This window comes from Mycobacterium sp. E3198 (genome assembly GCF_001667015.1).
GTDB lineage: Bacteria > Actinomycetota > Actinomycetes > Mycobacteriales > Mycobacteriaceae > Mycobacterium.
This window is the reverse complement of record NZ_LZIS01000044.1, coordinates 1-57016: the sequence shown is the minus strand read 5'-3', so window position 1 is coordinate 57016 and position 57016 is coordinate 1. Positions and strand designations below refer to the sequence as shown.

Annotated in this window: 54 protein-coding genes (1 of these 54 cut by a window edge); 35 read left to right on the top strand and 19 right to left on the bottom strand. The window is 68.4% G+C overall.

Annotated elements, in window-relative coordinates:
* The 3 genes from A5673_RS05405 to A5673_RS05395 form a co-directional block, all read left to right on the top strand.
* Window positions 1-1310, top strand: partial view of a molybdopterin-dependent oxidoreductase gene (locus tag A5673_RS05405; RefSeq protein WP_082958549.1) — the 3' portion only. The gene continues 934 nt to the left of window position 1, outside the view; only the last 1310 of its 2244 coding nucleotides appear in the window; the start codon falls outside the window, past its left edge; it ends in the stop codon at window positions 1308-1310.
* A gap of 85 nt (window positions 1311-1395) precedes the next feature.
* Complete coding sequence (locus tag A5673_RS05400) at window positions 1396-2502, top strand: type III polyketide synthase (RefSeq protein ID WP_082958548.1); 1107 nt, start codon at window positions 1396-1398, stop codon at window positions 2500-2502.
* An 11-nt stretch (window positions 2503-2513) separates the two neighbouring features.
* Window positions 2514-3017 carry an isoprenylcysteine carboxyl methyltransferase family protein gene (locus A5673_RS05395; protein WP_068228100.1) on the top strand — a complete coding sequence of 168 codons (504 nt, stop codon included), beginning with the start codon at window positions 2514-2516 and terminating at the stop codon, window positions 3015-3017.
* A gap of 13 nt (window positions 3018-3030) precedes the next feature.
* On the opposite strand, the gene A5673_RS05390 is transcribed toward A5673_RS05395, so the two are convergent.
* Window positions 3031-3876, bottom strand: a complete 846-nt coding sequence (locus A5673_RS05390; protein WP_068228097.1) for an SDR family NAD(P)-dependent oxidoreductase — start codon at window positions 3874-3876, stop codon at window positions 3031-3033.
* 153 nt (window positions 3877-4029) lie between these two features.
* On the opposite strand from A5673_RS05390, the gene A5673_RS05385 reads away from it, so the two are divergent.
* The gene (locus A5673_RS05385) at window positions 4030-5085 is read left to right on the top strand and encodes an alpha/beta hydrolase (protein WP_156747871.1); all 1056 of its coding nucleotides are present in this window, start codon (window positions 4030-4032) and stop codon (window positions 5083-5085) included.
* 140 nt (window positions 5086-5225) lie between these two features.
* Window positions 5226-7934 (top strand): FHA domain-containing protein, encoded by a 2709-nt coding sequence (locus tag A5673_RS05380; RefSeq protein WP_068228094.1) that lies wholly within the window; start codon window positions 5226-5228, stop codon window positions 7932-7934.
* Window positions 7935-8053: 119 nt separating this feature from the next.
* On the opposite strand, the gene A5673_RS29450 is transcribed toward A5673_RS05380, so the two are convergent.
* A complete protein-coding gene (locus tag A5673_RS29450) occupies window positions 8054-8218 on the bottom strand; it encodes a hypothetical protein (RefSeq protein ID WP_197518297.1) in 165 nt (54 codons plus the stop codon).
* 189 nt (window positions 8219-8407) lie between these two features.
* Here A5673_RS29450 and A5673_RS05375 point away from each other — a divergent pair, with 189 nt between their 5' ends.
* Genes A5673_RS05375 through fadD1 form a run of 9 tightly spaced genes read left to right on the top strand, consistent with a single transcriptional unit; the run spans window position 8408 to window position 17429 of the window.
* Window positions 8408-9586 carry an acyl-CoA dehydrogenase family protein gene (locus tag A5673_RS05375; RefSeq protein WP_068228091.1) on the top strand — a complete coding sequence of 393 codons (1179 nt, stop codon included), beginning with the start codon at window positions 8408-8410 and terminating at the stop codon, window positions 9584-9586.
* The gene (locus A5673_RS05370; protein ID WP_068228088.1) at window positions 9576-10697 is read left to right on the top strand and encodes an acyl-CoA dehydrogenase family protein; all 1122 of its coding nucleotides are present in this window, start codon (window positions 9576-9578) and stop codon (window positions 10695-10697) included. Before A5673_RS05375 ends, A5673_RS05370 begins: the two co-directional genes overlap by 11 nt.
* Window positions 10690-11190 carry a MaoC family dehydratase N-terminal domain-containing protein gene (locus A5673_RS05365; protein WP_068228086.1) on the top strand — a complete coding sequence of 167 codons (501 nt, stop codon included), beginning with the start codon at window positions 10690-10692 and terminating at the stop codon, window positions 11188-11190. Before A5673_RS05370 ends, A5673_RS05365 begins: the two co-directional genes overlap by 8 nt.
* Window positions 11191-11197: 7 nt before the next feature.
* The gene (locus tag A5673_RS05360; protein ID WP_068228083.1) at window positions 11198-11644 is read left to right on the top strand and encodes a MaoC family dehydratase; all 447 of its coding nucleotides are present in this window, start codon (window positions 11198-11200) and stop codon (window positions 11642-11644) included.
* Window positions 11641-12843, top strand: coding sequence for a thiolase family protein (locus A5673_RS05355; protein ID WP_068228081.1), 1203 nt, complete (start codon window positions 11641-11643; stop codon window positions 12841-12843). The genes A5673_RS05360 and A5673_RS05355 overlap by 4 nt, the downstream gene beginning before the upstream one ends.
* 2 nt (window positions 12844-12845) lie before the next feature.
* Window positions 12846-13244, top strand: coding sequence for a Zn-ribbon domain-containing OB-fold protein (locus A5673_RS05350; RefSeq protein ID WP_068228076.1), 399 nt, complete (start codon window positions 12846-12848; stop codon window positions 13242-13244).
* Window positions 13241-14239 (top strand): alpha/beta hydrolase, encoded by a 999-nt coding sequence (locus A5673_RS05345; RefSeq protein WP_231970897.1) that lies wholly within the window; start codon window positions 13241-13243, stop codon window positions 14237-14239. The genes A5673_RS05350 and A5673_RS05345 overlap by 4 nt, the downstream gene beginning before the upstream one ends.
* Window positions 14236-15840 (top strand): NAD(P)/FAD-dependent oxidoreductase, encoded by a 1605-nt coding sequence (locus tag A5673_RS05340; RefSeq protein ID WP_068228182.1) that lies wholly within the window; start codon window positions 14236-14238, stop codon window positions 15838-15840. The genes A5673_RS05345 and A5673_RS05340 overlap by 4 nt, the downstream gene beginning before the upstream one ends.
* The gene (gene fadD1 / locus A5673_RS05335; protein ID WP_068228073.1) at window positions 15837-17429 is read left to right on the top strand and encodes a fatty-acid--CoA ligase FadD1; all 1593 of its coding nucleotides are present in this window, start codon (window positions 15837-15839) and stop codon (window positions 17427-17429) included. The genes A5673_RS05340 and fadD1 overlap by 4 nt, the downstream gene beginning before the upstream one ends.
* On the opposite strand, the gene A5673_RS05330 is transcribed toward fadD1, so the two are convergent.
* Window positions 17426-18289, bottom strand: a complete 864-nt coding sequence (locus A5673_RS05330; RefSeq protein ID WP_156747876.1) for a DMT family transporter — start codon at window positions 18287-18289, stop codon at window positions 17426-17428. The two genes, fadD1 and A5673_RS05330, sit on opposite strands and share 4 nt — an antisense overlap.
* 54 nt (window positions 18290-18343) lie before the next feature.
* Between A5673_RS05330 and A5673_RS05325 the strand changes: the two genes are divergently transcribed.
* Window positions 18344-19084 carry an SDR family oxidoreductase gene (locus A5673_RS05325; protein WP_068228064.1) on the top strand — a complete coding sequence of 247 codons (741 nt, stop codon included), beginning with the start codon at window positions 18344-18346 and terminating at the stop codon, window positions 19082-19084.
* On the opposite strand, the gene A5673_RS05320 is transcribed toward A5673_RS05325, so the two are convergent.
* From A5673_RS05320 to A5673_RS05310, 3 genes are all read right to left on the bottom strand, one after another.
* The gene (locus A5673_RS05320) at window positions 19081-19956 is read right to left on the bottom strand and encodes an alpha/beta fold hydrolase (protein WP_068228060.1); all 876 of its coding nucleotides are present in this window, start codon (window positions 19954-19956) and stop codon (window positions 19081-19083) included. The two genes, A5673_RS05325 and A5673_RS05320, sit on opposite strands and share 4 nt — an antisense overlap.
* A 118-nt stretch (window positions 19957-20074) precedes the next feature.
* On the bottom strand, window positions 20075-20422 hold the full coding sequence (locus A5673_RS05315; protein WP_068228056.1) for an SHOCT domain-containing protein: 348 nt from the start codon (window positions 20420-20422) through the stop codon (window positions 20075-20077).
* Between the two features lie 59 nt (window positions 20423-20481).
* Window positions 20482-20979: a hypothetical protein gene (locus A5673_RS05310; protein ID WP_068228053.1), complete on the bottom strand. Its 498-nt coding sequence runs from the start codon at window positions 20977-20979 to the stop codon at window positions 20482-20484.
* Between the two features lie 98 nt (window positions 20980-21077).
* Between A5673_RS05310 and A5673_RS05305 the strand changes: the two genes are divergently transcribed.
* From A5673_RS05305 to A5673_RS05285, 5 genes are all read left to right on the top strand, one after another.
* Complete coding sequence (locus tag A5673_RS05305; protein WP_068228050.1) at window positions 21078-21383, top strand: hypothetical protein; 306 nt, start codon at window positions 21078-21080, stop codon at window positions 21381-21383.
* A gap of 49 nt (window positions 21384-21432) precedes the next feature.
* Window positions 21433-23055 carry a class I adenylate-forming enzyme family protein gene (locus tag A5673_RS05300; protein ID WP_068228048.1) on the top strand — a complete coding sequence of 541 codons (1623 nt, stop codon included), beginning with the start codon at window positions 21433-21435 and terminating at the stop codon, window positions 23053-23055.
* On the top strand, window positions 23042-23815 hold the full coding sequence (locus tag A5673_RS05295) for a class II aldolase/adducin family protein (protein WP_068228045.1): 774 nt from the start codon (window positions 23042-23044) through the stop codon (window positions 23813-23815). The genes A5673_RS05300 and A5673_RS05295 overlap by 14 nt, the downstream gene beginning before the upstream one ends.
* Window positions 23816-23938: 123 nt before the next feature.
* Window positions 23939-25207, top strand: a complete 1269-nt coding sequence (locus A5673_RS05290; RefSeq protein ID WP_068228043.1) for an amidohydrolase family protein — start codon at window positions 23939-23941, stop codon at window positions 25205-25207.
* Between the two features lie 180 nt (window positions 25208-25387).
* Complete coding sequence (locus A5673_RS05285; protein WP_068228179.1) at window positions 25388-26380, top strand: alpha/beta fold hydrolase; 993 nt, start codon at window positions 25388-25390, stop codon at window positions 26378-26380.
* Between the two features lie 26 nt (window positions 26381-26406).
* Here the strand turns inward: A5673_RS05285 and A5673_RS05280 are convergent, their stop codons facing one another.
* The 3 genes from A5673_RS05280 to A5673_RS05270 form a co-directional block, all read right to left on the bottom strand.
* Window positions 26407-27222: a class I SAM-dependent methyltransferase gene (locus A5673_RS05280; RefSeq protein ID WP_197518299.1), complete on the bottom strand. Its 816-nt coding sequence runs from the start codon at window positions 27220-27222 to the stop codon at window positions 26407-26409.
* A gap of 2 nt (window positions 27223-27224) precedes the next feature.
* Window positions 27225-27695: a GbsR/MarR family transcriptional regulator gene (locus A5673_RS05275; protein WP_068228037.1), complete on the bottom strand. Its 471-nt coding sequence runs from the start codon at window positions 27693-27695 to the stop codon at window positions 27225-27227.
* 85 nt (window positions 27696-27780) lie between these two features.
* The gene (locus A5673_RS05270) at window positions 27781-28800 is read right to left on the bottom strand and encodes a nitronate monooxygenase family protein (protein ID WP_068228035.1); all 1020 of its coding nucleotides are present in this window, start codon (window positions 28798-28800) and stop codon (window positions 27781-27783) included.
* Window positions 28801-28866: 66 nt separating this feature from the next.
* On the opposite strand from A5673_RS05270, the gene A5673_RS05265 reads away from it, so the two are divergent.
* From A5673_RS05265 to A5673_RS05250, 4 genes are all read left to right on the top strand, one after another.
* Complete coding sequence (locus A5673_RS05265) at window positions 28867-30468, top strand: arylsulfatase (RefSeq protein ID WP_068228032.1); 1602 nt, start codon at window positions 28867-28869, stop codon at window positions 30466-30468.
* Window positions 30469-30549: 81 nt separating this feature from the next.
* The gene (locus A5673_RS05260; protein WP_068228029.1) at window positions 30550-32199 is read left to right on the top strand and encodes a cytosine permease; all 1650 of its coding nucleotides are present in this window, start codon (window positions 30550-30552) and stop codon (window positions 32197-32199) included.
* 24 nt (window positions 32200-32223) lie between these two features.
* Window positions 32224-33447: an FAD-dependent oxidoreductase gene (locus A5673_RS05255; protein WP_082958546.1), complete on the top strand. Its 1224-nt coding sequence runs from the start codon at window positions 32224-32226 to the stop codon at window positions 33445-33447.
* 28 nt (window positions 33448-33475) lie between these two features.
* Entirely contained in the window at window positions 33476-34474 is a 999-nt protein-coding gene (locus A5673_RS05250) for a Gfo/Idh/MocA family protein (RefSeq protein WP_068228026.1), read from the top strand.
* A gap of 9 nt (window positions 34475-34483) precedes the next feature.
* On the opposite strand, the gene A5673_RS05245 is transcribed toward A5673_RS05250, so the two are convergent.
* Both A5673_RS05245 and A5673_RS29855 read right to left on the bottom strand, forming a co-directional pair.
* Window positions 34484-35311, bottom strand: a complete 828-nt coding sequence (locus tag A5673_RS05245; protein WP_068228023.1) for a sugar phosphate isomerase/epimerase — start codon at window positions 35309-35311, stop codon at window positions 34484-34486.
* Between the two features lies 1 nt (window position 35312).
* On the bottom strand, window positions 35313-35582 hold the full coding sequence (locus tag A5673_RS29855) for a hypothetical protein (RefSeq protein ID WP_231970895.1): 270 nt from the start codon (window positions 35580-35582) through the stop codon (window positions 35313-35315).
* Between A5673_RS29855 and A5673_RS29850 the strand changes: the two genes are divergently transcribed.
* From A5673_RS29850 to A5673_RS05205, 8 genes are all read left to right on the top strand, one after another.
* On the top strand, window positions 35581-35841 hold the full coding sequence (locus A5673_RS29850) for a hypothetical protein (RefSeq protein WP_231970894.1): 261 nt from the start codon (window positions 35581-35583) through the stop codon (window positions 35839-35841). The genes A5673_RS29855 and A5673_RS29850 overlap by 2 nt on opposite strands.
* 170 nt (window positions 35842-36011) lie before the next feature.
* Complete coding sequence (locus A5673_RS05235) at window positions 36012-36695, top strand: TetR/AcrR family transcriptional regulator (RefSeq protein ID WP_068228020.1); 684 nt, start codon at window positions 36012-36014, stop codon at window positions 36693-36695.
* 154 nt (window positions 36696-36849) lie between these two features.
* The gene (locus A5673_RS05230) at window positions 36850-38055 is read left to right on the top strand and encodes a cytochrome P450 (RefSeq protein ID WP_068228017.1); all 1206 of its coding nucleotides are present in this window, start codon (window positions 36850-36852) and stop codon (window positions 38053-38055) included.
* Window positions 38052-38888, top strand: coding sequence for a mycofactocin-coupled SDR family oxidoreductase (locus A5673_RS05225; RefSeq protein ID WP_068228013.1), 837 nt, complete (start codon window positions 38052-38054; stop codon window positions 38886-38888). Before A5673_RS05230 ends, A5673_RS05225 begins: the two co-directional genes overlap by 4 nt.
* A gap of 33 nt (window positions 38889-38921) precedes the next feature.
* Complete coding sequence (locus tag A5673_RS05220) at window positions 38922-39890, top strand: enoyl-CoA hydratase/isomerase family protein (protein ID WP_068228011.1); 969 nt, start codon at window positions 38922-38924, stop codon at window positions 39888-39890.
* Window positions 39891-39909: 19 nt separating this feature from the next.
* Complete coding sequence (locus tag A5673_RS05215; protein ID WP_068228008.1) at window positions 39910-42252, top strand: CaiB/BaiF CoA-transferase family protein; 2343 nt, start codon at window positions 39910-39912, stop codon at window positions 42250-42252.
* Complete coding sequence (locus A5673_RS05210; protein WP_068228004.1) at window positions 42249-43013, top strand: SDR family NAD(P)-dependent oxidoreductase; 765 nt, start codon at window positions 42249-42251, stop codon at window positions 43011-43013. The genes A5673_RS05215 and A5673_RS05210 overlap by 4 nt, the downstream gene beginning before the upstream one ends.
* Window positions 43010-44305, top strand: coding sequence for a hypothetical protein (locus A5673_RS05205; RefSeq protein WP_068228162.1), 1296 nt, complete (start codon window positions 43010-43012; stop codon window positions 44303-44305). The genes A5673_RS05210 and A5673_RS05205 overlap by 4 nt, the downstream gene beginning before the upstream one ends.
* Here the strand turns inward: A5673_RS05205 and A5673_RS05200 are convergent.
* The gene (locus A5673_RS05200; protein WP_068228001.1) at window positions 44286-46484 is read right to left on the bottom strand and encodes a hypothetical protein; all 2199 of its coding nucleotides are present in this window, start codon (window positions 46482-46484) and stop codon (window positions 44286-44288) included. The two genes, A5673_RS05205 and A5673_RS05200, sit on opposite strands and share 20 nt — an antisense overlap.
* Window positions 46485-46712: 228 nt before the next feature.
* On the opposite strand from A5673_RS05200, the gene A5673_RS05195 reads away from it, so the two are divergent.
* On the top strand, window positions 46713-48101 hold the full coding sequence (locus A5673_RS05195) for an HNH endonuclease signature motif containing protein (protein ID WP_068227999.1): 1389 nt from the start codon (window positions 46713-46715) through the stop codon (window positions 48099-48101).
* A 28-nt stretch (window positions 48102-48129) separates the two neighbouring features.
* On the opposite strand, the gene A5673_RS05190 is transcribed toward A5673_RS05195, so the two are convergent.
* Genes A5673_RS05190 through A5673_RS05165 form a run of 6 tightly spaced genes read right to left on the bottom strand, consistent with a single transcriptional unit; the run spans window position 48130 to window position 54505 of the window.
* On the bottom strand, window positions 48130-49239 hold the full coding sequence (locus A5673_RS05190; RefSeq protein ID WP_068227996.1) for a Xaa-Pro peptidase family protein: 1110 nt from the start codon (window positions 49237-49239) through the stop codon (window positions 48130-48132).
* Entirely contained in the window at window positions 49229-50473 is a 1245-nt protein-coding gene (locus A5673_RS05185) for a Xaa-Pro peptidase family protein (RefSeq protein ID WP_068227992.1), read from the bottom strand. The genes A5673_RS05190 and A5673_RS05185 overlap by 11 nt, the downstream gene beginning before the upstream one ends.
* 1 nt (window position 50474) lies before the next feature.
* Complete coding sequence (locus A5673_RS05180) at window positions 50475-51641, bottom strand: amidohydrolase family protein (RefSeq protein ID WP_068227988.1); 1167 nt, start codon at window positions 51639-51641, stop codon at window positions 50475-50477.
* Window positions 51642-51651: 10 nt separating this feature from the next.
* Complete coding sequence (locus A5673_RS05175; protein ID WP_068227984.1) at window positions 51652-52599, bottom strand: SDR family oxidoreductase; 948 nt, start codon at window positions 52597-52599, stop codon at window positions 51652-51654.
* Complete coding sequence (locus A5673_RS05170) at window positions 52593-53816, bottom strand: cytochrome P450 (protein WP_068227981.1); 1224 nt, start codon at window positions 53814-53816, stop codon at window positions 52593-52595. The genes A5673_RS05175 and A5673_RS05170 overlap by 7 nt, the downstream gene beginning before the upstream one ends.
* A complete protein-coding gene (locus tag A5673_RS05165) occupies window positions 53813-54505 on the bottom strand; it encodes a TetR family transcriptional regulator (protein WP_068227978.1) in 693 nt (230 codons plus the stop codon). Before A5673_RS05165 ends, A5673_RS05170 begins: the two co-directional genes overlap by 4 nt.
* A 183-nt stretch (window positions 54506-54688) precedes the next feature.
* Here A5673_RS05165 and A5673_RS05160 point away from each other — a divergent pair, with 183 nt between their 5' ends.
* Window positions 54689-55165, top strand: a complete 477-nt coding sequence (locus tag A5673_RS05160; RefSeq protein ID WP_068227975.1) for a nitroreductase family deazaflavin-dependent oxidoreductase — start codon at window positions 54689-54691, stop codon at window positions 55163-55165.
* Window positions 55166-55177: 12 nt separating this feature from the next.
* Here A5673_RS05160 and A5673_RS05155 read toward each other — a convergent pair whose 3' ends face one another.
* Window positions 55178-56323 carry a serine hydrolase gene (locus tag A5673_RS05155; protein WP_068227972.1) on the bottom strand — a complete coding sequence of 382 codons (1146 nt, stop codon included), beginning with the start codon at window positions 56321-56323 and terminating at the stop codon, window positions 55178-55180.
* 130 nt (window positions 56324-56453) lie between these two features.
* Between A5673_RS05155 and A5673_RS05150 the strand changes: the two genes are divergently transcribed.
* Window positions 56454-57016: molybdopterin-dependent oxidoreductase (locus A5673_RS05150; protein WP_156747869.1), on the top strand; the 563-nt coding region annotated here is incomplete at its 3' end.

Genomic DNA, 57016 nt, shown 5'->3' with positions numbered 1-57016 from the left:
TGGTCGACGTAGTCAACATCTTGACCGGCCACTTCGACACCCCCGGCGGTGCCATGTTCCCAAAGCCGGCGGCCTGGTCGATCACCACGCAGCCGTTGCCGGGCCTGGAGGGAGGCCTGGCCGAGTTCGGTCGCTGGCGTACCCGGGTGCGCGGCGCCAAGGAGGTCCTCGGGCAGGCGCCGGTGTCGTGCATGGCCGAGGAGATCGCCACACCCGGCGAGGGCCAACTCAAGGCGTTGATCACGGTCGCCGGCAACCCGGTGCTGTCCACCCCCGGCGGCGACAGGCTCGACGAGGTGCTTCCGATGCTGGAAGCGATGATCTCCGTTGACCTTTGGCTCAACGAGACGACGCGCCACGCCGACGTCATCCTGCCCGGCCTGTCCCCGCTCGAGCAGGCACACCACGACGACCTCATCCTGCTGTTTGCCATCCACAGCATCGCGAACTACTCGGCGCCCGTGTTCGATCCGGGCGATCGCCCGCACGAATGGGAGATCCTGATCCGGTTGACCGGCCTGTGCACCGGCACGCCGGCCGAAGACGTGGACGTCGCCGCGATCGACGACGGCTTCTTCGATTACCTGGCCTTCACGCGGGGGCTCGACGGCGCCGAGATCCGCAAGCTCTACGAGCACGGCGGCCCGGAACGGATGCTCGACCTGACGCTGCGCACCGGGCCCTTCGGCGACCAGTACGGCAAGAACCCGGGCGGGCTCACCCTGGACATGCTCAAGGCCAACCCGAACGGAATCGACTTCGGGCCGATGGTGCCGCAGCTGCCCGACCTCCTGGGCACCCTCGACAAGAAGATTCATCTCGCGCCGCAATACCTGCTCGATGACCTGCCGCGGCTGGCGGCGCGGATGGAGCGGCCGGCCGAACCGCTGGTCCTGGTCAGCCGCAGGCACCTGCGATCGAACAACACCTGGCTGCACAACGTCCCCGCCCTGATGAAGGGCAAGGACCGGTGCACGCTGTTGATGCACCCCGAGGACGCCGCCCGCTGGGGCGTCGCGGACACCGACGTCGTCACCGTGAAGTCGGAGGCCGGCGAGATCAGGGTGCCCGTCGAGGTCACCGACGCGATCAGGCCCGGAGTGGTATCGATGCCGCACGGTTGGGGGCATGGCAAGCCGGGCACCCGCATGTCGGTGGCCAACGCCTCGCCCGGGGCCAACACCAACGCGCTCTCGCCGCCGACGTTCCTCGACGAGCCGTCGGGCAACGGCGCCCTCAACGGCATTCCGGTGACGATCATCGACGAGCAGGCGCGGTTCCGGGCCGCCGGCCCGGCGCAATACGCATAAGTTCACCGCTGGGACAACATGTAATTTAGTTCACCTTCCGCGCGATTCGATGAACCCACGGCGGGGCGATCCTCGTCGGCTGTGCATGACTGCAACAACGTATTCACCTTCCGAACACCGGCCTGACGGCCATGCCGGGCGCGCCCCGCGCATCGCCGGCACGGCGGTCGCGTTCACCCCGCACCGCTACGACCAGGACGAGGTGGCGCGCGAGCTCACGGAATTCGCGGAACCGGGCTTCATGCGGTTCGCGCACACCGCGGGCGTCGACCAGCGCAGCCTCGCACTGCCGCTGGCGCGCTACCCGAAGCTGTCGGGATTCACCGAAGCGAACGACGCCTACCTCGAGGTCGCCGTCGACCTGGGCGAGCGGGCGGTGCGCTCCGCGCTGGCCGCGGCGAATATCAAACCCGATGAGGTCGACACCATCGTGATGGTCTCCAGCACCGGAATCGCGGTGCCGACCATCGACGCGCGCTTGATGTCGCGAGTCGGGCTGCGGCCCAACATCAAACGCGTCCCGCTGTTCGGGCTCGGCTGCGTGGCGGGGGCCGCCGGCATGGCGCGGGTCTACGACTACCTGCACGGCTACCCGGGGGATGTGGCCGTGCTGCTGTCGGTCGAGCTGTGCTCGCTCACGCTGCAGCGCACCGACACCTCGATACCGGCCCTGATCGGGGTGTCGCTGTTCGGAGACGGCGCGGCGGCGGTGGTTGCCACCGGCGCGGACCGAATCGTGCAGGGAAGCAGCCTAAGTCGCGCTCCGCGCGTCCTGGCGACGCGCAGCCGCGTCGTCGCCGAGACCGTCGACGTCATGGGCTGGAACGTCAGCTCCAACGGGTTCCAGCTGGTGATGTCGCGTGACGTGCCGAAGATGGCCGATGACTATCTGCGCGACGAAGTCGACGAATTCCTCGCCGAGCACGGCCTGTCGATCGCCGACATCTCGGCCTGGGTCTGCCATCCCGGCGGCCCCAAGGTCCTCGACTCGATCGAGAACGCGCTGGGGCTCCCGGCGCAAGCGCTGGCACACAGCCGAAACTCCATGCGCGAGAACGGCAACATCTCCTCGGCGTCGGTGCTGGACGTGCTGCGCCGCACGGTGGCCGAGCCCCCGCCGGCGGGATCCTTCGGCGTGATGCTCGCGATGGGACCCGGTTTCAGCTTCGAGCTGTTGCTCCTGCGGTGGTGAGGGGCGAGGCCATGTATTACTACCTGTTCATCCTCGCCATCGGTGCGGAGCGGCTGGTCGAACTTGCCGTCGCCCAACGAAACGCCAAGTGGTCATTCGCGCAGGGGGCCAAGGAGTTTGGCCGCGATCATTACCCCGCGATGGTCAGCATGCATGCGCTGCTGCTGATCTCGTGCATCGTGGAAGTGTGGTCGCTCGGCCGGCCGTTCGTCGGTTGGCTGGGCTGGCCGATGCTCGCCGTCGTGGCGCTCAGCACCGTCGTCCGGTGGCGGTGTGTCGCCGTGCTCGGCAAGCGGTGGAACCCAAGGCTCATCGTGATCGCGGGTGCGCCGGTAGTCCGGGGCGGCCTCTACCGATGGGTGCGTCACCCCAACTACACCGCGGTGACCGCAGAGGTGGCGGCCCTGCCGCTGGTGCACTCGGCGTGGCTGACGGCGCTGGTGTTCAGCGTGGCCAACGCCGCCGTGCTGGGCGTGCGGATCCGCGCGGAGAATGCCGCGTTGGGGTACGCCTAGCGATCGTGGGCGATCACGGCGCGAGGGGGCGGTTCGTCCACTCCCGACCGGGCCGGCGCGACGAGCGGAACCAGCCGCCCGCCGCGCCGGTGCCGCCGTCGGTGGGGATGGTGTGGCCGGTGACGAACGCCGACAAGTCCGAGGCCAGGAACAGGATCACGCGGGCCTGGTCCTCGGGTAGCCCCATCCGGCCGACCGGGACCCACTGCGGCCACTGCGCCTGTTCCTCGGCCGACAGCCATTGGGAGTAGGGCACCTGAAGCGATTCGGTGACGTCGGGGCCGATCGCATTGACCCGCACCCCGTCGCGGCCCACTTGTACGGCCAGGCTGCGGGTGAAATGGATGACGGCGGCTTTGAAGGCGGCGTAGACGGGATCCTCGGGGTAGGCGCGTAACCCCTCGACCGACGAGACGTTGACGATCGCGCCGGCCCCCCGTTCGATCATCGCGGGCAGGAACGCGTGACTGACCAGGAAAACGTGGTGCAGGTTGATGCGGTACAACTCGTCCCACAGCTGGGGGTCGGTGTCGACGAAGTTGCCCGGATGGCGCAGCCAGTGGCCCACGTTGTTGACCAGCACGTCTATCCGGCCGTAGCGATCCAGCACCGATCGCGCCAGGCCGGCCACCTGGTCCGCGTCGCGGACGTCGGTCGTGAGCGTCATCGCGGAGCCACCCGACGCCGAGATCCCGTCGGCGGTGCGTCGGCCCAGCTCGTCGTCGATATCGGCGATGACCACCCGCGCGCCGTGCTGGGCGAAAAGCCGCGCGGTTGCCGCGCCGATCCCACCACCGCCACCGGTCACCACCGCGACCCGATCGGCCAGCAGCGCGGCCCCGGGCGTTGCGTCTTGCATGCCCCATATCTTGTGCCACCGGCGGATCCCGGTCCCATACCCACCCGGTTAGCGCCTCAAACAGTGATGAAGCCGACATTTGCCAGCGATTCACCCACCGTTTTCCGTAGTCGGCGGCGGGTATTCGGTCTACCTCGACGGAGGTGAAAGCGAATGGTGATGAGCCCGAACCCTTATCACATATTGCCAAGCCAGGCAATGAACCGGCGAGTTCACCATCGGCACAGCCCGCAGTCCTTTGCTGTGTCGCTGGCCAGCCGGTTGCTGGTGAAGAATGTGGTGCGGGCTTGGGCCATTCAGCCGAATCTGCACTGGCCCTTCCAATATGTGGACGGTTTGGCGGGCTTGATGCCGCAATTCAACCACTCGGCGCGGATCGAACCGATACGGCTCGAGAACTGTGCCGCCGAATGGGTGCGGGCGCCCGGTGTGTCCCCCAAGCGCGCGATCCTGTACCTCCACGGCGGCGCGTTTCTCACCTGCGGCCTCAACACCCACCGGTCCTTGGTGACTCGGCTGTCGAAGGCAGCGGACGCCGGGGTGCTGACCGTCGGGTACCGGAAGCTGCCGACGCATCAGATCGCCGATGCGATCGAAGACGGAATGAACGGCCTGCGCTGGCTGGAAGAGCGCGGCTACGACGGGGACCAGATCGTTGTGGCGGGCGACTCGGCCGGGGGATACCTCGCCTTCATGATCACGCTGGCGGCCATGCGCACTCGTTTCGTGCGGCCGGCCGGCATCGCGGCGATCTCGCCGTTCACCGACGCCGATCCGGCCCGCAAACTGCGGCACCGCAACGCCCGCCGGTGCTCCATGTTCACGCGGGCGGCGTTGTCGATGTTCGCCCGCTATCTCGGCGAGGCGCGGCTCCCGCACGACGGGGGGAGGTCCGCGCGCATCGAGTCCCCGGTGGACGCGGATCTCTCCTCGTTGCCTCCGGTGACCATCCACGCAAGTTCCGACGAGTTGTTGCTACCGGACGCCGAGCTCATGGCCGAACGGTTGCAATTCAACGGGGTTCGGTGCGATTTGCACCTGTGGGACCGCCAAATTCACGACTTCCCGATAGCCGCCGACATCTTGCCGGAGGGACGGCGGGCCATTCGCCACATCGGGGACTTCATCAAGGAGGTCACCGGTTTGCCGAGCGGCCGCCGGCACCGCGTCGCGCGGCAGGGTGCGCATTTGGCCGCCGCCGCGGGATAAGGATCCCGGACGCCTAATTCCCTCGGCGGTCAGTTGCCTGCTTCGCGCTAACTCACGTCATCGCTGATCCCGACCGCTGACCCGACGATCGTGAACCGCGTCGACGACTTGGGTCGCAATCGGCGCCGCTGCCGATACAGTTGGTCCTCGTGAGCCCACCAGTCCCACCTGTGCTGACCGTCCGGTACGAGGGATCCGAGCGCACCTTCGCAGCAGGCACGGACGTCGTCATCGGGCGTGATCTCCGCGCGGACGTCCGCGTCGCACACCCGCTGATTTCCCGGACGCACCTCATCGTGCGATTCGACCAGGGCAGATGGATTGCCATCGACAACGGCAGCCTCAACGGGCTCTACGTCCAGAATCGTCGGGTCCCCGCCGTCGACATCCAGGACGGCATGCGGATCAACATCGGCAACCCCGACGGCCCGGCGCTGACGTTCGAGGTCGGCCGCCACCAGGGTTTGGCCGGCCGGCCCCCCTTGACGACATCGATCCCGATCTTCAACCCCGCGAGCGGACCGGGGCCCGGGGCGCCGCACAGCCAGCCGCAGCAGGTCGGCCAGCACTGGCCCGGTCAGCCGCCGCAGCCGTCGGGACCGGTCCGCCAGCAACCGCATCCGCCCGGGCTGCGGCCGATCCACGCGCCCAGCGGGCCGGAGCCGATCCACCCGCCCAGCGGGCCGCAACCCGTTCATCCGCCCAGCGGGTTCCAGCCCATGCAACCGCCCAGCGGACCGCAGCCGGCGCCGAAGATCTACCGCCCACAAACCGGTCAGGTGCCGCACGCCCCCGCGGTGGAGCCGGAGACCGGCCGGGTCGCGGAGCCCGCGGCCGCCGAGACGGGCCACGTCGGCGATTCCACCAACATCGCGACGTCGATGATGAAAATTTTGCGGCCGGGCCGCACGTCGGTGGAGTCCATGCCCGGCGCGATCAAGATCGGCCGGGCCAACGACAACGACATCGTCATTCCCGAGGTGCTGGCCTCCCGCCACCACGCCACCCTCGTCCCCACACCGCACGGCACCGAAATTCGCGACAACCGCAGCATCAACGGCACGTTCGTCAACGGCGCCCGCGTCGAATCGGCGATGCTGCACGACGGCGACGTCGTCACGATCGGCAACATCGACCTCGTCTTCGCCGGCGGCACGCTGGCCCGCCGCGACGAGACCGCGACCGCGACCCGCACCGGCGGCCTCGACGTGCGCGGGGTGACGTGGACGATCGAGAACAACAAGGTCCTGCTGGACGACATCTCGCTCGGCGCCCAGCCCGGCACCCTGACGGCCGTCATCGGCCCGTCGGGTGCGGGCAAGTCGACGTTCGCCCGGTTGGTGGCCGGCTACACGCACCCGAGCAAGGGCACCGTTTCCTTCGAGGGCCACAACGTGCACGCAGAGTACGCCTCCCTGCGCAGCAGGATCGGGATGGTGCCGCAGGACGACGTGGTGCACGGGCAGCTGACGGTGCAGCAGGCCCTGATGTACGCCGCCGAACTGCGGCTGCCGCCCGACACCACCAAGGACGACCGCGCCCAGGTGGTGGCCCGGGTCCTCGAGGAACTCGAGATGACCCAGCACCTGCACACCCGGGTCGACAAGCTGTCCGGCGGCCAGCGCAAACGCGCCTCGGTCGCGCTGGAGCTGCTGACCGGGCCGTCGCTGCTGATCCTGGACGAGCCGACGTCGGGCCTGGACCCGGCGCTGGACCGGCAGGTCATGACCATGCTGCGGCAACTGGCCGACGCCGGCCGGGTGGTGCTCGTGGTCACCCACTCGCTGACCTACCTGGACGTGTGCGATCAGGTGCTGCTGCTCGCACCCGGCGGCAAGACCGCGTTCTGCGGGCCGCCCAGCCAGATCGGCCCGGCGATGGGCACGACGAACTGGGCCGACATCTTCAGCACGGTCGCGGGCGACCCCGACGGCGCCAAGGCGCGCTACCTGGCGCGGACGGGCCCGCCGCCGCCCCCACCGCCGGCCGAGCAACCCGCCGAAATCGGCGACCCGTCGCACACCAGCCTGCTTCGGCAGTTCTCCACGATCGCGCGGCGCCAGGTGCGGTTGATCGTCTCCGACCGCGGCTACTTCGTCTTCTTGGCGCTGCTGCCGTTCATCATGGGCTCGCTGTCGATGTCGGTGCCCGGCGACGTCGGGTTCGGCAAGCCGAACCCGATGGGCGCCGCGCCCACCGAACCCGGACAGATCCTGGTGTTGCTCAACGTCGGTGCGGTGTTCATGGGAACCGCGCTGACGATTCGCGATCTGATCGGTGAGCGCGCGATCTTCCTGCGCGAGCAGGCGGTTGGCCTGTCCACGTCGGCGTACCTGCTGGCGAAGGTGTTTGTCTACACGGTGTTCGCGGTCATTCAGTCCGCAATCGTCACCGTCATCGCGATCATCGGCAAGGGCGGGCCGACGCAGGGCGCCGTGGCGTTGGGCATGCCCAATGTGGAGCTGTTCGTCGACGTCGCGATGACCACCGTCGCCTCGGCGATGCTCGGGTTGGTCTTGTCGTCGATCGCCAAGTCCAACGAGCAGATCATGCCGTTGCTCGTCGTGGCGGTCATGTCGCAGCTGGTGTTCTCCGGCGGCATGATTCCGGTCACCGATCGCGTCGGGCTGGACCAAATGTCTTGGGCCACACCGGCCAGGTGGGGCTTCGCGGCATCGGCCTCCACCGTCGACCTGCTGACGCTGCAACAGGCGGTGCCGTCGGTGCCGCACGACTCGCACTGGCGCCACACGCTCGGCGCGTGGTGGTTCGACATGGGCATGCTGGTGCTGCTCAGTGGCCTCTACCTGGGCTTCGTGCGCTGGAAGATCCGGCTCAGGGCCGGCTGAGGGCCCATCGGCATCGGGTGTGCGCTGGCGGCTTTCGGTGTGCGCTCAGGGCGGCGAAATCGCGAAATCCTGGCCCCAGACGCACACTCAAAGCACTGAGCGCACGCTCGATGCGCTGCCTAGGCGCCCCTCCGGATCGCCTGTTCGGCGGCGGCCCGCATCCGGTCCGACAGCTGCAGCAGCGCATGTTCGCCGACCCCGTTGGGGACCGTGTACGCAAGTTGCCGTAACTCAAGGGCGCAATCGCGCAACTCCTGGCGGAGGCGTGTCTCAAGCGTGGGCATGACCCAAATTTTCGCAGCCGGCGCGCGTATCCGCGAAGTGGGCGAAGCGATTTTACGGGAGATTGACAGCGTTTTTACATCCGGGCGCCCAGCGGATGAGGCGCGGGTGAACGCGCGCGACAAAATAAGGGCAGCACGGCCGACCGCCGTAACGCTGACGCGGCCCGATGGAAGGGTTAGGTTGCCGGAATGGATTTCGAACTCGACGCCGGCCAACGAGAGTGGCTGACCGAGGTTCGCGATTTCCTGCAACAGAACGCCACCGCCGAACTACGAGCCGAACTCGCGCAGCACGATCTGGAGTTGCCCGGCGGCGAGGTGGCACGGTTTCGCCGCAAGATCGGCGAGAAGGGCTGGTTCGGGCTGAACTGGCCCCGCGAATACGGGGGGCTCGGGTTGGGCGCCATTCATCAGCACCTGCTGATGAGCGAGTTCGAATACTGGGGCGTGCCCGGACCCGATCTCACGGTCACCTCCGTGGCGCCGATGATCATGCGCCACGGTACCGAGCGGAACAAGGAGGAATGGCTACCGCCGATCGCCAAAGGCGAAATGATTTGCGCCGTGGGGTATTCCGAACCCGATGCGGGAACCGACCTGGCGAATCTGCGCACCCGGGCGACGCTCGATGGCCCGGAATGGGTGATCAACGGCACCAAGATCTGGAACAGCGGGGCGCAGCGCGCGACCCACGAATGGCTGTGCGTGCGCACCGATCCAACTACGGTGCGCCACAAGGGGATTTCGGTCATCATCGTGCCGATCGACAGCCCGGGCGTCGAGATCCGCCCGCTCTACGCGTGGTCGGGCTATCGCACCAACGAGGTGCACTTTCGCGACGTGCGGGTCCCGGTCACCAATCTGATCGGCGAAGTCAACCGGGGGTGGACGTACATCACCGGCGCGCTCGACCTGGAACGCGGCGCGCTGACGAACGCGGGCGACCTGCGCCGCGCCGTCGACGACTTGCGCGAACTCGCCCGAAGCCCACGCCGCGACGGCACGGTGCCCGCGCGCGACCCGGCGCTGCGGCGCCGCCTGGCGCTCGTCGAGGCCGACGTGGAGGTGGCCACGCTGATGGGCTACGAGGCCGCATCGATTCTGGCCGGCGGCGTCATCCCGACCGTGGAGGTCAGCGTCGAGAAGGTCTTCACCAGCGAGCTGCGTCAGCGCATCGCCGACCTGGCGCTCGATCTGCTGGGGCCCGACGGCCTGCTCGCACACCGCGGCCGGGACGCGCCGCTGGGCGGAAAGTTCGAACGCCTGTACCGGGCCGCCCCGTTGATGCGTTTCGGCGGGGGCACCAACGAAGTCCTGCGCGACATCATCGCCCAGCGCGGCCACGGAATGCCCTCGTATGGACGTTAGGCCCGGCGCCGAGCGGCGCGAGTTCGCCTCGATGTTGCGCGCGCTGCTGTCGGCGGAGAGCACCGTCGCCCTGGTGCGCGGCCTGCACGAACCCGGCGCCGACCGCACCACACCGGCCCTCTGGAAGGCCTTGGCCGACGCCGGCATTTTCGGGCTCGCCATCGCCGAGCGCTACGGCGGCTCCGGCGGCGCGCTGGAGGATCTCGCCGTCTTCTACACGGAGGCGGGCCGCGCCCTGTGCCCGACGACCGTGCACAGCTGCGTCGGGGCCGCGCTGGCGATCGACCGGCTGGCGGCGCCGGAGGCCAAGGACCGCTGGCTGCCGCCGCTGGCAACCGGCAGCGTTCGCGGCACGGCGGCGCTGTGGAGCGCCCGTGACGCCGCGGTCGTCTCGCCGGCGCTGTCGGCCGAACCCGACTCGGGCGGCGCCTGGCGCCTCAGCGGGACCGCCGACTACGTCGCCGACGCGGACGTCGCCGACCTCATCGTGGTGTCGGCGGCCGCCCCCGGGCGAACGCTGGCCTTCGTCGTAGACGCGCACGCGGCCGGGGTGACCACGGAGCCGCTGGCCCTGGCCGGCGGTCACCGGGCGTTCACCGTGCGCTTCGACCATGTGGTCGCCGGGGCCGACGCGCTGCTGGGTGACGCCGACCGGCCGGCGCTGCGGCGCGTCGCGAACATCGCGGTGACGCTGGGGTCGGCCGACCTGGTCGGCGTCGGGGAGGCGGTCCTGGATCGCACCGTCGATTACACCAAGCTGCGTCACCAGTTCGGGCGCCCGATCGCGTCCTTCCAGGCCGCGCAGCACCTGATCGCCAACATGCACATCGCGCTGGCCGCGGCGCGATTGGCGGCGCATTCGGCGGTCTTCTGGCTGGGGCGCGGTCGGCTGGCGAGCAGGGAAACGGCAATCGCACGCATGCGCGCCGCCACGGCGGCCAGGCTGATTACCCAGGACGCCCACCAATTGCACGGCGGGATGGGCTACGTCACCGAGACCGACCTGCATCTGTGGAGCGAACGGGCGCGCCTCGGCGCGACCCTCGGCGGCGGAGCCGACGTCGCCGCGGCATGGCTGGAAGAAACCCTGGAGGAGAACGCCGGTGAGTGATGAGTCTTTGATCGACGCCGAATCGGCGGCGCGGGTGGGCACCGTCGCCGCATCGGCCGGCGGCGAGGTCAACCGGCGCGATTGGCAGCGCTGGGCGGCGGCCGTCGGTGACCACAACCCGCTCTGGTTCGACCCGGAGTACGCCCGCGCCAACGGGTTTCGCGACATCATCTGCCCCCCGCTGTTCCTGCAATACGCCGTACTCGGCGTCACACACCTCGAGGCGCTGCGGCCCGACGGGTCCTCCGGCGCGGTCTCCGGCAGCCTCGCGTTTCCGCGCGCCCCCAAGCGGATGGCCGGTGGGGAGAGCTTCACGTTCCACCTGCCGGCCTACCACCGCGACGAGATCGAGATGATCCGCACCATCGAGTCCATCGTCGAAAAGCAGGGCCGCTCGGGCCGATTCGTCCTGGTCACCTGGCACACGGCGTACCGCAACCAGAGCCGCGAATTGCTGGCCGAAGCATCGACTTCGATGATCGCCCGTCCCTAGGAGCACGATGACCGACCAGCAGGTGTTCTACGACGACATCGCCGTCGGCGACCACATGCCGACGCTGAGGATCACCGTCGACGAGACGCAGCTCTTCTTCTTCAGCGCCGCCACCTACAACGGGCACCGCATCCACTACGACAAACAGTGGGCCCGCACGGTGGAGGGCTACGACGACGTGTTGGTCCAGGGCCCGCTGCAGGCGGCGCTGCTGGCCCGCGCGATCGGCGACTGGATCGGCGGGCGCGGCCGCCTGGTGTCGTTCTCGGTGCAGAACCGGGCTGTCGCGTATCCCGGCCAGCCGCTCAGCTTCGGTGGGGAGGTCACCGGCAAGCGCCTCGGCGAAAGCGGCGCGGGGCTGGTCGATCTCGAGATCTCCGGCCGCCGCGGCACCACCGTGCTGATGCCCGGGACCGCGACGGTCGAGCTGCCGCGGCGCGGGACGCCGGCGTGACGGGACTGCGCGGCGAGGCGGCCATCGTCGGCATCGCCGAGCTGCCCGCCGAAAAGCGCCCCACCGGGCCCCCGCGGTTCACCCTCGACCAGTACGCGCTGCTGGCGAAGTTGGTCATCGAGGACGCCGGTGTCGAGCCGGCGTGCGTCAACGGCCTGCTCACCCACGGCGTGGCCGAGTCCGCGATGTTCGCGCCCGCGACGTTGTGCGAATACCTGGGCCTGCCGTTGGATTTCGGGGAGCGCGTCGACTTGGGCGGAGCGACCTCGGCGGGAATGGTCTGGCGGGCGGCGGCCGCCGTCGAGCTCGGCATCTGCGACGCGGTGCTGGCGGTGGTCCCCGGCTCGGCGGCGCAGCCGCAGTCCGCGAAAAGGCCGTCGCCCGAACCAAATTGGTATGGGGCGTCGTCGAACAACTACGGGTCGCCACAGGCCGAATTCGAGATCCCGTACGGGAACGTCGGCCAAAACGCGCCCTACGCCCAAATCGCCCAGCGCTACGCCGCCGAGTTCGGCTACGATCCCGCCGCCGTCGCCAAGATTGCGGTCGACCAGCGCACCAACGCGCGCGCGCATCCCGGTGCGGTCTTCCACGGCACGCCGCTCACGATCGACGACGTCCTCGCGAGCCCGATGATCGCCGACCCCATCCACATGCTCGAGACGGTGATGCGGGTGCACGGGGGAGCCGGCGTGTTGATCGCCAACGCCGACATCGCGCGCCGAGGCCGCCATCGCCCGGTGTGGATCACGGGCTTCGGTGAGCACATCGCGTTCAAGACCCCCACCTACGCCGAGGACCTGCTGCACACCCCGATCGCCCGCGCCGCCGACAGGGCGTTCGCGATGGCCGGGCTGGGCCGCACCGACGTCGACGTCGCGTCGATCTACGACTGCTACACCATCACGGTGTTGATGAGCCTCGAAGACGCCGGCTTCTGCGCCAAAGGCGAGGGCATGGCGTGGGTTACCGACCACGACCTGACCCACCGCGGCGACTTCCCACTCAATACCGCCGGCGGCCAATTGTCCTTCGGCCAGGCCGGGATGGCCGGCGGCATGCACCACGTGGTCGACGCGGCGCGCCAGATCATGGGCAGAGCCGGCGCCGCGCAGGTGTGCGACTGCCACACCGGGTTCGTCACCGGCAACGGCGGCATCATGAGCGAGCAGGTCGCACTCCTGATGCGGGGGGATTAACGGTGACCTATCCCGTTCCCGAGCCCACGCCCGTCTCCCGGCCCTTCTGGGACGGCCTGGCTGCGCACCGCATCGTCGTGCAGTATTCGCCGTCGCTGGGGCGCTACGTCTTCTACCCCCGGACCCTGGCCCCGGGTTCGCTCGCCGACGACCTTCAGTGGCGCGAAATCGACGGCGCCGGAACGTTGTACACCTACACCGTGGCCCGCAGACCCACCGGCCCGCCCTGGGCGGCCGCGGTGCCGCAGCTGCTCGCGGTGGTGCAATGGGATGCCGGGCCGCGGATCAGCACCGAACTGGTCGACGTCGACCCGGCCGACATTCGAATCGGAATGCGGGTGCGACCGGTGTTCTACGATCTTGACAGCGGAATCACCTTGCTGAAGTACCGGCCGCAATGACCGGCGCAACCGTGCGGGCGGAGGCGCACATGGACCACGGCATCGACGCCATCGACGACACTGTGCAGGCGATGCTGCGCGAGTTGAACGCCGGCTTCCCCCGCGTCGAGACAATGACCGGTCCCGAGGCGCGGGCCGCCGTCGCCGCGCGCCGCGTGCCCGCCGCCAACATCGACGACGTCCGCAACACCATCGACCACACCGTCCCGGGCCCCGCCGGGCCCATCCCCGTGCGGATCTACCACCCGCACGGGGACCTCGGGCACCGCCCCGGCATCGTGTTCTACCACGGCGGCGGATTCGTCTTCTGCGACATCGACTCCCACGACGGGTTTTGCCGGGCCCTGGCCCGCGGCAACCAAGCCGTCGTGGTGTCCGTCGGCTATCGCCTGGCCCCCGAGCATCCCGCACCCGCGGCCGCCCTGGACGCTTTCGCCGCCTACCGCTGGGTGATCGAACACGCCGACGGCCTCGGCATCGACGCGGCGCGGACCGCGGTCGCCGGCGACAGCGCCGGCGGGAACCTCGCGGCGGTCACCGCGATCCTGTGCCGCGACCGCGGCGCAGCGCGGCCCGCCGCCCAGCTGTTGCTGTACCCGGCCGTCGATCCCTCGTTCGACACCGACAGCTACCACCGCTACGCCACCGGATGCTTCAACACCCGGGCCGCGATGCAATGGTATTGGCGCCAATACCTGGGCGGTGAAAGGCTTTTCGACCCGCCCTGGCTGGTTGCGCCGGCCCGCGCGGATCGATTCGAGGACCTCCCGCCCGCAATCATCGTCACGGCCGGCCTGGATCCCTTGCACAGCGAGGGATGCGACTACGCGCGCCGCCTGCGCGCCGCGGGCGTGCCGGTCGTGCACCGCGACTTTCCCGGTTTGTTCCACGGCTTCATGACGATTCAGTCGTTCCCGCCGGCCACCTCGGCGCGCGAGCTGGTGTGGGGCGACCTGCGGGAGTTGCTGGATCCCGCCCGGTGCGCGTCGACATGACCGACACCGACGTCATCGTCATCGGCGCCGGATTCGCCGGGCTCTACGCCGTGCGCCGGGCCGTCTCGGCGGGCCTGTCGGTGATCGGCATCGAGGCGGCTCCCGACGTGGGCGGCACCTGGTACTGGAACCGGTACCCGGGCGCACGGTGTGACGTCGAAAGCGTCGACTACTCCTACTCTTTCGACGAAGAGTTGCAGCAGAGCTGGACGTGGAGCGAACGTTTCGCCGCGCAACCGGAGATCCTGGCCTACCTGTGCCACGTGGCCGACCGCTTCGATCTGCGCCGGCATTACCGGTTCGGCGTCGACGTGACCGGGGCCGAATTCCACGCGGGCGGCTGGCAGGTTCACACCCATGACGTTTCGGGGAGCGGCGAGACGCACGCCGCACGGTTTCTCGTGTGCGCGACGGGCTGTCTGTCGGCGGTGAACCGGCCGGACATCCCCGGCGTCGACGATTTCGCCGGGGAGGTGTACTTCACGGCGGCGTGGCCCCGCGAGGATCCCGACCTGCGCGGCAAGCGGGTCGGGGTGATCGGCACGGGTTCGTCTGGGATTCAGGCGGTTCCGGTCATGGCCGCGCAGGCCGAGCGGCTCGTGGTGTTCCAGCGGTCGGCGAACTACAGCATCCCGATGCCCAACCGCCCCTGGTCGGCGGAGGAACAGGTGCGGATCCGGGAGGAGTACCCCCAGCGGCGCCGGATGTCGGCCTACGCGTCCGCGGGCACGCCGCATGGCACCTATCACAAGAAGGCGCTCGACACCGACCCCGACGAGCGGATCGAAGCGCTGTGGCGGCGCTGGCGCGAGGGGGGTGTGCTGTTCGCCAAGACCTTCCCCGACCAGAATTCCGATCCGGCCGCCAACGACATCGCGCGCAAGTTCGCGGAGGAGCGCATCCGCGAGATCGTCCACGATCCCGTCGTCGCCGCGGACCTCATCCCGGTCGATCACCCGATCGGGACGAAGCGAATCTGCACCGACGCCGGTTATTACGCGACCTTCAACCGCGACAACGTCCGGCTGGTGAACCTGCGCCGCGAGCCCGTCGACGCGATCGTCCCCGAGGGAGTGCGGACCGGTGCCGCGACCTATCCCTGCGACGTCCTGGTCTTCGCGACCGGATTCGACGCGCTGACCGGCGCACTGACCCGCATCAACCCGGGCGGTCCCAGGGGAGACCGGCTGCGGGACATCTGGGCCGACGGCCCCGTGACTTTCCTCGGGCTCATGGTCCCGGGCCTGCCCAACCTGTTCACCATCAGCGGGCCCGGCAGCCCGTCCGTGCTCGCCAACATGGTGCTGCACGCCGAGGTCCAGGTCGACTGGGTCATCGAGCTGATGCTGACCGCGCGCCGCCTCGGCGTCAACGAGGTCGAACCCCGCCGCGACGCCGCCGACGCCTGGACCGACCACGTCGCGAAAGCCGCCGAGGCAACGCTGTTTCCGAGAGCGGCATCCTCCTGGTATCTGGGCGCCAATATCGAAGGCAAGAAACGGATCTTCATGCCCTATGCCGGCGGATTCGGCACCTACCGTCGGCATTGCGAAGCGGTCGTCGATCGGAACTACGCCGGATTGGTCCTGACGACCCGATGAGCCAACCGGGACCGGAGACGGTTCAGCAGCTCTTGCGGCGGCGCCGCAACGACGACACCGCCGCGATCGCGCACGGCGAGCGGACCTGGACGTGGCGGCAACACCTGGCCGAGGCCGAGGCCGAGGCCGCCGCGCTGATCGGCCTCGCCGACCCCAACCGTCCGCTGCACGTCGGGGCCCTTCTCACCAACTCCCCGGCGATGCTGCGCGCCATGGCGGCCGCCGCGCTGGGCGGCTACGTGTTGTGTGGCATCAACACCACCCGCCGTGGCGCCGGGCTGCTCGGCGATATCCGGCGCTCCGACTGCCAGCTCCTCCTCGTCGACCGGGAGCACTCGCCACTGCTGGACGGGTTGGATCTCAACGGAATTCAGGTCATCGATGTCAGCTCACGGCGCTACACGGACCTGGTGGCCGCGGCGCCGCCGCTCGTTGTCCACCGCGAGGTCACCGCCGCCGACACCCTGATGATGATCTTCACGTCCGGGACCAGCGGCGACCCCAAGGCCGTCCGGTTCGCGCACGGGATGGCGATCATGTGCGGGGCCAGCCTGATCTTCCAGTACGACGTCACCGCCGACGACGTCTGCTACCTGTCGATGCCGCTTTTTCACTCCAACGGCATCGCCGCCGGGTGGGCCGTGGCCGTCGGCAGCGGCGCGACCATGGTGCCGGCCAAGTTCTCGCCGTCGCGCTTCATCGACGACGTGCGCCGCCACCGGGTCACCTACTTGAACTACGTCGGCAAGCCGCTCGCGCTGATCCTCGCCACGCCCGAACGTCCCGACGACGCCGACACCACCCTGCGCGTCGCGTTCGGCAACGAGGCCACCGACCGCGACATCGACGAATTCGCACGGCGTTTCGGGTGCCGGGTCATCGACAGCTTCGGCTCCAGCGAGTTCGCGGTGATCGTCGTCCGCGAGGACGGCGCCCCGCCGGGGTCGATCGGCAAGCCGTACCCCGGGGTCAGCATCTACAACCCGCGCACCCTGACCGAGTGCGCGGTCGCAACATTCGACGAACACGGCGCCCTGACCAACTTCTACGACGCGGTCGGCGAACTCGTCAACACCCAGGGCGCGGGACCGTTCACCGGCTACTACAACGATCCGTCCGCGACGGCCCAGCGCATGCGGCACGGCATGTACTGGTCTGGCGACCTGGCCTACCGCGACGCCGATGGCTGGGTCTATCTGGCCGGCCGCACGGCCGACTGGATGCGGGTCGACGGCGAAAACCTCGCCGCGGCGCCGATCGAGCGGATCCTGGAGCGGTTGCCGCAAGTCAGCCAGGTGGCCGTCTACGCGGTGCCGGACGAACGTGTCGGCGATCAGTTGATGGCGGCCTTCGTGCTGCGCGACGAAACAGACTTCCAGCCAGAGGATTTGGAGAAATTCCTCGCCTCGCAACCCGACCTGTCGCCCAAGGCGTGGCCGCGCTATGTGCGCATCAATGACGACCTGCCGGCGACGGCCACCAACAAAATCCTGAAGCGGCAGTTGATCGCCGCCGGCATCGACGCGCAGGGCGGCGTCCTGTGGACGCGCCACCCGCGCGGCACGACGTATACCGTCGCGGCGCCCTAACCGGCCTCGGCGGGCGTGGGGGCTTCGCCGAACCGGGCCAACACCAGGGTTGCCGACACCGCCACCACGAATCCGAGGACGACCAACCAGCCGAGACCGTCGCGGGCGCTGTCGCCCAGCCACACCACGCCCACGAGCGCCGGGGCGATCGTTTCGCCGACGACCATCGCGGCCACCGTCGTGGTCACCGATCCGCGATGCAAGGCGGAGGTAAGCAAGAGGAATCCCGCGGCACCGCCCCCGGCCGCCGCGTACAGGGCCGGGTTGGTGTAGAAGGCGGCCTTGGTCGGATCCATCACGTCCATCAGGCGCACACCGACCTCGACGACACCGAAACCGCTTCCGGCGCCGAACCCGAGCGCAAGCGCGCGCTCGCGATCGCTCAGCCGGCCCGCGGCGGCACCGGCGACGAAGATCGCGGCGACCACGCCGATGAGCGCCCAGCCGAGCCCGGCGGGTGCGCGACGGAAGTGCCCCGGTCCGGCCGCGCAGGCGAGCGCGGCCAGGCTCACGCAGACCACGCCGACGGCCGTCCACTCAGCGCGTGACAGCCGCGCCGACAGCACCCACGCGGACACGATGCCGGTGACCGCGATGGAGGCGGCGAGCGCCGCGGCGACGACATAGATCGGAACCAACCGCAACGCCAACACCTGAAGCAGAAACCCGAGGCCATCGAGACCGATGCCGACCACATATCGCCACTGCCGGACGGCGCGCATCAGCAGCACGGCGTCGACGCCCGATTTGCTTGCGGCTTCCACCGATCGTGTCGCGACGGCCTGCAGCACCGACGCAGTGCCGTAGCAAATCGAGCAACCCAGCGCGAGCAGGAACCCAATCAGCACAGAGGAGACAATACGAGACATCGACGGATTTGCCTGCGCTTGGGGGCTTAGGAAGGGATTTCTCCGATGAGCAACGTCGAAGGCAAGGTCGTCGCGATTACGGGGGCCAGCAGCGGGATCGGTGAGGCGACCGCGCGGCTGCTTGCCGAGCGTGGCGCCAGCGTCGTTCTCGGCGCGCGCCGCGCCGAGCGCCTCGACGACATCTCACATGAGATCCGGGACCACGGAGGGAGGGTGCTCACCTGTCCCACCGATGTCACGCGCCGCGAGGACCTCGACCGGCTGGTCGGTGCCGCCGTCGAGCAATTCGGTTCCCTCGACGTGCTCGTCAGCAATGCCGGGATCGGCAAAATCGGTCCGGTGGCGGACCTGGACGCCGATGGTTGGTCGGCGATGATCGACGTCAATCTGCGCGGGGTGCTGCACGGCATCGCCGCGGCCCTGCCGGTCTTCCGTCGCCAGGGACGAGGCCACTTCGTGACGGCCGTATCGACGGCCGGGCTGAAGATCGTGCCCACCATGGCCGTCTACGCGGCGACCAAGAATGCCGTCCGGACCGTGATGGAAGGGCTGCGTCAGGAGTCGACCGCCGGCGTGATCCGGACGACGTCGATATCGCCGGGTTTCGTCGACACGGAACTCGACAGCTCCGTCGACGACACCGCACTGCGCGACCAGATCCGAAGCACCATGAGCGCCTTCGGATTGCCGCCGGCGGCGGTCGCGCGCGCCATCGCTTTCGCGATCGAGCAACCCGACGACGTCGAGATCGGCAAGATCGTCATTCGCCCCACGGTTCAGGGCTAGCGCCGCCCCGTCGCGATGCGGCTCACCGCCTCGGCTATCTCCTCGGGGTAGTCCTCCTGAAGAAAGTGCTTGGCGGGCAGAAGGATTGGCTCCGCCACACCGGTGGCGCGCTGCGCCTGCACGCCGTAACGCCGCCACGGGAGCATCGCGTCGCGCGCGCCCCACACAATTTGCACCGGGAAAGACGTGTCGCGGACGGCGTCGACGTAGTGCCGCTGCTTGGCGGCGGTCAGCTCGAAGCCGCGCATGATTTTCAGGAATGCCCGCCCGCCGTCGTCGCCGAACAGCAGCGGCACCCAGCAGGCGAGGTCGGCGGCCGGCACCCGGCGGCTCACCCCCACCAGCCGCATGATCGACGAGAAGGCGCCCGGCACGCGCATCGATGCCAGCCACGCCTCGCCGATCCCGCGGTGCGCAAACGGTTCCATCGGCCACGGCCGGTGAAACGATTCCACTTCGATGATCGTGTTCAACAGCGTCAGCGAAAGCACCCGCTCCGGCACGGCGGCGGCCACCTCGAGGCCGACGGGTCCGCCGATGTCGTGGACCACGAGGTGGAACCGGTCGAGCCCCAAGGCGTTGATCGCCGCGAGCAGCCAGCGGCCGAGTCCGCTCCAGCTGTAGTCGAAGCCGGCGGGCCGCTCGGCGAATCCCAGTCCCGGCAGGTCGACCGCGATGCCCCGCAACCCCCGGGCGGCCAACTCCGGGATCACCTTGCGGTAGAGGTAGGCCGACGCGGGAACGCCATGCACACACACCACCGCCGGCGCGTCCGGCGGGCCCTTCTCGAGCACAAACGATGCGATGCCGTCGGCGCTGAACGTGCGCCCGGAGGATCGGTACAGGTCGAGCCGTCGCGTGGTGGTGGTCATGCCCGATAGTCCTATCGCCATATCCGGGACAACGCCACAGCGGCGTTCGACGTTGACCCGTCACCATGCCCGAGATTGATGGCCGCGATCAGTTACCGCGATGGCCACGCGTGCCCACTCACCGCTCGGTGATGATGTGCTGGCGGCGCGCGGCGTACTCGGCGTCGGAGATGGCGCCGGCGGCGCGCAGCGCCTCGAGTTCCCTGAAACGCTCCGAAACCGGCACGGGCGGTTCCGGATACGAGAGCGCTATCGGGGGCGCGGGCCGCGTCGTATCCCTGGCGCCCCATCCCGCGCCCAGGTTGATGAGCCGCAGCGCGAACAGCACGCCGGCCGCGGTGATCGGCAGCCCGAGGTAGAGCAGCCACCCCAGCGGCAGGCCGGCTCGGCTCAGCGCGAGATAGCGCAACAGCAGCAACACAGCGACCAGCGCCCCGGACAGCAGGACTGCGGCCTTGGTCTTCATGCGCGGGTTCCTCCTTGCGACGACAGAGTTCGTCGCGCAAGTGGACGACGCGACGGCCGCTACCGATCCCAACTGCGGTAGAGGCGGTGCAGCATCAGCGCGGTGACCACGCCGTATCCCAGGTGCGGGATCAGATCGCTGATCCACCCGGCGACGCCCCAGGTTCGCGGGTCGGTCACCCCGAGCACGGTCATCGGCCCGTTGGTGCCGAAAAGGGCGATCGCCGTCGCGACCAGCGTGGCCACCAGCAGGCCCGGGCGCCATCCCAGCGCGTAGGCCAGTCCCAGGAGCACGCCCATCCCGATCCCCGCCGCGTATCCGGTCAGCGCGCCGAGGCCGAGGAGCCGGTTGGCCAAGACGTCACTGGTGCCCGGCACCGTCAGGCCGAACAGCCTCGACATCGCCTCGACGGTTCGTTCGGGCGTCGTGCTCGTCGGGCGCCCCCGCACCGCAATGTCCAGGTAGGTGATCACGTCGAGCGCGGTGGTTCCGGCGGCCCCGGCGGCGGCGCCGCTGAGCAGCCCCGGCCAAAGCCGGGCAATCCGCGTGGTCCTCACCGGCCACCGCCTCCTGTGCTGGGAGCTTGCATCGGGTTTGACTAAAGCACCCTGTGTCGCGGTGCGCATCCCGCGAACGGAAATTACAGTTGGTGACCATGACGAACCGCAAAGCCACGCGGGCGGCCGCGGTCTGCGGCGGCGCCGCGCTGCTCTTTGCGGTCGGATTGGGCCTGGACGGGCAGGCCGGTGCTTCAGCGCCGCTGAGCCGCGCAGCCAGCTCTCCGTCCGGGCCCGGCAGCGACGGGGGCGGCGCCATCCCCGTGCAGCCCGTCGGCGGGAGCCCCTGCATCATCGGCCTCAACTGTGGTTGCATCCCACACCGCACCTGCCCGACGCGCCACGCTCGTCCGGGCACCGCGGGCGCCAACCAGCACAACACCCCCGCCCCGCAGAATCCCTAGCGGCCGGGCTTCCTGACTGAACGGCGAGCGGTTTTCCTATCATTTGGTGATGGGCGCCGGTGGGCTGGATACCGTGGGCTCGCCGGCATTCGCCGACGAGGATGCGGACCTGTTCCGCGCCGCCGGCTGGTGGTCCGATTCCACCCTGTCGGACGCGGTGCGCCGCAACGCCGAAATCGCACCGGATCGCCTCGCCTATGTCGACCACCTCGGCGCGTCGCTGAGTTGGCATGAATTCGACGATGCGGCAACCACACTGGCGGAGGAGCTGGCCGGCAACGGTGTGCGGCGCGGCGATCGAATCGCGGTGTGGCACGGCGATTCCGCCGCCATCCATGTGCTTTTCGTGGCGATCGAACGGTGCGGCGCCGTCGTCGTCGGCATCGGAGCGCGCGCCGGGACCCGAGAGGTGGCCGCGATACTGCGCAGTTCGCAACCAAAGATCCTGATCAGCGACCCGGAGCGCGGTCCGACCGCCGCGCAGGCGGCCGCTGACGCCTCGGTGTCCGCCCTGGTGATGGACGGCGATCCCGGCGCGCTCAGGCTCAACGCGCGCACACGGCCCAGGGCGGTGGACGCGGACGCACAACTGGGACCCGACGACGTCTTCCTCATCAACTCCACCTCCGGGACGACCGGCCTGCCCAAATGCGTGGTACACACCCAAAACCGATGGCATTACTTTCACCAGAAAGCCGTCGCCAACGGATTGCTGACGCCGGATGACATCTTCTTGCCCGTCATCCCCACGCCGTTCGGCTTCGGGCTGTGGACCAGCCACACCACCCCGATCTACCTCGGCGCCACCGCGGTGATCATGCGGCGGTTCACCGCGCGCGCGGCATGCGAGGCGATCGCGCGCCACCGGGCGACCGTGTTGTGTTGTGTCAGCACGCAATTGACGATGCTGATGGCGGACCCGGCTTGTCGCGAGCATGACCTGAGTTCACTGCGCGTGGTTTTCGCCGGCGGCGAGGCGTTGCCGTACCGGCCGGCCGCCGAATTCGAGGACCTGACCGACGCAAAGATCCTGCAGTTCTACGGCTCCAACGAGACCGGTTTGCTCAGCGCCACCACAATCGATGACTCGCGCGAACGCCGACTCCGCACGGGCGGCCGGATCGTTCCGGAAATGGCGGTCCGGCTCTTCGACGGGGATCGGGACGTCACCGCGACGGGGCGCGGCCAGCCCGCGTGCCGCGGCCCGGCGACCAGCCTCGGGTACCTCGGCGGCACCGACCACGACACGCTGTTCACCGCCGACGGGTGGATGCGCATGGGTGACCTGTGCGAGATCGACGCGGACGGCTACCTGACCGTGACCGGCCGCACCTCCGACTTCATCCTGCGCGGCGGCAAGAATATCAGCGCGACCCAGGTCGAGGACACCGTCACGACGCACCCCGCGATCGCGGTGGCGGCGGCCGTCGCGATGCCCGATCCGGTGTTCGGCGAAAAGGTCTGTGTCTATGCCGAACTCGTCGACTCGCAGACCATCGACCTGCCCGTCCTCGTCGACCACTTGCTGGCGCTGGGAGTCTCCAAGGAGCTGCTGCCCGAGCGGCTCATCATCGTCGATGAACTGCCCCGATCGTCCGGGGGCAAGGTCGCCAAAGGCCTGCTCCGCGAGGATATTCGAACCAGGATGGAGGCCGATCATGAACACTCCTGACGCACGGCGGGGTGGCCTCGAGGTGTGGGCGCCATCGGTGGTGCCTCCGATCGGCGTCGAGCTGTCCCACGAACAGGCGCTCGCCGTCGCGTTCCGGCACCTGGCCGCCGTCGGATTCGCGGAGAACATGGCCGGGCACATCACCTGGCAGCTCGACGGCCAAACGGACATGTTCGTCAATCCGTGGGGGCTGTGGTGGCAGGAACTCACCGCCGCCGACATCTGCGTCGTCGACAGCGAGGCGCGGGTGGTGCGCGGTCGCTGGGATGTCACGCCCGCCATCCACATTCACACGGAACTGCACCGGGTGCGCGACGACGCCCGGGTCGTCATCCACAACCACCCCTACTACGTGTGCGTGCTGGCCGCGCTGGGCAGGCTCCCCGAACTGGTGCACCAGACCGGCTCGCTGTACCTCGACGACCTGTGCCTCGTCGAGGAGTACGACGGGGAAATCGACAGCCCCGCCCGCGCCGCGGACCTCGCCGCGCGCATCGGCGGTGCCAACCTCACGATTCTCGCCAACCACGGCGTGATCGCGACCGGCCGCAACCTCCCGGAAGCCGTGTACCGGGCGGCGTCGATCGAGCGGGTATGCAAGCTGGCTTACGACGTCATGCTCACCGGTAAGGACCCGGTGAAGATGAACTGGTCCGACATGGCGGGCATGCAGCGGTCGCTGATCGAACGCGCCGCCGACGTCTACTGGGCGGGGGCCGCACGGATGACCATCAAGGCGGACCCCGATGTGCTCACGTGAGCCTGAAACGTGGTCGTTGACTGTGCATCCACGGCGGCGACACGCCGAGTGGCGGCGCCGTCAGCGCACACCAAAAGCCGCCACCGCACACTCAAGCACGCCGCCCCGCAAGGAGATTGACGAGTGAAATCGATCGATGAGCTGGCCGGTGACCTGAACTTCACGACGGCCAAGACGGGCGAGCAGCGCTCGGTCACGTTCCTGCCGGATCCGCCGCGGGCGCCCCGCCGCTACACGCTGATCTCGGTCGACGACCACATCGTCGAGCCGCCCGACACCTTCACCGGGCGGTTGCCGCGGAAGTTCGCCGACCGCGCCCCCAAGGTCGTCGAGACCGGCGATGGGGGGCAGACGTGGGTCTACGACGGCCGGGAATTGCCCAACGTCGGATTCAACGCCGTGGTGGGGCGGCCCGTCGCGGAGTACGGCTTCGAGCCGGTCCGGTTCGACGAGATGCGCAGGGGCGCATGGGATATCCATGCGCGCGTCAAGGACATGGATCTGAACGGCGTCTATGCGTCGCTGAACTTCCCCTCCTTCCTGCCCGGGTTCGCCGGCCAGCGGCTGCAGCAGGTGACCGCGGATCGGGACCTGGCGTTGGCCTCCGTGCGCGCGTGGAACGACTGGCACCTCGAGGTGTGGGCGGGGTCGTATCCCGAACGCATCATTCCCTGCCAGTTGCCGTGGCTGCTGGATCCCGAGCTCGGCGCGAGGATGATCTACGACAACGCCGAACGCGGCTTTCACGCCGTCACTTTCAGCGAGAACCCGGCTATGCTCGGCCTGCCGAGCATTCACTCCGGCCACTGGGACCCGATGATGGCTGCGTGCGCGGAGACGGGCACCGTGGTGAACCTGCACATCGGCTCATCGGGCTCGTCGCCGTCCACCACCGACGATGCGCCACCGGATGTGCAGGGCGTCCTGTTCTTCGCGTACGCGATCTCGGCCGCCGTCGACTGGTTGTACTCCGGGCTTCCCAGCCGGTTCCCGGACCTGAAGATCTGCCTGTCGGAAGGCGGGATCGGTTGGGTGGCGGGGTTGCTCGACCGCCTCGACCACATGCTCAGCTATCACGCGATGTACGGCACCTGGCAGGCGCTCGGCGAAAGCCTCACTCCCGCGGAGGTGTTCACCCGCAACTTCTGGTTCTGCGCGGTGGAGGACAAGTCGTCGTTCGTGCAGCGTGACCGGATCGGCGTGGACAACATCATGCTGGAAGCCGATTACCCGCATTGCGACTCCACCTGGCCGCACACCCAGGAGACCGTTCACGAACAAATCGGCGATTTGCCGCCGGACGTCATCCGGAAATTCAGCTGGGAGAACGCGTCTCGCCTGTATCGCCACCCGGTGCCGGCCGAGGTCCAACGTGATCCCGAGGCGTTCTGACGTCGTCAGCGCCGAGTCGCGGCAGGCCGCCGCGACCGCCTGAGCACAACGCGCAAAAGCTCAAAATCGCTTGTTGCGTGGCTATTGCGCACAAGCGAGTCAACGCCGGTGCCGATCCGTAGCTTCGAGTGCAACAAGGTGTCGGGAGCCGCTCGACATCGCACCGAGCAGGAGTCCGCCGTGTTCACTGCGCCCGAATTGACGACGGGAACAAATGCCTATCGCGCGACCGCCGAGGCGTCGCCACCGGCATTGGACGCGAAGCGCGGGGGCTACGTCGAGCGCACGGTCGTCACGAGTGATGGCGTGCGACTGGCGGTCCGCGACCACAACCCCGCCGGCCGCGACCACACCGTGGTGCTGCTGCACGGCCTTTGCCTGACCCAGGCGAGTTGGGAACTCCAGGTTCGCCACCTGAAGCGTCAGTGGGGCAACCGGATTCGGATCATCACCTACGACCACCGGGGCCATGGCGCTTCGACGGGTGCCGACATGCACACGTACCGAATCGACCGTCTTGCCGCCGACCTCGCCGAAGTCTTGACGATCTTGCGGGTGAGCGGTCCGCTCACGCTGGCCGGGCACTCGATGGGCGGCATGACGGCGCTCGCGTACCTGGGCCGTCCCGCCGCCGATCGTCCGGTGGAACCGCAGGGCCTGGTCCTGGTCGCCACGGCGGCGGGCCGGCTCGCCGAGCGAGGGCTCGGCCGCCTGCTGGGCACCCGCGCGACGGAGCTGGTGTTCGACCTCGTCCACCGCCTGCCCCGGCGCGCGATGGACAGGGCGATCAAGGGATTGGTGCGGCCCGTCTTCGACGGTGTGATCAAGTTGTCCGGTGCCGACCAGAGCGGGGCCGCCGCGCTCACGGCGTCCGCCATCCGCTCGGTGTCGTTGGCGACCGCGACCGGATTCCTGCCCAGCCTCAAGCGTTACGACCAGTACGCCGCGCTGGCCTCCATCGTCGCCAACACGATCGTCATCAGCGGGGGAGCGGACAAAACGACCCCGGCCGAGCACGCGCGTGACATCGCCGCGGGCATCCCGGACTCCACCCACCTGCACCGGCCCGGCGCCGGGCACATGCTGCTGGGCGAGCACCCGCGGTGCGTCGGCACGGCGATCGACCGCGTGATGGGGATCCCGGCGCTGGCCGAGCGCGGACTGGCCAGTTGACCCGGCGCCCCGTCAATGTGCCTGCGTCAGAACGCGAAGCGATTGAGCACGTCGTAGTTGCGCATCGGCGTGGCGTTGACCAACCGCCACAACAGCCGCACCGGCGCCGAAGGGATGCGGTCGCAGAGCGCCCCCACGAAGGACTGCTCGAGGAGGCGCAGCCGCGGGTTCCACCGTTCGAGTTCGCGAGCGTCGCGGATGCCCCACTTGGTGATGCCCTTGGTGAAGACCTTGGACAGCCGCGGCCCCATCGGCGACACGGTGTCGAAGGCGAGCTCGCCGCCGCCGAACCGATCCGTGATGCCGTGCAGCAGCGCCCGCACCTGGGCCCCGGTGAGATACATGACGAGCCCCTCGGCGACCATCAGCGTCGGGCGATCGGTGGGTACCTCATCGAGCCACGCTTGGTCGGTCACCGACGAGCCGATCATCCGGTACCCATCGCCGTCTTCGTAGAGCTTGCGGCGCAACGCGATCACGTCGGGTTGATCGACGTCGAACCACTGCACGGTCGGCGGCGGAGTCAGGCGGAAGGCCCGGGTGTCCATGCCGCACCCGAGGTGCAGCACGACGGCGTTCGGGTGGCGGTGCAGGAAGCCGGCGCTCCAGTCGTCGAGCTGTTTGGCGCGCATGGTCACCAGATACTGGTTGGATGCCGGCCGCATGGCGCGTCGCATCCGGGCCCAGTCGTATTCGATGCGGTCCACCGCCTCGACGGCCGCCGTGTCGCCCAGAATCGGTGCCTGCGAACCGCTTTCGTACGCCCGCAGGTACAGCGTGCACAGATTCGTCCACTCCACCGATCCCCACGCCACGTCGCTGAAGTCGACTTTGTCCGCCATCGTCATGGCTGTCTTTTTCCCTCCCGATACTCGCTCCACATCCGCATCAGCTGGTCGCGATAGTCCCGGGTGCAGAATTCGCAGAAATCGCGGAAATCCTCGACGCGCTGCCGCTGCTCGGCGCGGTCCGCACCCAGCATCGACAGGGCGAAGTCGGCGGGCTCGATGCCCAGCCGCATCAGCGAGAGCTGCGTTTCCAGGACGCTGGTGAACCCGCCCGGCGTGACCCGGTAGAGGTGCTGGCGGTTCGGGCTCGGCAAGCGCTGCACCATGCCGCCTTCCAGCAGCTGGCGGGCGACGGTACTGATCGATGCCTTGCTCACCGACAGCGCGTCGGCCAGCTGGGTCAACGACTGCTGCGGCGGATCGCAGATCAAAAGCCACCCGTAAACCCGACCCATCGTGCGGGTGGCGCCGAGGAGCTCGAAGAACAACCCAAGGCGGTCGACGAACTCGGTCTCTTCCGGTGACATGGCCTCAATCAGTTCGTTCAGTACATACTAAACGTAACCTACAGCAGGGGTCGACTGATGAAAAGCCCGCATCGACAGCGACCGATCAGAGGTCGGACGCCAGCCGCCGCAGGATGTCGGTCGCGGGCTCGGCGGTGGCGTGCCGGTATCCCGTACCCGCCCACAGGTGGACGTAGTCGGGTTTGCCTGCCGCGGCGGCCGCTTTGCGCATCCCGGTGGTCAGGTGGTGAATCGCCGGATAGCCCAGCGGCGCCTGCGCCTCGTGGGCGTCGATGAACGCGTTGCGCAGGCCGCGCGCCGGGCGGCCGGTAAAGGCCCGGGTGATCACCGTCTCGGTGTACGCGGGATCGGTCAGGGCCGCCTGGTGGGTGGCCGACGCGCCGCTCTCGGTGGCGCGCAGCAGAACGGTTCCGACGACGGCCGCGGTCGCGCCCGCGCGGATCACCTCGGCCACCGCGGCGGGCGTGGCGAGCCCGCCGGCGGCCATGATCGGCAACGGAACCCTCGCCGCGACCTGCTTGACGAGGTCGACGATCGGCACCGGCCGCAATGGCTGGCGCGGCGACAGCGTGCCCGAATGCCCGCCGGCGGCGGCGGCCTGCACGGCGAGCATGTCGACCCCGGCTTCGTGGGCGAGCGCCGCTTCGTCGGGGGTGGTCACCGTCTGGACCACGACGCTGTCGGCGCGCTTCAAGGCCGCGATGACGTCGCGCGGCGGTATTCCGAAGGTGAACGACACCATCGGCACCGGGTTGTCGAGCAACAGCGCGATTTTCTCGTCGAAGGCGTCGGTGTCCTCGATCGGCTCTACCGGCAGGGCGAGGCCGAACTGGTCGGCATCCTTCTGCACGATTGCCGCGTAGGTTCGGTAGCTTTCGGGATCGACCGGCAGCGGGTTGGGCGCAAAGAGGTTGATGCCGAACGGGATTCCCTCGGCGCGAACCGTTTCGAGCTCCGCTTCGGCGGCCGCCACGGCCTTGTAGCCGGCCGCCAGCATGCCCAGGGCGCCGGCCCGGGTGGCGGCCGTCACCATGGCCGGGGTGGTGGGACCGCCCGACATCGGGGCGGCGACCAGCGGAATGGACATACCGAACTGTGCCAGCATGCAACGACAATATCGGCGCAGCCGTGGCGTTCCCTCGCGGCGCCGGACCTGACAGGATGCTTCAGCGTGAAGCGACCCAACTTTCTCGTGATCGTGGCGGACGACCTCGGGTTTTCCGATATCGGTGCGTTCGGCGGCGAGATCAACACGCCCAACCTGGATCGGCTGGCCTACGCCGGCGTGCGGTTCACCGATTTTCACTCCGCGCCGGCGTGCTCACCCACCAGGGCGATGCTGTTGACCGGCACCGACCACCACATCGCCGGTATCGGCACGATGCTCGAGGTCGCGGCGCCCGGATTCCAGGGCGCGCCCGGCTACGAGGGCTACCTGAACGACCGGGTCGTGGCCCTGCCCGAGTTGCTGCGTGACGCCGGATATCTGACGCTGATGTCGGGTAAGTGGCACCTCGGTGGCACCATCGAGACCTCGCCATGGGCCCGCGGATTCGAGCGTTCCTTCGCGTTGCTGCCCGCCGGCGCCAGCCATTACGGCCCGGGCGCGGGCGGCGGGTTTTCGCCGGTGGCAACGCTTTACACCGAGGATGACCGCTTCGTCAGCGTCGGTGAGGACTTCTACTCGTCCGACTTCTACGCCGACACGCTGCTGCGCTACCTCCGCGAGCGTCCCCAGGACGACGACCGGCCGTTTTTCGCCTACTTGCCCTTTCAGGCGCCGCACTGGCCGTTGCAAGCGCCGGACGAATCCATCGCGCCGTATCACGGCCGCTACGACGAAGGCCCGGACGCCTTGCGCGAGGCCCGCCTCGAGGCGCTCAAGAAGCTCGGCCTGTGTCCGCCCGACGTGGTGGCGCATCCGGTCGTCGCCGACGGCGCTCCCGCGTGGGACGACATGACCGACGACGAGCGCGCGCGTTCGTCCCGCAGCATGGAGGTCTATGCCGGGATGGTCGACCGGATGGATCACAACATCGGACGGGTGATCGACTACCTGGCCGGCACGGGCGAGCTGGACGACACGGTGGTGATCTTCTTGTCCGACAACGGCGCGGAGGGCGCGATGGTCGAGGCGATGCCGCTGCGTGGCGCCGAAATCGTCGCGCAGATCGAAAAGTATTGCGACAACAGCCTCGACAACCTGGGCGGCCCCACGTCGTTCATCTGGTACGGCCCGCGCTGGGCGCAGGCCGCCACGGCGCCGTCGCGCCTGCACAAGGCGTTTACCACCGAGGGTGGGATCCGGGTGGTGGGCTTTATGACCTGGCCGGGCTTTGCCCGGCAGGCCGAGGTCGGCACGGCGTTCAGCACCGTCATGGACATCGCCCCGACCGTGCTCGAGCTCGCGGGCATCACGCACCCGGGCACCGCCTACCGGGGCCGCGAGATCCAACCCATGCGGGGCCGCTCGCTGCTGCCGTATCTGTCGGGTGACAGCGAGCAGGTCCATGGCGAACAAACCGGCACCGGCTGGGAGCTGTTCGGCCGCCGCGCGATTCGGCAGGGCGACTGGAAGGCCGTTTATCTGCCCGCGCCGTACGGTCCGGGCGCCTGGCAGCTCTACGACCTTTCCGGCGACCCCGGCGAGATCGACGACCTCGCCGCCGCGCGGCCCGACAAGCTGGCCGAGCTGCTGGCGCTGTGGGAGCGCTACGTCGAGGAGACGGGCGTGATACTCGGCCCTGTCTCGGTGTTCGACGCCGATCTGTAGCGGCGCAGTCCTCACAGGAAACCGCAAGGCGGGTCGGTTATCTTCGGCGGGTATTTGTGACCGTGCGGGCGGAGGGTGGGCATGACGTCGGACATCGAGAAGTCCGTCGCAGCCGTCGATCTGGACACGATGACTGCCGCGAAGGAAACACTCGAGGACTACACGCTGCGGTTCGCGCCACGCAGCTACCGGCGGTGGTCCACGGCGGTGGTGGGCATCTCGGCCCTCGGCGGCATCGCGTATCTCGCCGACTTCGCGATCGGTGCGAACGTCGGCATCGCGTATGGCACCGGAAACGCCTTGTGCGGCATCGCGATCTTCGCCGTCGTGATCTTCCTGACCGGGCTGCCGCTGGCCTACTACGCCGCGCGCTACAACATCGACTTGGACCTCATCACCCGCGGTAGCGGCTTCGGATACTACGGCTCGGTGGTCACCAACGTCATCTTCGCGACGTTTACCTTCATCTTCTTCGCGCTCGAGGGCTCCATCATGGCCCAAGGGCTCCAGCTGGGCCTGCACGTGCCGCTGTGGTTGGGCTACGCCTGCTCGACGCTGCTCATCTTCCCGCTGGTGATCTACGGCATGAAAGTCCTTTCCCAGCTGCAGGTTTGGACCACGCCGCTCTGGCTGATCCTGATGGTGGTGCCGTTCGGCTACCTGCTGGTCGGTCACCCGGACTCGATCGGCCAGTTCTTCGCGTACGGCGGTCACGCGGGTAACGGCCAGATGAACATCGGCTCAACATTGTTGGCGGCCGGGGTCTGCCTGTCGCTGATCGCCCAGATCGCCGAACAGATCGACTACCTGCGCTTCATGCCGCCCCGCACGCCGGCCAACGCCCGGAGCTGGTGGGCCTGGATGCTGCTCGCCGGCCCCGGCTGGGTCGTCTTCGGGGCGGCCAAACAGGTCATCGGCCTGTTTCTCGCGGTCTACCTGATCTCCAACGTCGCGGGCTCCACGCCGATCGCCAACCAGCCGGTCCACCAGTTTCTGCTGATCTACCGCAACTTCATGCCCGACTGGCTGGCGCTGACGCTCGCGGTGGTTTTGGTGGTGATCAGCCAGATCAAGATCAACGTGACGAACGCCTATTCGGGCTCACTGGCCTGGACCAACTCGTTCACCCGCGTCACGAAGCACTATCCGGGACGCGTGGTGTTCCTCGGCGTCAACCTCGTCATCGCGTTGATTCTGATGGAAGCCAACATGTTCGACTTCCTCAACACCATCCTCGGTTTCTACGCCAACTGCGGCATGGCGTGGGTGGTGGCGGTCGCCTCCGACATCGTCTTCAACAAGTACCTGCTCCAGCTGTCACCCAAGAAGCCTGAGTTCCGGCGCGGAATGCTGTATGCCGTCAACCCGGTTGGCTTCGGTTCGCTGCTGCTGGCGGCGGGGCTGTCCGTCATCGCGTTCTTCGGTGGCCTGGGCGCGGCGCTTCGGCCATACTCGCCGCTGGTCGCGATCGTCCTCGCGCTGGTGATGCCCCCGATCCTCGCCGCCGCGACCAAGGGCAAGTACTACCTGCGGCGCACCCAGGACGGCATCGAGTCGCCCATGTACGACGAGCACGGCAACCCGTCGGCCGAACAGTTGAAGTGCCATGTCTGCCATCACGACTACGAGCGGCCCGACATGCTGGCGTGTCACACGCACGGCGCGCACGTCTGCTCGCTGTGTCTGTCCACCGACCGGGTGGGCGACCACGTGCTGCCCGCCCCGGGTTGAACGCCGCCGTATGCTTGGGCGCTGATGGTTGAGACGACCACGTGCGCCATCGTCGGCGGCGGCCCGGCCGGGATGGTGCTGGGCCTGCTCCTGTCGCGGGCAGGTGTCCAGGTCACCCTGCTGGAGAAGCACGGCGACTTCCTGCGCGACTTTCGCGGCGACACGGTCCATCCGACCACCATGCGGTTGCTCGACGAGCTGGGCCTCTGGGAGCGCTTCAGACAGCTGCATTACAGCGAGGTCCGCAAGGCGAAATTCGAGGCGAACGGGCACTCGGTCACCTACATCGACTTCGAGCGGCTGCGGCGTCTCGGGCAGCCGCACCCCTACATCGCCATGGTGCCGCAGTGGGATCTGTTGAACCTGCTCGCCGAGGCCGCCAAAGCCGAGTCCAGCTTCACGATGCGGATGAAGACCGAAGTCACCGGTTTGCTGCGCGACGGCGGCCGCATCACCGGGGTGCGCTACCTGGGACCCGACGGCCCCGGTGAATTGCGGGCCGAGCTGACGGTTGCCTGCGACGGCCGGTGGTCCATCGCCCGTCGCGAGGCCGGTTTGAAGACACGCGAGTTCCCGGTGAACTTCGACGTGTGGTGGTTCAGGTTGCCCCGCGACGCCGACGAGGAATTCTCCTTCCTGCCCCGCTTCGCGCCGGGTAAGGGTCTCGGCGTGATCCCGCGCGAGGGCTACAACCAGATCGCGTACCTCGGACCCAAAGGCACCGACGCCCAGTTGCGCGCGCGAGGCCTCGAGGCGTTCCGTCACGACGTCTGCGCGCTGATGCCGGAAGCGGGCGCTTCGGTGGCCGCACTGACCTCCATGGACGACGTCAAGCATCTCGATGTCCACGTGAATCGGTTGCGCCGCTGGCACATTGACGGGCTGCTGTGCATTGGCGATGCCGCGCACGCGATGTCCCCGCTGGGAGGCGTCGGCATCAACCTGGCGGTCCAAGACGCCGTCGCGGCCGCGACCATCTTGGCCGAGCCGCTGCGGCGGCACGGCGTCACCGATCGCGACCTGGCGGCCGTCCGCCGGCGCCGCGTCATTCCCACCGCGGCGACCCAAGCCGTGCAACGGGTCTTGGCCGCCAGGCTGCTCGGGCCGCTCCTGCGCGGCGCGGATCCCACCCCGCCGGCGGCGCTGTTCGGCCTGGTGGAGCGGCTGCCGTGGCTGTCGGTGTTGCCCGCGTACTTCATCGGCGTCGGCGTTCGTCCCGAGCACGCACCGGCTTTCGCCCGTCGTTAACCGCTGAAGCGGTGCTAGCGTCAGGTCCGTGGCCGCAGACGGAAAGCCGATCCGGTTCGGGATCCTGGGCGCAGCCAACATCGCGCCCCTGGCGCTCGTCAACCCGGCGAAGGCAAACGGCGAGGTCGAGGTGGTCGCCGTCGCGGCGCGCGATGCTTCGCGTGGAAGGGCCTTCGCCGGTAAGCACGGCATCCCGCGCGTGCACGACGGCTACGACGCACTGATCGCCGACCCGAACCTCGACGCGATCTACATCCCACTGCCGAACGGACTGCACGGCAAGTGGACCCGGGCGGCCGTGGCCGCCGGTAAGCACGTCCTGTGCGAAAAGCCCTTCACGGCCAACGCCGCCGAGGCGCGCGACATCGCCGAACTGGCAGCGAATTCGGATCGCGTGGTGATGGAGGCCTTCCACTATCGCTATCACCCGCTGAGCCGGCGCGTCGAGGAGATCATCGCCTCGGGCGAACTCGGCAAGCTCAAGCGGGTGGAGGCCGCGTTGTGCTTCCCGCTGCCGAAATTCTCCGACATCCGTTACAACTACTCGTTGGCCGGCGGGGCGACGATGGACGCCGGGTGCTACGCCGTCCACATGGTCCGCACTTTCGGCGGTGCCACCCCGGAAGTCGTTTCGGCACAGGCGAAATTGCGGGACCCGCGGGTCGACCGGGCCATGACGGCCGAGCTGAAGTTCGCCGCCGGGCACACCGGCCGGGTGCGCTGCTCGATGTGGTCATCTCGGCTGTTGGAGATCAGAGCGCGGGTGGTGGGCGAACGCGGTGAGGTGCGGGTCAGCAATCCGGTAATGCCCCACCTGATCAATCGGCTGAGCGTCCGAACGCCCGCCGGCAAACGCGTGGAGCGATTCGGACGCCGCCCCTCCTACGCCTATCAGCTCGACGCGTTCGCCGCGGCGGTGCTGCGCGGCGAGCCGTTTGAGACGACCCCCGAGGACGCGATCGAGAACATGACCGTCATCGACGCGATCTATCGCGCCGCCGGCCTGCCCCTGCGCGAGCCCGGCTGAGGTTAGGCGCTAGCTCGTTGGCCCGGGCGCTGTTTCCGGCAACAAGCGCCGCGCCGCCTCGACGCACGGGCGCAGGCGCTCGATCGGGCTGACGCCTTCCAGCGCCAGCGATCGCCTCGGCACTTCGATCTCGATCACGATGTCGGACGGAAGCGCCACGAGGATGTCGCGCAGCGGCAATTCGCCTTCGCCGGGAACCATGCGCTCGAACATGGCCTCCTCCATGTAGTTGTCGGCGCGCGGGCGCAGCGTCGTATCGTTCAGCTGGGCGTACCCGACGTGGCCGGGATCGATGGCCGCGACGTCGGCCGCGCCTGAACCGGATCGCACCAGGTGCATCGTGTCGATCAACAACCCGAAGTCGGGCCTCCCCACGTGCTGCCGCGCGGCGAGCGCGGTCGGCAGGTCGCCGACGGTCAGGCCCGGTACGGGTTCGACGACGGTCTGGATGCCGCGTTGCGCGGCGAGTTCGGTCAGCGTCGCGAACTGGTCGAAGGTGCGGCCGAGATCGGGGTCGAGGCTGACGACGTTGATCCGCGGAACGCCGAGCGCGGCGAGGGCGTCGAGATCGGCTGCGAACGTGTGTGTCTGTGTGTCGGGCATGATCAGAAAGCCGTCGCCGAGCGAGATCGTCACGCCGCGGTGATCCATGGCGGCCAGCACCTCTCGCCGCAGGTTCGGGTCCTTCAACGAGAAGGGTGGGTAGCCGAGCGGCACCAAGGGCAGCCCCCGCACCACCGCCGACATGTGGCGGCAGCCGAGATCCGCCGTCAGCTCCACGAATTCCACTGGCGGAAGGCCGAATCCGCACAGGAAGCCGATACCGAGCTGGTCCACGTCAGGCGCCCCGGCCGGCCAGCTGGGCCAACTGGTCGGCGGCCTGGGCGGTTTGGGTGGTCAGCGCGATCTTGCCGGACGTCACTTGTTCTTCGATGATCGGCGCTTCCAGAACGAGGTCGTCGCGAATGAAGGCCACATGGTCTTTGAGGTGCGCGGCGGTGTATGCCGCCCACGCTGCCGCCGACGGCGGGTCCATCGTCAGGCTCACCTCGTAGAAACCCGATGTCAGCGACTGGGGCCGGTCGACGCGTGTGAGCGTAAGACGCATGGTCTCGGGACCCAACGTGTACACGGTGGTTTTGGCGAGGTCACAGGTGACCAGAACGTTGGCCGGTGCGGCGGGGGCGCTCGGATTCGCCGCCGGGCACTTGGCCGGCGGCGCCGGCTGGGACTTCTGCACGGGCCGAACCGGTAACGGCTGGATGTTCACCGCGGGCGCCGCCGGCGGGGGCGGCGGGGGCGACGCGGTCGTGGTTGACGCGGTCGTGGCCGACGTGCTGGGCGCGGCCCGGTGTTGCGTTGCGTGACAGCCGCACAACACCGCCCCGAGCATAAGGACGCTCGTGAGCCTTCGGGTGCCCATCAGGCCATTCCACCACAAATTCATCGGAGAAACGGCTGACACGACGCACGATTCGCGGTCATCTCTTTACCGACACTACGAATATAGAGTAACCTCCCCGTCTGAGGAAACGCGATGGACAAACGACGAAAACCCAACCCCACCGAGCGCCGCCGCGACCTGTGCGACGCGGCGATTCATCTCTTGGCCCAAGACGGCGCCAAGGGGCTGAGCCATCTCAAGGTCGACCGCCGGGCCCGTGTGCCGGACGGCACGACCTCGTTCTACTTTCGGACCCGCTCGTCGCTGCTGCGTGCGGTGGCGGAACGGCTGGCCGAGCTGGACCTGGCGACGCTGCAGTCGGTCGCCGACGAAGGCTCCACCGGCCCACACCACCCGTCGCCGTCGCGGTTATCGCAGGTGGTGATACAAGCCGGCAGCGAGCCGCAGTTGTCGCGCACCAAGGCCCGCTACGAGCTGACGATGCAGGCCACCCGTGACCCCGCACTGGCCGCGATCCTGCAGCAGGCGACGGACGGCTTCACCAAGCTGCACCGGGAAATCCTGGTGCAGCTCATGCCGCGCGGCGGGGAGTTGGAGCCGGCCGTGGTCGAGGACCTGAGCAACATCACGCTCACCTTCATCAACGGGCTGTTGCTGCGGTTCGCCCACGGCGACCGCATCATCGACAGTCCCGAGCAACTCGACGGGATCCTGACGGCAATCGCGACCGGCATTTTGAAGAGTTCGGGCAAGGGCCGGCTCACCCGGACCGGCGCGGCCCCGACGGGACGCCGGCGGGCGGTCGCCTCGGGTTGAGCACGCTGACGATGTTTCGCCCCGCCGGCTCTTGCCAGGGCACCCGCCGTATGGTTCTCTACGAGAATAGAGTAATCCCGTATTCACGGGTTTTAAGCGAAATGTACAAATCGTCCGGACCGATTTCGGAAATGGCAGCGGCAGGAGAGATTTCGTGACGACGAGCACCGACAGCGACGTTCATTTCGACCCCTACGACGTCGACCTGATCGCCGACCCGTATCCGATGTTCGCCCGCCTGCGGGACGAAGCGCCCCTCTACTACAACGCGGAATACGATTTCTTCGCGTTGAGCCGGTACGCCGACGTCACGAGGGCGCTCGTCGACCACGCCACGTTCAGCTCCGCGCGGGGCGCAATCCTGGAGCTGATCAAGGCCAACCTCGAAATCCCTTCGGGGATGCTGATCTTCGAGGACCCGCCGATCCACGACGTGCATCGCAAGCTGTTGTCGCGGATGTTCACGCCACGCAGGATCGCGGCGCTCGAGCCGATGATCCGGGAGTTCTGCGCGCAACTCCTGGATCCGCTGGTGGGTTCGGGTCGATTCGATTTCGTCACCGACCTGGGCGCACAGATGCCGATGAAGGTCATCAGCTCACTGCTCGGCATCCCCGACGACGATCAGGAATACATCCGCGACCGCGGCAACGCCCAACTCCGCACCGAGGCCGGCAAGCCCATGAGCGCGGCCCAGCACGGCCTGTCGGTGGGCGAGCAGTTCGAGGCCTATATCGACTGGCGTGCCGAGCATCCGTCCGATGACATCATGACCGAATTGCTCAACGTCGAATTCGTCGACGAGACCGGCACCATGCGACGGCTGACCCGCGAGGAAATACTGGTCTACCTCAACGTGGTCGCCGGCGCGGGCAACGAGACCACCACCCGCCTGATCGGTTGGGCCGGAAAGGTTCTCGCGGAGCACCCAGACCAGCGTCGCGACCTCACCGAAAATCCGCAACTCATCCCGCAGGCGATCGAGGAGCTGCTGCGCTACGAGCCACCCGCGCCCCACGTTTCGCGATATGTGACCCGCGACGTTGATCTGCACGACCGGACGGTGCCCGAAGGCAGCGTGCTGATGATGCTGATCGGGTCGGCGTGCCGCGACGAGCGTCAATTCGGTCCCGACGCCGGCGACTTCAACATCCACCGGTCGGCCCGGCCGCACCTCACGTTCAGCGTCGGCACCCACTTCTGCCTGGGCTCCGCACTGGCGCGCCTGGAAGGACGGGTCGCCCTGGAGGAAATCCTGAAACGCTTCCCCGAGTGGGAGATTGACCTGGCCGCGGCCCAGCTCAGCCCCACATCGACAGTGCGCGGCTGGGAGTCGATGCCGGCCGCGGTGTCGCGATGACCGGCCGCGTGGCGGGCAAGGTGGCCCTCATCAGCGGCGCCGCCCGGGGCCAGGGCCGCAGTCACGCGGTGCGCTTGGCGCAGGAGGGCGCCGACATCATCGCCGTCGACGTCTGCGGCCCCATCGACAACCTGGCCTACCCGCACTCCACCCCGGCCGACCTCGCCGAGACCGCCGATCTGGTCAAGGCGCGGGATCGCCGGATCGTGACCGCGCAGGTCGACGTGCGCGACTACGACGCCCTCAAGACCGCGGTGGACGACGGGGTGGAGCAGCTCGGCCGGCTCGACATCATCGTCGCCAACGCCGGCATCGGCACCTTCGGCAACAAGCTGCACAAGATCGGCGAGAAGGTTTGGCAGGACATGATCGACGTCAACCTCTCCGGTGTCTGGCACACCGTGAAAGCCGGTGTGCCGCACATCATCGCGGGCGGACACGGTGGCTCCATCGTGCTGACCGGCTCGGTCGGATCGCACAAGGCCATGCCTTACACCGGCCATTACATCGCCGCAAAACACGGCGTGATCGGCCTGATGCGCGCCTTCGCCGTCGAGCTGGGTCAGCACATGATCCGGGTGAACTCGGTCCACCCCAGCCAGGTCAACACCCCGATGACCATGAACGACGTGACGTTCCGCCTGTTTAGGCCGGACCTGGAGAATCCCGGACCCGACGACTTCGCCCCGTTCTCGCAGATGACGCACACCCTGCCGGTGCCCTGGGTGGAAGCCGCGGACATCAGCAACGCCGTCCTGTTCCTCGCCTCCGACGAATCCCGTTACGTCACCGGCGTTTCCCTGCCCGTCGACGCGGGCGCCTTGCTCAAATAACACGCTCAAATAACAGAAGTGGAGAAAGACCCTATGCCTGAATACGACTACGAGGAGCTGAAGAAGGAAGCCGAGCAGTACATCAAGTTCGAGAAGGACAAGAAAAACCGGATCGCCTACATCACCTTCGACCGTCCCGACGCGCAGAACGCCACCACCTTGGGGATGCGGCAGAACTACGCAGACCTGATCCACAAGTGCAACGTCGACGACGACGTCAAGGTCGTCGTGATCCGCGGCGAGGGCGAGGATTTCGGCAGCGGCGGGGACCTGCCCGAGCAGCGGCCGATGCTGGAGAACCCGGGCCTGCCGCTGCTGCACGAGCTGGCGATCAACGATGACGACGTCAAGTACCCGCCGGGCGGCTCGTATCGCTACCTGTCCACGGTCACCGACTTCTACGCCAAGGCCCGCGCCGGGAACCGGCCGCTGCAGGAGCTGCGCAAGATCAGCATCATCGAGGCCAAGGGGTACTGCTACGGGTGGCACTTCTATCAGGCGGGCGACGCCGACCTGGTGGTGTCGTCCGACGATGCCCTGTTCGGGCACCCGGCCTTCCGCTACGTGGGCTGGGGACCGCGGCTGTGGTGGTGGGCCGAGACGATGGGCCTGCGGAAGTTCTCCGAAATGCTGTTCACCGGGCGCCCTTTCAGCGCCAAGGAGATGTACGACTGCGGTTTCGTCAACAGCGTGGTGCCCCGCGATAAGCTCGAGGCCGAGACGGAGAAGTACGCGCTGGCGTGCTCACGGTCCCGCCCAACGGACACGGTGGCGGTACAGAAGACCTTCCTGGAGCTCTACAAGCAGCACAAGGGCGAATACTTCGGCAGCCTGCTGACCGGCATGGTCGAGGGCATGTTGCCGCTGATCAGCAACGACGCGCAGGAGGTCGACCTCACCGAGGGCACCTTCGAGAAGGGGCTCAACAACGTCGTCAAGGACAACGACCTGAACTTCCCGCCGGAATGGCGCCTCAGTCGCTCGGGCCGAAAGAAGCCCTGAGCGCTTTGAGAGGACGCCCATGCCGGCACTGACGGGCATCCGGGTCGTCGAGCTGGCCGAGACCGTCGCGGGGGAGTACTGCGGGAAGTTGCTGGCCGATTTCGGCGCCGAGGTGATCAAGGTCGAGGCGCCGGAACGCGGCAGCCCCACCCGCGCCATGGCACCCATCCTCGCCGCGGGGCGCGAAGGCAGCGCGCTGTTCGCCTACCTCAACACGAACAAGCGCTCGGTCGTGCCGGACGATGCCGACGACCTGCACGGGCTGATCGGCACGGCGGACGCGGTGATTGAAGACCGTGCGTCCGGCTGGTCCGAACGGCACCCCAAAGTGGTGTTCTGCTCGATCACGCCCTTCGGCCAGGGCGCGCCCGCGGAGCTCGACAATGCCAAGAGCATCAACGTGTTCCACGCCAGCGGCTGGGGCTATCACACGCCCAGTCATGCCGACACCGGCAGGCCGCCGCTGCAGGGGCCGGGCCGGTTCCTGGCCGACTACGAGGCGGGACTCGACGCGGCCCTGTGTGTCGCGTCATCGCTGTTCCGGCGCCTGCACACCGGCGAGGGCGAATTCATCGACGTGTCGCAGCAGGCCGTGCTGGTCTCCCGCGCCGACTGCATTCTGGGACGATTCCTCACCGGCGAGGTACCCGCCGAGGGACGCCGCGGCGATTACGACCAGGCCGGCCCCGCGGCGTTTTTCGCCTGCGCGGACGGATTCGTCTATCTCTACATGACCAGTCGCGCCCACTGGCTCGGCGTGCGGGAACTCATGGGACATCCCGAGTGGCTGACCGCCTTCGACGACGACTGGCTGGAGTTCTCCGTCACGGCCGACAAGGTCGCGACGTTTCGGCGCGGCTTCGCCACCTGGGTCCGGGACCTGGACAAGGAGTGCGCCGCCGACCGGGCGCAGCGGTTGGGGGTTCCACTGGTCCCCGTCAACGATGCCGCCGATTTGCCGCACTTGCCACAGTACCGCCACCGCGGATTCTTCCAGCGCGTACGCCATCCGGTGCTGGGCGACGCGGCATACGCTACGGTGCCGTACACGCTTGGCGCGTCACCGGCCCGACTAGACTCCGCCGCACCGGCTCTCGGTCAGCACACCGCCTCGATCCTGGGCGAGCCCGAGGCACCCCGCACGCGGCCGTCGGTCAAGGCGCCGCAACTCAAGCCGCCCAAAAGACACCGTGGGGGTCCGCTGGAAGGCGTGCGCGTCGTCGAGCTCACCAAGGTATGGGCCGGCCCGTACGCCGGGAAGCTGCTGGGGATGCTCGGCGCCGAAGTGATCAAGATCGAGACGGCCACCGCCCCCGAGGAGATGCGGGCCTACGGCGGCACCGACATCAACCACGCCCCCTACTTTCTCAGCATCAACCCCGAAATCCTCAGTGTGGACCTCGATATCAAGTCGCCCGAGGGCATGGCCCGGCTGCGCGAGCTGATCGCCCGCACCGACATCGTCATCAACAACTTGCGGCCGGGCGCCATGGAACGTCAGGGCTTGGGCTTTGACCAACTGACGGCCATCAAGCCGGACATCATTTCGGTGTCGATCAAGATGTGGGGCAACGACGGACCGCTCGGCCACCAAACCGGCTATGCGCCATGCTTCGCCGCGTTGGCCGGGCTGGCGTCGCTGGTCGGCTACCCGGGCGGCCCGCCGCTCGGGACGAGCATGCGCTATGGGGATTCCACGGTCGGCGCGGCCGCCGCCTACGCCGCCGTGGTGGCGTTGCTGCATCGGGAGCTGGGCGGCGCGGGACAGTTCGTCGACGTGTCGGCCGTGGAGACGCTCTCGTCGATGATCGGGGACTGCCTGCTGGAACAAAGTCTCACCGGGAAAGACCTGGGGCCCAACGGCAACGGGCACCCCGACCTCTGCCCGCACGGCTGCTACCCCTGCGCGAACGATTCCTGGGTGACGGTAGCCGTGGCCACCGATGCCGAATGGCGCGCCTTGTGCGCCGCGCTGGACGCCGCGCAGCTGTGCGACGACGCGCGGTACTCCACCATCGATGAGCGACACCGTCACGCCGCGGCGCTCGACGCCGAGCTCGCGCGGCTCACCCGCTACCACGACGCCCAGGCACTCGCCCACCGGCTGCGGGCGTCGGGAGTGCCGGCGAGCGAGAGCGCCACCGCGGCGGACGTGATTGCCGATCAACGGTTGTGGGACCGGGGGTTGTATCGCTTCGTCTCCGATCACCGCGAGGGCCAGCGTCCGATACTGGGGCCGTCGTGGCGAATGGCGCGCGCCCCGGCGCGGATCGAGCGCGGCGCACCGGACCTGGGTGAGGACACCGAGTACGTTCTGCGGGAGATCCTGGGCACCGGAACACCGACGGGAGGCCACCCATGACGGACACGCTGGCGGGCACGGCGGCGCTGGTCACCGGCGCCAGCAGCGGCATCGGGGCGGCGACGGCGAAAGCGCTGGCCGCCGAAGGTGCCGCGGTCGCCCTGCTCGCGCGCCGCGCCGACCGGCTGTCCGAGCTGAAGACCGAGATCGAATCCGCCGGCGGCACAGCCTTGGTGGTGACCGGCGATGTCACCGACGCCGGCGCGGTTGCGGCGGCGGTGCAACGCACCGTCGCCGAGCTGGGCCGGCTTGACACCGTGGTGAACAACGCCGGGCTGATGCGGTCCGGCCCCGCGACCGAGGCCGACTTGCAGGACTGGGATGACATGGTCGCCGTCAACGTGCGCGGGGTCCTGTACGTCGCCCGCGCGGCGCTTCCGCACTTGGTCGACGCGGCCGCCGACTCCCCGCGCGGCGTGGCCGATTTGGTCACCATCGGGTCTACCGGAGGCTGGGTCGCGCGACCGAACACCGCGGTGTATTCGCTGACGAAGTTCGGCGTGAACGCGTTCAGCGAGGGCATCCGCCAGGAGATGCTCGGCAAGCGAGTGCGCGTCGGGGTCGTCAGCCCCGGCACCGTCGACACCGAAATCTTCGCCCATCTGGCCGAACCGGCGCGAGCGGCGGTCGAGCGGCAGACCGCCGGGATGGTCAAGTTGCGTCCGGACGACATCGCCGACGCGGTGGTCTACATGGTGACGCGGGAACGCCGGGTAGCGGTCAACCACATGCTGGTGCGTGCGGCCGAGCAGACGTGGTGAAAGGCGACCAGTTCGGCCTGGCAATCCCGGCCGATCCGGCGGCGTTACGCCGCGGCGGGGCACGGTTTCTCACCGACGCGTTCCGGGCGTCGGGCGCGCTCGCGGCCGACAACATTGTCACGAGCATCACCGCGTACCGCGACGTCGCCGGCGGCAGCACCGGACGCAAAGTCACCCTGTCGGTCGAATACGGCAGGACGCAACCCGGCTTGCCCACCGACCTGTTCGTCAAGTTCTCCCGCGATCTCGACGACCCGATCCGCGACAGGGGAAAGACCCAGATGGAGCCGGAGGTCCGGTTCGCCACGCTGTCGCGGGCGCCCGGATTTCCCATCGCGGTACCCGCCGTGCAATTCGCCGACTACCATCGCACAAGCGGAACCGGCATCCTGATCACCGAACGAATCCCGTTCGGGAGCAACGGTATAGAACCCCACTACCATAAGTGCCTGGACTACGAGATGCCCGATCCCGTCGCACACTACCGCGCGCTGCTCACCGCGCTGGGCCGCCTCGCCGGCAGCTACGGATCGGTGCGGCTGCCGGGCCGGCTGGCCGCACACTTCCCGCTCAACGTGTCTGGCGCGACCGTGGGAGAACGAGCACCGCATGACGCCGAGAGACTGGGCCGCCGCCTGGAGCAGCTTGCCCACTTCGTCGCGGGCCGGCCGGGGCTGGTGCCCGACAACGTCCGCTCGCCAGAGTTCTTGGGGCGCCTCCGCGAAGACGTCCCGCGGGTCGCACGCCACGAGCACACGGTGATGCGGCAGCTGGCCGCAGACTCCGACTACGTCGCGCTGTGCCACTGGAACGCCAACGTCGACAACGCTTGGTTTTGGCGGGCTGCCGACGAAGGCCTGCGCTGCGGCCTGCTCGACTGGGGATGCGTCGGGCAGATGAACATGGGCATGGCCCTGTGGGGCGCCATGTCCGGCGCCGAAACCGACTTGTGGAATGGGCATTTCGCCGAATTGCTGGAAGTGTTCGTCGCGGAAACACAGCATTGCGGCGGGCCACGGCTCGACCCGGGCCGATTGCTCCGGCACACGCTGCTCTACGCGGCGGTAATGGGCGTGGCCTGGCTGCTGGACGTGCCGGCGTTGATCGGCAAGCGATTCGGCGCTGCCGCGCCCGAAAGCCGCACGGATCCGCGGATCAGGAACGACGAAAGCGTGCGCGCGCCGCTGCAGATGCTGTCAAACCTGCTGAACCTCTGGGAACGGCACGACGTCGGCGGCCTGCTCGACGCGGCCCTGGCCGAGGACGGCTCGGTCAGCCCGCCGGCAGCTTGAGCACGAGACCCCGGGCGTCATCGTCCGCCCAGGGGAGGCCGCCTCCGGTCGCCCGGGAACCCACGTGATCGGCGACGTACACGCTGTTGCCACCCGGATCCACCGCCAGGCCCAGGGGGTCGATGAAGGGCGGCGCCCCGCGCAGGTCGACCCAGCTGTCCGATCCGACCGCCAATTTCATCACGCCTCCGGCGAGCCCGGTGAAGGCGTACAGGTTGCCTGCGGAATCCACCGCCAGGTCCTGCTCGCCGGAGCTGAGACCCTTGCCGGAATTGTCTGGGGCTGGGGGCAATTGGGTCCAGGCGTCCGACCCGGGCGCCAGTCTCAGCACGAACTTGTCAGACGCGACGCGGTAGTGACGTCTGCTGAAGCCGGCGTAGACGTTCCCGGCCGCGTCCACCGCCACGTCGCCGTCGGGAGTGGCCCCGATACCGGACTTCGGCAGCGAGGTCGCGGCTTTGGCGCCGGCGGGCAGCTTGAGTATCAGGCTGTCGCCGTGATCGACCACGTACACGGTGCCGGCGCCGTCCACCGCCACGCCCTCGGGAAAACTCAGCCCTCGGAAGGGGAGCACGGTTTGGGTCCTCGACCCGGCCGCCAGCTTGACCACCTGGTTGTGGCAGCTGTCGGCGACGTAGACGTTGCCGGCGGCGTCCACGGCCACACTGCCGACGGAGGCCTCGATGTTGTTGTCGCACATGTCGAGGCCGGTGAAGGGCAACACGGTTTGGGTGCCCGATCCGGCCGCCAGCTTCAGGACGCGATTGGTGTGGGTGTCGGTGACGTAGACGTTGCCGGCGGCGTCCACCGCCACACCGTGCGGGGCGCGCAGGTCGGCGAACGGCAGCGCGAACGGCCGCTGTTGGTCCGCCTTCAGCTGATCGGCTTTCAGTTGCTGGTTGTTCCAGATGCTACTGGCGACAAACATCATCGCGGGGGCAACGACGAACATGATCACCGCGAAAATGACGCCGTAGATCCAGAGCTTGCGCCTGGGCCGCGCCAGCGGTGTCATGGCCCCGGCCGCGGCGGTTCCGACCCGGTCCTCGAGCCGCGGGGCCAAGCCGAATTTTTCGACCAGCGTCAACCAATCCACATCCGAGACCACAAACGCCGGTTCTTCCTCCGGGCGCACGTCGCCGCGCCACGAAAACCGGTAGGTGAGCTTGGTCCTGCCGCTCCAGCTGGCCTGTGGGGGCCCGGAGAGATCGGGACACCCGATGGTCAGCGGTTGCGAATCGGCAACGCGCACAAGCAGGACGGGCGCCGTCACCTTACCCACGTAAGGCATCGAGCGGGTGCTCGCGGCCGGCGTCGCCGTGACCTGGTCAGGGGGAGCCGAGGCAATGCGGGCATGGCTCTTCACGTCGATCACCGAGATCGCATCGTCGGAAACATCGATCGCCAGGCTCGGTTGTGGTGGGTCGGAATTCAGCCGCAGCGCCGTCGCAGTGTTTTTGAACATCCCAAAAAACGACGACGAATACATTCTCGCGGCGTTCGGGACCAGCAGACACCGAGTCGGTTGCCCCGGTGCGGGCGCGGCTACGTCAAGCCCGCGCGACCGACCGACGAACGCGAGCAGCTCATCGAACTCCGAGGCCCCCAGCGACGCGTCCACGGCGTCTACGGGCGGTGCCTCCAACGGTGTTTCGGGCGCGATGCGCCGATCTTGACCGCCGAGAACAAACCGGTGGTCACCGCTGTGCAGATGAAGCGCCGCGCCTTTCGAGGCGCCGCCGTACCCCGGCAGAGTCCAATTCCCCAACTGCGCGTCACCGAAGGAAAAGACTTCTCCCGGCCTCGCGCTGACCGTCAGGCTCGTGTCGCCGACATCGATGAGTACCTTCTTGGGGCGATTGACCCGGCGCTGAAACGCCGCGTACGCCGGCATGGCGAGCAGGAAGAACGCGATGAACACCACGGTGCCACCGACCTTCATCACTTTGTCCGACCCGGCGAGCGCGCCAACCATGAAGAGCGCCATGTATATCGCGCCCAGCGACGCGATGCCCCCGAACATCGCCACGTTGGTGTATTTCACCATCTGCTTGGTACTGGGCGGGGCGGCGGATGCGACGAATTGCCGCGACGGCGACTGGGCGGCACCCGAACTTCGGCCGGCGAGTCGATGCTCGAGATCGGCGATCCGCTTCTCGGGGTCGTCCTGATCGATCATCGTGTTCCTTTCGCTCCGTCAGGCCGAAAGGTACGGCCGATCACTTGCGAAATTCTTGCCGTCTGCTTTGCTACCGATCCCAATTCCGGAACTGTGTCAGCACATCGTCGCACCATGCGGCCGCCGCGGCGGCAAATCGACGTAATTCCGGAAATCCCTTATGTCACAGGCGTTTCACTGGCCCCATCGCGGCCATTTGTGTCGGTGGGTCTTCGTAGGGTTGGCGGCATGGGTGCGAGCAGTCGTGAGGAGATCGTGGAGGTCTTCGATGCGCTGCGCGCCGATGTGGACCGGTTGTGTGCGTTGTCGTTTGATGTGTTCACCACCCCAGAACGGCTGCGAGCCTTAGAGCGCCTGGAAAGCGTGGCGCGCCGGCTACGCACACCGGGGCACGCGTTGATCAATCAGCTCGGGGCGCAGGCCAGCAAGGCCGAGTTGGGCGGCACGCTGCGCTCGGCGCTGGCCGACCGATTGCGCCTAACCAAGACCGAGGCCGGCCGGCGCGTCGATGAGGCCGAGGATCTCGGTGAGCGCCGGGCGCTGACCGGTGAGCCGCTGGCACCCAAGCTGGCCGCGACCGCCGCGGGGCAACGCGACGGGTTGATCGGGGACGGGCAGGTCAGGGTGATCCGCGGCTTTTTCGCCCACCTGCCCGCCGAAATCGACGTGTTCACCCGGGCGCACGCCGAAGCCGACCTGGCCGGCAAAGCCCGCGGGTTTCGCCCCGACGAGTTGGCCAACTACGCCCAGCGCCTGATGGCCGTACTGCACCCCGACGGGGAATTCAGCGACACCGAACGCGCCCGCCAGCGCGGCATCATCCTGGGCGCCCAGCAATACGACGGGATGTCACCGGTCAGCGGGCTGATCACCCCGGAGCTGCGGGCCGCCATCGAAGCGTTGGTCGCCAAGCTCGGCGCCCCCGGCGCCTGCAACCCCGACGATGAACTACCCGTGGTCGACGCAACACCCGACGACGACGCCGTGCGGCGCGACACCCGTACCCAACCCCAGCGCAACCACGACGCATTCCTGGCCGGGCTGCGCGGGCTGTTCGCCTCCGGGGACCTGGGCCGCCACAACGGGCTGCCGGTGTCGATCATCGTCACCACCACGCTGCGCGAGTTGGAGGCCGCCGCCGGCAAAGCGCTGACCGCCGGGGGCACCCTGGTGCCGATGTCGGATGTGATCCGCTGGGCCGGCCACGCCCACCACTACCTGGCCATCTTCGACAAAGCCAAATCCTTAGCGCTGCATCACACCAAGCGGATCGCCTCCCCGGCGCAGCGCATCATGCTCTACGGCAAAGAACGCGGCTGCACCAAACCCGGCTGCGACGCCCCCGCCTACCACAGCCAGGTCCACCACATCAAAGGCTGGACCGCCAACCACCGCACCGACATCGACGACCTCACCCTGGCCTGCGGCCCCGACAACCGACTCGCCGAACAAGGCTGGACCACCCGCACCAACGCCCGCGGGGAGACGGAGTGGATTCCGCCGCCGCACCTCGACCGCGGCCAACCCCGCACCAACACCTACCACCACCCCGAAAAACTCCTCCACCCCGACAACAACGACGAGGACGACGAGGACGGCGAGCAAGCAGCGTCCTAACGCGGCCGCCATGCAACGTGCCCGGCGGTCAGCTGGGGTCGCGGGTCAGCACCTCGGCGCCGTCGTCGGTGATGTGGACTGTGTCGCGGCGGACGACCGCGCCGATGCCCTCGTGCCACACGTAACCGCTGATCGCCAGCACCATCCCGGCTTCGAGCCGGTCGAGTTCGCCTGCCGCCGACAGGGTTTGGGACACGACCGGGGGGTCGAAACCGAGGCCCAAGCCGTGCGCGACGGGCATGGGCGGCAACGGCTCGCCGGCCGCCTCATACGCGGCCAGCAGTCCGGTCGTGGAAGCGCCGGGACGACAGGCCGCGATCATCTTGTCGAACAACGCATCCGAGCGTCCGAATAGGTTGCGCGTCGAGCCATTCACGGGATCGCCCGCCTGCCAAGTCCTGCCCACCGCGGCGACGTACCCGTCGGCCAGCGCACCCGCCGCCAAGGCGACCAGATCACCCGGCCGTACCTCGCGACGATCGCGTTGCCACGGATGCTCCCGCGAAGTCACCCAGGCGACGTCCTGGGTGGCGGGCGTGCTCACCCCGCCAGCGGCCATGACTTCCAGCGCGGCCCCGGCCAGCGTCCGCTCGGATACGCCCGGCTGCAACTCCGCCAGGGCGGCGGCGAGTCCCTTCTCCGCCACGCGCAGCGCCGGGCCCATCGCCGCGATCTCATCGGGCGTCTTGACGCGGCGCGCGGCTCGCATGGCCGGCTCGCCGTCGACGAGGTCGGCGTTGGGGAAGGCCTCGGGCAGCAGCGCCGCGAAAGTCGGTGTGATGGAATCCGTTCCGACCCGGCGCGCCGTCGCCGCGCCGTCGATGTGCTTGAGCACCTCGATGAGCGTCATCGGGTTCCAGGCCAGCCCGTACAGGTGGTCGCGGCCGATCTCGTCGGGGACGCCCTCGTCGTCGGTGCTGTTGAGGTAAATCGCCCCGGTGGCGCGCACCACGACGCACATCGGGCCGAACGGGCGCGTCCCCGCTATCCACAGCTGCGGGGCGCCCGTGACGTAACGAATGTTGGCCTGCCGCCCCAGCACCAGGATGTCGAGGCCGTGTGCCCCCATCTGTGCCAGCGCCCGCTCCCGACGCCCCGTCCGCAACGACGGGGGATCGGGCGAAACTTCAGTCGCCATAGGGGGAGTAGGGGTAGTCGGTGATCGGCGTGTAGCCGTCTTCGGTGATCACCACGATCTCCTCACTGCGGTAGCCGCCGGTGCCGTCCTCCCACACCACCGGTTCGAGCACCAGCGCCATGCCGGGTGGAAAGACGAAGTTGTCGTCGAATTCCTCGCCGAGATCCGTTCCGATCATCGGGGGTTCGGCGGGATACGTGCCGATGCCGTGCCCCAGATAAAAGTGCGGCAACCACGGCTTGCGGCCGCCGTTGGCGGCGATCGCCGCCCGCGCCAAATCCCCCGACGTGACACCGGCTTTCGTCACTGCGAGCACTTCGTCCAGGATCGCTCGCCACCGGCGGAACTGGTCGTGTTGCCGCGGCGACGGTTCGTCGCCGACCAACCAGGTTCGCCCGAAATCCGAGCAGTATCCGGCATAGCTGATGCTGATGTCCGTCCACAGCACATCACCGGCGGCCAGCTCGCGGGCGGTGGGGAGCAGGGGCAGCGCGAGATCACCGTGGGTCGTCCACACGCCGGCTTCCCGCGAGCTGGGCATCACCTGCCAGATGGCCTCCAGCATGTTGGTGGTGGCGCCCAGCTCGAACGCGCGCCGCACCAGCTTGGCCGAGAGGTCGATCTGGCGAACGCCGGGCACCAACGCCCGCTGGACATCGGCCATGGCCTGCTCGGTGATCCGACAGGCGCGGCGGAGGCAGCAGACCTCGTCCGGCGTCTTGACCAACTGTGCCGCGCCGACCACGATCGCCGCATCCGTCGGCGGGCCGGAGGGAAACAGCGCGCCGCCCGCCCGCCGCATCGCGCCCGTGAGCTCGTCGACGGCGACGGCCGCGCCCGGCGGGATCAGGTCGGCCAACTCCCGCGCGAATTCCCTTACCCCGTGGTCGAATTCGAGATAGACCGGCCCGTGCAGATGATCGTCGGGAAGCGGCGGTCCGGACGAATCGGGGAACGCCCCGCCCCGGAACGGCATGAACAGATGCGGGTGTTCGTCGTCGGCGAGGACGACGGCAACCGGGCGCTCCACGTGCGAGAGGCCCGCATCGAGCAGCGGCCAGCTGGTACCCGTCGCGTACCCGACGTAGCCGTTCATCAGCAGGATGAGCGCGTCGACGCCATGGTCCGCCATCGCGGACCGCAGGCGTGCGCCGGTCTCGGCGCGCATGCGTGCCCAGTTCGGCTCGTCGGGAATCTCGAAGAGCGAGCCGCGGACGGTGAGTGAGTTCGTCATCCTAAACGCCCAGAAACGCCTTGACGTTGCCGCTGACGACGCGGACGGCGTCCTCGGGGCCGACGGCGTCGACGACCGCCGCCAGCGATCGCTCCGAATACCCGAAGGTGCTCTCGTTGTGCGGATAATCCGATGACCACATCACCTTGTCGATCCCGATCTCCTCGATTTGGTCTAACCCCAGCCCGTCGACCATGAACGACGCGCACATGTGTTGGTTCCAGTAGTGGCGGATGTCGTGCTTCGGATGGCCTTTGAGCATATGCCGGTAGGAGGCCAGCACATGCTCGGCATCCTGCAGAGCCGGTGGCACCCAAGCGATTCCGCCCTCGAACCAGCCGACACGCAGCCCGGGATGCCGGTCGAGGATGCCGCCGAAGATGTATTTGGAGAACATTTCCCGAAACGAGTCGATGTTGACCATCATGGCGACCGCCACGCTGTTGACCTCGCTCGGGCATTTGGGCTGGCTTTCACCGATGTGGTGGGTGACGGGCAGTCCGGCCTCCTCGATCTCGTCCCACACCGCGCTCATCGCGGCGCTGGAGAAGTCGATGACGTGGCCGTTGTCGTCATTGCCGGGGTTTAGCGGCATCAGAAAGGTCTTGAGCCCCAGCGACTTCAGCTGGGCCAGGGTGCGGCGAGTGCCGCGCGGGTCCCACCAGTTGATCAGGCCGACCCCGTAGCAGTGGCCGTTCGAGCGCTCCTGCACGGCGGCGATGTGTTCGTTGTAGATGCGCAAAATCCGTTCGCGCAGGTCCTTATCGGGGTAGTGGAACAGGGCCAGCACCGCGTTGGGGAACACCAATTCCTTGTCGACCCCGTCTTCGGCGAGTTCGCGGACGCGGGCGTCGACGTTGTTGGAGACCGCGCCGGCCAAGTCGTCGTATTGCATGAGGACCGCGCTGAAATCGCCGACCACCATGGATTGCCCCGGGCGCCCGAGTAGGTAAGCGCCGTCCTCGTACCAGATCCGCGGCGCATAGTCTTTGAGGTCGTCCGGAAAGTTCTCGTAGAAGATGTCGTCGGCCACCGAGATGTGGTTGTCCGCCGAGAACACCTCCGTGCCGGCGGGCAAACCGGTCACCGAGCCCGCGGCGTGGCCGCGTCGGTGTTTGGGTGCCCCGATCACGCCCTCCGGGTACAGCGTGCGGGCTTGACCTGACATCAGAGTCCCTTCATTGCGGGTACGTGACTCCGGTGAGCCGTTCGGAAAGCTGCCACAGGCGCGCCATGTCGTCCTGACTACGCGCCAGGCTGGGCACCGCGGCGAATGTGACCCCGCCCCCGGCGGTTTCGTAGAAGCCGCGCGGCCCGTAGTACCTGCCGCCCGCCGCGTCGGCCGAGACCGCCGCAAACAGCGACGGCTTGATGCCCTCGTCGACATCGAGCCACATGAACGGGAGCAGGCGCCAGGTCAGCCGGGTGAGCCGGGCCTGCAGCGTCGGCTTGTCGCGGCCATAGGATGCGCCGCTGAGCAGGTTGGTCTTACTCAGCCCGGGGTGCGCGGCATTGGACATCACCCCCCAGCCGCCGAGGCGGCTCCGCCGATCCAATTCGATTGCGAACATGAGTTGCGCCAGCTTGGCCATTCCGTAGGAGCGCATGGGTTTGTAGCCATGTTGCGCGTTGGGATCGGTGAAGTCGAGACCGCGCTGCGTCGCGGCGATGCTGCTGACGGTCGCCAACCGCGCGCCCTCCGCAGCGCGCAGCAGCGGCAGCAGGTGACCGGTCAGCGCGAAATGGCCCAGATGGTTTGTGCCGAACTGTAATTCGAAGCCGTCAGGTGTTTCCTGGCGCCGTGGCGGCGTCATGACGCCGGCGTTGTTGATCAGGATGTCGACCGGGCGGCCCTCCGCGGCCAGCTCCTCGCCGAACGCCGCCACGCTCTTCAGCGACGACAGGTCCAGGTGCCTGATGGCCAGCTTGGCCGCCGGTGCCTGCCGTCGGATCTCGGCGATCGCGGCTTCGCCCTTCGTCCGGCAGCGGATAGCGAGGACGACGTCGGCGCCCGCGGTCGCCAACCGTGTCGCCAGACCCAGGCCCAGGCCGCTGTTGGCCCCGGTCACGACCGCGAACCTGCCGGACAGGTCCGGCATTTCGAGGGTCAGATCGGGCTTCACCATGTCACGGGAAGCTCGTACACGCCGTAGGCCAACGAGTCGTGCTTGAACGGCAGATCCTCGACCGGGACCGCCAGCCGCAGCGTCGGGATGCGCCGGAGCAGGGTGGGCAGCACGATCTGCAGTTCCATCCGGGCCAGTTGCTGGCCCACGCATTGGTGGCGGCCGTAGCCGAATCCGACGTGCGCGCCGTCCTCGCGGCCCAAATCCAGCCGCTCCGGGTCAGGGAATTGGCGGGGATCCCAGTTCGCCGGCGCGACGTCGAGGATGATGCCCTCGCCGGCCCGGATGGTCTCCCCGCCGACCTCGATGTCCTCGACGGCGATGCGCCGCTGACCGGTCTGGATGATGCTCAGGTAGCGCATCAGTTCCTCGACCGCGGTGGCGATCGCCTTCGGGTCGTCGGCGTCGCGCAGCACCGCCCGCTGATCGGGGTGCTCGAGCAGCGCCGCCACGCTCAGGCTCAGCATGTTCGCGGTGGTTTCGTGCCCGGCGATCAGCACGCCGAGGGCCAGTTGGGTGGCCTCGCGCACGCTGAGCTCGTCGGCGTTGACGCGCTCCGCCAGGTCGGACACCAAGTCCTCGGAGGGATCTTCCATCTTGGCGCGGATCAGCTTGGCGATGTATTTGGCCAACGAGGCGGCGCCCTGCGCCGTGTCCTCCTCGGTCGCGTAGCGCCCGGTGCCGCGTTGCGCTTGTTCCTGGAAGAAATCCGCGTCCTCGTAGGGCACCCCGAGCAATTGGCTGATGACGAGCGAGGGGACGGGCAGCGCCACGGCGCTCACGACGTCGCCGGGGTTGGGGCCGGCCAGCAGGGCATCGATGCGGTCGTCGGCGATCTTCTGCACCGCCGGCCGCAGCCCCTCGACGCGCTTGAAGGTGAACGGCTTGGACAGCATCCGGCGGAATCGGGTGTGCTCCTCGGCGTCGGAGGTGAACACGGATCGCGGCCTTTTGTGGACCGTCGCCAGCATCCCCTCGTTCCAGTGCGGATAACCCGGCAGGCGGTCGTCGACGCTGGTGCGCGGGTCCGTGAACAACGCTCGTATCGCGTCGTAGCCGTGGATCAGCCAGGGCGTGCTCCCGTCCCAGATCCGCACCCGGCTCAGCTGGCTGTCGGCGTTCAGCGCCAACGCCGCGGGCGGCGGGGCGAAGGGGCAACCCGGAGCCCGCGTCATCGGAAAGTCGGGAATACCGGTGGCGGTTGACGTCTCGGTCATCGTCCTCCTCGGTTCTCGTGTGCCGCCCCCACATGGACCGGCGCACGCCACAGACCGACGATCGCGTCGATCAGGCCTTCGCCGGCAACGGGCCAGCTCGACCGCGACCGCGGCCCGTGCTCGGCCAACGCGCCCTCGTGTTCGGCGCAGGTATGCATCAGGAGGTTGCGGACCATCACGATTCGCTCGAAGCGCACGCGCCTGGGCAGCTCGGGCAGGCAGCGCGTGATCCCGTCGATCGTCTGCACCAACCGTGGCGACGTCAGCGCGTCCTTGGTGACGACGTGGCGATAGGTCGGGTCGGCCATCGCCTGGGCGGCGAATCGTGCGTACCAGCTCGGGGTCCCCAGGGCGGCCAGGTGGTCGGTGAGGGGGCGCACCAAAGTACCCACCCAGTCGCGTAGTTCGGTCGAATCACCCACATCGGCAAGCATCTGCGCGCGCAGCTGTTCGATCGGCTCGCGATGCTTGCTCTCGATGGCCCGGAGCAGCTCGGTCCTCGTCCCGAAGTGGTAGCAGGCCGCCGCGTTGTTGCCCTGCCCGGCGGCCTCGCTGATCTGCCGGTTCGACACGGCGTACATGCCACGCTCGGCGAACAGCACCTCGGCGGCCGACAAGATCGCCTCTCGGGTGCCCGTCGACCTCTCGGAGCGAGCCATCCGCTCGGCGGTCATCGCCTCAGTGAACACCGCCCGCGGAATTAAATCAAACAATTTATTTAGCCCGGGTGCGGGGCCCGTCGGTCGCCGGCCGCAGCGAGCCTGTAATCCTGCAGGCCCCTACTCGCACTTTGTCTGCGGATTTGCAGGCTCGGCGACAGTGGCCGTCGCGGCGGCCGCGCCGAAAGCGCCGGCGCGGAATAGAGTACGGCTGTGAATCCGCTGCAGCGGGTGGCGCGCAACCCGACCGCCTACCGGTGGCTGGTGCTTCGGGGGCGGCCGGTGGCCCAAGGGGCCGAAGCGGTGCTCCGCTTCGCAAGCAAGGGACGCCTCGGTGTCCTGGACCTGACCGGGGTGCCCAGCGTGCAGGTCACCACGTCGGGGCGCAAGACCGGTCTGGCCCGCACCGCCACCGTCCAGTGTGTGCCCACCGACGACGGGCTGCTGCTCGTCGGCTCCAACTGGGGTTTGCCCCGCCATCCGTCATGGTCGGCGAATCTCAAAGCGACAGAGCGGGTTACCGTTCGCAGGCGTGGCCACCGGTTCACCGCGAAGGTGCGCTTGCTCACCGGAGAAGAACGCGCCACGGCATGGGCCACCGTGCTGATGCACTGGCCCAATTATCAGATCGCCCAAGACCGCGCGGGCGGCCGCCCATTTCGGCTGTTCCTGCTCACGCCGAATTCGTAGGCGCCCATGCCATCAGGCCGCCGATCCGAGCGCGTCGAAGATCAGTTCGCCGTAGGACGCCATCCGGTCTGAACCGAGAACCCCGGGCCCCATCTTGTTCATCACGTAGGAGACGGTGGTTTGGCGGTCGGGCCACGCCAACACCATCGACCCGCCCCAGCCGCCCCAGAAGCAGATCTTCTCGTCGGGAACATAGGGGAGCGCCTCCTTTTGCGGGAGCCCGTATCCGAGGCCCCAGCGCAGCGGCGCGGGCAGCACGAGGTCGACGCCGGCCGCCTGCTCCTCGAAGATCTTCTCGACGGTCTCGGGCTTGAGCAGTCGAACTCCACGGGCCCGGCCCCCCAACGAGATCACCGACAGGATCGCCGCCAGGGAACGGGCGTTGCCGTGGCCGTTCAGGGCGCCCATGTCGGCGTCGCGCCAGGCCGGCGTGTTCGCGGCGTCGGCGTTGGGCGGCGGACCGCTGAAGGTTCTGCGCATGGGGCTGTCCTCGGGCAGCTGGTCGAGCGGCAACTCGAGGGGAGGCGGCGGGATGATTTCGGCGATCCGGCCGTAATCGGCGGGCACCGCACCGATTTGGAAGTCGGCGCCCAGCGGGCCCGCGATTTCGTCGCGGACGAACTCCTTGAGCGATTGCCCGGTGACGCGGCGTATCACCTCGCCGATGAGGTGGCCCTGATTGTGGGCGTGATAGCCCGAGGCGGTTCCCGGTTCCCACCACGGCGCCTGGGCCGCCAGGGCCGCCGTGGCCTTGTCCCAGTCGTACATGTCCTCGGTGGCGAACGGCAGATCCCAGCCGGACACGCCGGAGGTGTGCGACAGGATGTGGCGAATCTCGATGTCCTGCTTGCCATTAGCGGCGAATTCGGGCCAGTAGGCCGCCACCGGCGCGGTGGGTTCGACCAGGCCGCGGTCGATGATCATCAGGGCGGCCAGGCTGGTGACCGTTTTCGTCGAGGACCACACATTGACGATGGTCTCCTCGACCCAGGGCCTGGTGCGTGCGGCGTCCGAGTAGCCGCCCCAGATGTCGACGACGCTTTCCCCGCCGATGTCGATGGCGATGCACGCGCCAACCTCTGCCCCGGAGGCGATGTTGTCGGCAAGCGCCGCCCGAACCGCGTCGAAACGCGCGTCGCAGTGCCCACTGACGTCCATCTATCAGCTCCGTTTCGCCATGCGCCCCGATGCGACGTCCGTCACCACGAACGGAACATAGGGGATGAGCCGGGCGGTGGGCAAGGGAGCGAGCGATCCGCGTGGCCGGCGAAGCGTGACAATAAACCTCATGACGCCGACCACGGCCCGGTTGGGTAAACGCGACGACATGATCGTGCGTGCAGAGTTCCCCTACAACGCCGAACCGCCGACCGCGGCGCTGGCCGACGGCGGCATCACCCCGATCGACGCGTTCTACGCCCGCAATCACGGTCGGTTCCCCGCGACCGCGCCGCAGGACTGGCAACTGGTGGTGAACGGGCGGGTGGACAGGCCGCTCAGCCTGACCTATGAGCAGCTGACCACCGAATTCGAGCAACACGAGGTGGTGGCGACGCTGGCCTGCGCCGGCAATCGGCGCGCCGAGCTGCTGCGGGTGCGGCCCATACCCGGGAAAGAGCCCTGGGCGCACGGGGCGATCTCCACCGCGCGGTGGCGGGGCGTCCGGCTGGCCGACGTCCTGGCAGCCGCGGGAGTGCAGCACGACGACGGGCTGCACGTCGCCTTCGAAGCGTTGGACATCGCCGAGGAGGCGACGCCCGCGCAGCGCTACGGCAGCTCCATCTCGTTGAGCAAGGCCATGTCGCACGAGGTGCTGCTCGCGTGGCAGATGAACTCCGAAACCCTCCCACC

What these genes read in the sequence shown, in the direction of transcription:
- A5673_RS05400 (WP_082958548.1), top strand. Translation starts at nt 1,396, where the DNA reads ATGACTGCAACAACGTATTCACCTTCCGAACACCGGCCTGACGGCCAT.
- A5673_RS05395 (WP_068228100.1), top strand. Translation starts at nt 2,514, where the DNA reads ATGTATTACTACCTGTTCATCCTCGCCATCGGTGCGGAGCGGCTGGTC.
- A5673_RS05390 (WP_068228097.1), bottom strand. Translation starts at nt 3,876, where the DNA reads ATGCAAGACGCAACGCCCGGGGCCGCGCTGCTGGCCGATCGGGTCGCG.
- A5673_RS05385 (WP_156747871.1), top strand. Translation starts at nt 4,030, where the DNA reads ATGGTGATGAGCCCGAACCCTTATCACATATTGCCAAGCCAGGCAATG.
- A5673_RS29450 (WP_197518297.1), bottom strand. Translation starts at nt 8,218, where the DNA reads ATGCCCACGCTTGAGACACGCCTCCGCCAGGAGTTGCGCGATTGCGCC.
- A5673_RS05375 (WP_068228091.1), top strand. Translation starts at nt 8,408, where the DNA reads ATGGATTTCGAACTCGACGCCGGCCAACGAGAGTGGCTGACCGAGGTT.
- A5673_RS05370 (WP_068228088.1), top strand. Translation starts at nt 9,576, where the DNA reads ATGGACGTTAGGCCCGGCGCCGAGCGGCGCGAGTTCGCCTCGATGTTG.
- A5673_RS05360 (WP_068228083.1), top strand. Translation starts at nt 11,198, where the DNA reads ATGACCGACCAGCAGGTGTTCTACGACGACATCGCCGTCGGCGACCAC.
- A5673_RS05345 (WP_231970897.1), top strand. Translation starts at nt 13,241, where the DNA reads ATGACCGGCGCAACCGTGCGGGCGGAGGCGCACATGGACCACGGCATC.
- A5673_RS05340 (WP_068228182.1), top strand. Translation starts at nt 14,236, where the DNA reads ATGACCGACACCGACGTCATCGTCATCGGCGCCGGATTCGCCGGGCTC.
- fadD1 (WP_068228073.1), top strand. Translation starts at nt 15,837, where the DNA reads ATGAGCCAACCGGGACCGGAGACGGTTCAGCAGCTCTTGCGGCGGCGC.
- A5673_RS05325 (WP_068228064.1), top strand. Translation starts at nt 18,344, where the DNA reads ATGAGCAACGTCGAAGGCAAGGTCGTCGCGATTACGGGGGCCAGCAGC.
- A5673_RS05320 (WP_068228060.1), bottom strand. Translation starts at nt 19,956, where the DNA reads ATGACCACCACCACGCGACGGCTCGACCTGTACCGATCCTCCGGGCGC.
- A5673_RS05315 (WP_068228056.1), bottom strand. Translation starts at nt 20,422, where the DNA reads ATGAAGACCAAGGCCGCAGTCCTGCTGTCCGGGGCGCTGGTCGCTGTG.
- A5673_RS05305 (WP_068228050.1), top strand. Translation starts at nt 21,078, where the DNA reads ATGACGAACCGCAAAGCCACGCGGGCGGCCGCGGTCTGCGGCGGCGCC.
- A5673_RS05300 (WP_068228048.1), top strand. Translation starts at nt 21,433, where the DNA reads ATGGGCGCCGGTGGGCTGGATACCGTGGGCTCGCCGGCATTCGCCGAC.
- A5673_RS05295 (WP_068228045.1), top strand. Translation starts at nt 23,042, where the DNA reads ATGAACACTCCTGACGCACGGCGGGGTGGCCTCGAGGTGTGGGCGCCA.
- A5673_RS05280 (WP_197518299.1), bottom strand. Translation starts at nt 27,222, where the DNA reads ATGGCGGACAAAGTCGACTTCAGCGACGTGGCGTGGGGATCGGTGGAG.
- A5673_RS05275 (WP_068228037.1), bottom strand. Translation starts at nt 27,695, where the DNA reads ATGTCACCGGAAGAGACCGAGTTCGTCGACCGCCTTGGGTTGTTCTTC.
- A5673_RS05270 (WP_068228035.1), bottom strand. Translation starts at nt 28,800, where the DNA reads ATGCTGGCACAGTTCGGTATGTCCATTCCGCTGGTCGCCGCCCCGATG.
- A5673_RS05260 (WP_068228029.1), top strand. Translation starts at nt 30,550, where the DNA reads ATGACGTCGGACATCGAGAAGTCCGTCGCAGCCGTCGATCTGGACACG.
- A5673_RS05255 (WP_082958546.1), top strand. Translation starts at nt 32,224, where the DNA reads ATGGTTGAGACGACCACGTGCGCCATCGTCGGCGGCGGCCCGGCCGGG.
- A5673_RS29850 (WP_231970894.1), top strand. Translation starts at nt 35,581, where the DNA reads ATGGTCTCGGGACCCAACGTGTACACGGTGGTTTTGGCGAGGTCACAG.
- A5673_RS29855 (WP_231970895.1), bottom strand. Translation starts at nt 35,582, where the DNA reads ATGCGTCTTACGCTCACACGCGTCGACCGGCCCCAGTCGCTGACATCG.
- A5673_RS05235 (WP_068228020.1), top strand. Translation starts at nt 36,012, where the DNA reads ATGGACAAACGACGAAAACCCAACCCCACCGAGCGCCGCCGCGACCTG.
- A5673_RS05225 (WP_068228013.1), top strand. Translation starts at nt 38,052, where the DNA reads ATGACCGGCCGCGTGGCGGGCAAGGTGGCCCTCATCAGCGGCGCCGCC.
- A5673_RS05220 (WP_068228011.1), top strand. Translation starts at nt 38,922, where the DNA reads ATGCCTGAATACGACTACGAGGAGCTGAAGAAGGAAGCCGAGCAGTAC.
- A5673_RS05215 (WP_068228008.1), top strand. Translation starts at nt 39,910, where the DNA reads ATGCCGGCACTGACGGGCATCCGGGTCGTCGAGCTGGCCGAGACCGTC.
- A5673_RS05210 (WP_068228004.1), top strand. Translation starts at nt 42,249, where the DNA reads ATGACGGACACGCTGGCGGGCACGGCGGCGCTGGTCACCGGCGCCAGC.
- A5673_RS05200 (WP_068228001.1), bottom strand. Translation starts at nt 46,484, where the DNA reads ATGATCGATCAGGACGACCCCGAGAAGCGGATCGCCGATCTCGAGCAT.
- A5673_RS05195 (WP_068227999.1), top strand. Translation starts at nt 46,713, where the DNA reads ATGGGTGCGAGCAGTCGTGAGGAGATCGTGGAGGTCTTCGATGCGCTG.
- A5673_RS05190 (WP_068227996.1), bottom strand. Translation starts at nt 49,239, where the DNA reads ATGGCGACTGAAGTTTCGCCCGATCCCCCGTCGTTGCGGACGGGGCGT.
- A5673_RS05185 (WP_068227992.1), bottom strand. Translation starts at nt 50,473, where the DNA reads ATGACGAACTCACTCACCGTCCGCGGCTCGCTCTTCGAGATTCCCGAC.
- A5673_RS05180 (WP_068227988.1), bottom strand. Translation starts at nt 51,641, where the DNA reads ATGTCAGGTCAAGCCCGCACGCTGTACCCGGAGGGCGTGATCGGGGCA.
- A5673_RS05175 (WP_068227984.1), bottom strand. Translation starts at nt 52,599, where the DNA reads ATGGTGAAGCCCGATCTGACCCTCGAAATGCCGGACCTGTCCGGCAGG.
- A5673_RS05170 (WP_068227981.1), bottom strand. Translation starts at nt 53,816, where the DNA reads ATGACCGAGACGTCAACCGCCACCGGTATTCCCGACTTTCCGATGACG.
- A5673_RS05155 (WP_068227972.1), bottom strand. Translation starts at nt 56,323, where the DNA reads ATGGACGTCAGTGGGCACTGCGACGCGCGTTTCGACGCGGTTCGGGCG.